Origin of the sequence: Lelliottia wanjuensis (genome assembly GCF_030238365.1) — a bacterium.
GTDB lineage: Bacteria > Pseudomonadota > Gammaproteobacteria > Enterobacterales > Enterobacteriaceae > Enterobacter > Enterobacter wanjuensis.
Genome location: NZ_JASSOT010000069.1, coordinates 1 through 55,553, shown reverse-complemented (window position 1 = coordinate 55,553; position 55,553 = coordinate 1). Strand labels below are relative to the sequence as shown.

General features: G+C 54.6%; 62 protein-coding genes and 1 pseudogene (1 of these 63 running past the window's edge). 45 read left to right on the top strand and 18 right to left on the bottom strand.

The annotated features are described in order from the left end of the window. On the bottom strand, positions 1 to 997 hold the 5' portion of the coding sequence (rstB, locus tag QQF33_RS21550) for a two-component system sensor histidine kinase RstB (protein ID WP_285150247.1). The gene continues 302 nt to the left of window position 1, outside the view; the window shows 997 of its 1,299 coding nt (coding positions 1-997); it begins with the start codon at positions 995 to 997; its stop codon lies beyond the left edge, outside the window. Between the two features lie 481 nt (positions 998 to 1,478). After that, complete coding sequence (gene rstA / locus QQF33_RS21545) at positions 1,479 to 2,195, bottom strand: two-component system response regulator RstA (protein ID WP_282493243.1); 717 nt, start codon at positions 2,193 to 2,195, stop codon at positions 1,479 to 1,481. A gap of 127 nt (positions 2,196 to 2,322) precedes the next feature. On the opposite strand from rstA, the gene QQF33_RS21540 reads away from it, so the two are divergent. Beyond that, on the top strand, positions 2,323 to 2,658 hold the full coding sequence (locus QQF33_RS21540; RefSeq protein WP_095281854.1) for a GlpM family protein: 336 nt from the start codon (positions 2,323 to 2,325) through the stop codon (positions 2,656 to 2,658). Here QQF33_RS21540 and folM read toward each other — a convergent pair. From folM to ydgH, 3 genes are all read right to left on the bottom strand, one after another. Then, positions 2,655 to 3,377, bottom strand: coding sequence for a dihydromonapterin reductase (gene folM, locus QQF33_RS21535; RefSeq protein WP_285158577.1), 723 nt, complete (start codon positions 3,375 to 3,377; stop codon positions 2,655 to 2,657). The genes QQF33_RS21540 and folM overlap by 4 nt on opposite strands. Positions 3,378 to 3,416: 39 nt before the next feature. Continuing rightward, positions 3,417 to 4,799: an amino acid permease gene (locus QQF33_RS21530; RefSeq protein ID WP_285144633.1), complete on the bottom strand. Its 1,383-nt coding sequence runs from the start codon at positions 4,797 to 4,799 to the stop codon at positions 3,417 to 3,419. Positions 4,800 to 4,983: 184 nt separating this feature from the next. Beyond that, complete coding sequence (gene ydgH / locus QQF33_RS21525) at positions 4,984 to 5,928, bottom strand: DUF1471 family protein YdgH (protein ID WP_282493240.1); 945 nt, start codon at positions 5,926 to 5,928, stop codon at positions 4,984 to 4,986. A gap of 531 nt (positions 5,929 to 6,459) precedes the next feature. On the opposite strand from ydgH, the gene pntA reads away from it, so the two are divergent. Both pntA and pntB read left to right on the top strand, forming a co-directional pair. Then, a complete protein-coding gene (gene pntA / locus QQF33_RS21520; protein ID WP_282493239.1) occupies positions 6,460 to 7,989 on the top strand; it encodes a Re/Si-specific NAD(P)(+) transhydrogenase subunit alpha in 1,530 nt (509 codons plus the stop codon). Between the two features lie 10 nt (positions 7,990 to 7,999). Further along, positions 8,000 to 9,388 carry a Re/Si-specific NAD(P)(+) transhydrogenase subunit beta gene (pntB, locus tag QQF33_RS21515; RefSeq protein ID WP_285150250.1) on the top strand — a complete coding sequence of 463 codons (1,389 nt, stop codon included), beginning with the start codon at positions 8,000 to 8,002 and terminating at the stop codon, positions 9,386 to 9,388. A gap of 123 nt (positions 9,389 to 9,511) precedes the next feature. On the opposite strand, the gene uspE is transcribed toward pntB, so the two are convergent. The 6 genes from uspE to QQF33_RS21485 all read right to left on the bottom strand — a co-directional run bounded on the left by uspE (position 9,512) and on the right by QQF33_RS21485 (position 16,393). After that, on the bottom strand, positions 9,512 to 10,462 hold the full coding sequence (gene uspE, locus QQF33_RS21510) for a universal stress protein UspE (RefSeq protein ID WP_282493238.1): 951 nt from the start codon (positions 10,460 to 10,462) through the stop codon (positions 9,512 to 9,514). Positions 10,463 to 10,598: 136 nt separating this feature from the next. Beyond that, positions 10,599 to 11,351 (bottom strand): fumarate/nitrate reduction transcriptional regulator Fnr, encoded by a 753-nt coding sequence (gene fnr / locus QQF33_RS21505; RefSeq protein WP_014070017.1) that lies wholly within the window; start codon positions 11,349 to 11,351, stop codon positions 10,599 to 10,601. 184 nt (positions 11,352 to 11,535) lie between these two features. Next, positions 11,536 to 12,048 (bottom strand): methylated-DNA--[protein]-cysteine S-methyltransferase, encoded by a 513-nt coding sequence (gene ogt, locus QQF33_RS21500; protein ID WP_285144628.1) that lies wholly within the window; start codon positions 12,046 to 12,048, stop codon positions 11,536 to 11,538. A 10-nt stretch (positions 12,049 to 12,058) separates the two neighbouring features. Continuing rightward, positions 12,059 to 13,585 carry a p-aminobenzoyl-glutamate transporter gene (abgT, locus tag QQF33_RS21495; RefSeq protein ID WP_282493236.1) on the bottom strand — a complete coding sequence of 509 codons (1,527 nt, stop codon included), beginning with the start codon at positions 13,583 to 13,585 and terminating at the stop codon, positions 12,059 to 12,061. Positions 13,586 to 13,637: 52 nt separating this feature from the next. Continuing rightward, on the bottom strand, positions 13,638 to 15,083 hold the full coding sequence (locus QQF33_RS21490; protein WP_285158576.1) for a M20 family metallopeptidase: 1,446 nt from the start codon (positions 15,081 to 15,083) through the stop codon (positions 13,638 to 13,640). Then, positions 15,083 to 16,393: a M20 family metallo-hydrolase gene (locus QQF33_RS21485; protein WP_285158575.1), complete on the bottom strand. Its 1,311-nt coding sequence runs from the start codon at positions 16,391 to 16,393 to the stop codon at positions 15,083 to 15,085. The genes QQF33_RS21490 and QQF33_RS21485 overlap by 1 nt, the downstream gene beginning before the upstream one ends. Before the next feature lie 175 nt (positions 16,394 to 16,568). Here QQF33_RS21485 and QQF33_RS21480 point away from each other — a divergent pair, with 175 nt between their 5' ends. Both QQF33_RS21480 and smrA read left to right on the top strand, forming a co-directional pair. Next, positions 16,569 to 17,489, top strand: coding sequence for a LysR family transcriptional regulator (locus tag QQF33_RS21480; protein WP_285144623.1), 921 nt, complete (start codon positions 16,569 to 16,571; stop codon positions 17,487 to 17,489). A 337-nt stretch (positions 17,490 to 17,826) separates the two neighbouring features. Next, on the top strand, positions 17,827 to 18,390 hold the full coding sequence (gene smrA / locus QQF33_RS21475; RefSeq protein WP_282493232.1) for a DNA endonuclease SmrA: 564 nt from the start codon (positions 17,827 to 17,829) through the stop codon (positions 18,388 to 18,390). Between the two features lie 3 nt (positions 18,391 to 18,393). Here smrA and tcp read toward each other — a convergent pair whose 3' ends face one another. Then, entirely contained in the window at positions 18,394 to 20,052 is a 1,659-nt protein-coding gene (gene tcp, locus QQF33_RS21470; RefSeq protein WP_285158574.1) for a methyl-accepting chemotaxis citrate transducer, read from the bottom strand. Between the two features lie 99 nt (positions 20,053 to 20,151). Here tcp and QQF33_RS21465 point away from each other — a divergent pair, with 99 nt between their 5' ends. Next, the gene (locus tag QQF33_RS21465; protein ID WP_285158573.1) at positions 20,152 to 21,018 is read left to right on the top strand and encodes an aldo/keto reductase family oxidoreductase; all 867 of its coding nucleotides are present in this window, start codon (positions 20,152 to 20,154) and stop codon (positions 21,016 to 21,018) included. Between the two features lie 24 nt (positions 21,019 to 21,042). Here the strand turns inward: QQF33_RS21465 and QQF33_RS21460 are convergent, their stop codons facing one another. Beyond that, the gene (locus tag QQF33_RS21460) at positions 21,043 to 21,252 is read right to left on the bottom strand and encodes a hypothetical protein (protein WP_285150257.1); all 210 of its coding nucleotides are present in this window, start codon (positions 21,250 to 21,252) and stop codon (positions 21,043 to 21,045) included. 681 nt (positions 21,253 to 21,933) lie between these two features. Between QQF33_RS21460 and QQF33_RS21455 the strand changes: the two genes are divergently transcribed. Beyond that, entirely contained in the window at positions 21,934 to 22,776 is an 843-nt protein-coding gene (locus QQF33_RS21455) for a hypothetical protein (RefSeq protein ID WP_285158572.1), read from the top strand. Here the strand turns inward: QQF33_RS21455 and QQF33_RS21450 are convergent. After that, a complete protein-coding gene (locus tag QQF33_RS21450) occupies positions 22,766 to 23,062 on the bottom strand; it encodes a putative quinol monooxygenase (RefSeq protein ID WP_285155331.1) in 297 nt (98 codons plus the stop codon). The genes QQF33_RS21455 and QQF33_RS21450 overlap by 11 nt on opposite strands. 124 nt (positions 23,063 to 23,186) lie before the next feature. On the opposite strand from QQF33_RS21450, the gene umuD reads away from it, so the two are divergent. The 4 genes from umuD to QQF33_RS21430 all read left to right on the top strand — a co-directional run bounded on the left by umuD (position 23,187) and on the right by QQF33_RS21430 (position 27,596). Continuing rightward, positions 23,187 to 23,621 carry a translesion error-prone DNA polymerase V autoproteolytic subunit gene (umuD, locus tag QQF33_RS21445; protein WP_285158571.1) on the top strand — a complete coding sequence of 145 codons (435 nt, stop codon included), beginning with the start codon at positions 23,187 to 23,189 and terminating at the stop codon, positions 23,619 to 23,621. Positions 23,622 to 23,728: 107 nt separating this feature from the next. Then, the gene (locus QQF33_RS21440; protein ID WP_285158570.1) at positions 23,729 to 25,342 is read left to right on the top strand and encodes a mechanosensitive ion channel family protein; all 1,614 of its coding nucleotides are present in this window, start codon (positions 23,729 to 23,731) and stop codon (positions 25,340 to 25,342) included. Continuing rightward, positions 25,342 to 26,604: a translesion error-prone DNA polymerase V subunit UmuC gene (gene umuC, locus QQF33_RS21435; RefSeq protein WP_285158568.1), complete on the top strand. Its 1,263-nt coding sequence runs from the start codon at positions 25,342 to 25,344 to the stop codon at positions 26,602 to 26,604. The genes QQF33_RS21440 and umuC overlap by 1 nt, the downstream gene beginning before the upstream one ends. Positions 26,605 to 26,663: 59 nt before the next feature. Beyond that, the gene (locus QQF33_RS21430) at positions 26,664 to 27,596 is read left to right on the top strand and encodes a zinc-dependent alcohol dehydrogenase family protein (RefSeq protein WP_285158567.1); all 933 of its coding nucleotides are present in this window, start codon (positions 26,664 to 26,666) and stop codon (positions 27,594 to 27,596) included. On the opposite strand, the gene QQF33_RS21425 is transcribed toward QQF33_RS21430, so the two are convergent. After that, positions 27,583 to 28,617, bottom strand: coding sequence for an AI-2E family transporter (locus tag QQF33_RS21425; protein ID WP_282493223.1), 1,035 nt, complete (start codon positions 28,615 to 28,617; stop codon positions 27,583 to 27,585). The two genes, QQF33_RS21430 and QQF33_RS21425, sit on opposite strands and share 14 nt — an antisense overlap. Before the next feature lie 135 nt (positions 28,618 to 28,752). Between QQF33_RS21425 and QQF33_RS25960 the strand changes: the two genes are divergently transcribed. The 4 genes from QQF33_RS25960 (at position 28,753) to QQF33_RS21410 (ending at position 31,966) form a co-directional block, all read left to right on the top strand. Beyond that, positions 28,753 to 28,923 carry a protein YdgV gene (locus QQF33_RS25960; RefSeq protein WP_095281878.1) on the top strand — a complete coding sequence of 57 codons (171 nt, stop codon included), beginning with the start codon at positions 28,753 to 28,755 and terminating at the stop codon, positions 28,921 to 28,923. 118 nt (positions 28,924 to 29,041) lie between these two features. Beyond that, on the top strand, positions 29,042 to 29,404 hold the full coding sequence (gene mdtJ, locus QQF33_RS21420) for a multidrug/spermidine efflux SMR transporter subunit MdtJ (RefSeq protein WP_285150263.1): 363 nt from the start codon (positions 29,042 to 29,044) through the stop codon (positions 29,402 to 29,404). After that, on the top strand, positions 29,391 to 29,720 hold the full coding sequence (gene mdtI / locus QQF33_RS21415; RefSeq protein ID WP_282493221.1) for a multidrug/spermidine efflux SMR transporter subunit MdtI: 330 nt from the start codon (positions 29,391 to 29,393) through the stop codon (positions 29,718 to 29,720). The genes mdtJ and mdtI overlap by 14 nt, the downstream gene beginning before the upstream one ends. A gap of 83 nt (positions 29,721 to 29,803) precedes the next feature. After that, complete coding sequence (locus QQF33_RS21410; RefSeq protein ID WP_285150264.1) at positions 29,804 to 31,966, top strand: bifunctional diguanylate cyclase/phosphodiesterase; 2,163 nt, start codon at positions 29,804 to 29,806, stop codon at positions 31,964 to 31,966. A gap of 1 nt (position 31,967) precedes the next feature. Here QQF33_RS21410 and QQF33_RS21405 read toward each other — a convergent pair whose 3' ends face one another. From QQF33_RS21405 to asr, 3 genes are all read right to left on the bottom strand, one after another. Further along, a complete protein-coding gene (locus QQF33_RS21405) occupies positions 31,968 to 32,789 on the bottom strand; it encodes a trypsin-like serine peptidase (RefSeq protein WP_285150265.1) in 822 nt (273 codons plus the stop codon). Positions 32,790 to 32,891: 102 nt separating this feature from the next. Beyond that, positions 32,892 to 32,975: a small membrane protein YdgU gene (ydgU, locus tag QQF33_RS25955; protein WP_095281883.1), complete on the bottom strand. Its 84-nt coding sequence runs from the start codon at positions 32,973 to 32,975 to the stop codon at positions 32,892 to 32,894. A gap of 91 nt (positions 32,976 to 33,066) precedes the next feature. After that, entirely contained in the window at positions 33,067 to 33,465 is a 399-nt protein-coding gene (gene asr / locus QQF33_RS21400) for an acid resistance repetitive basic protein Asr (RefSeq protein ID WP_282493218.1), read from the bottom strand. A 272-nt stretch (positions 33,466 to 33,737) separates the two neighbouring features. Here asr and QQF33_RS21395 point away from each other — a divergent pair, with 272 nt between their 5' ends. From QQF33_RS21395 to QQF33_RS21250, 30 genes and pseudogenes are all read left to right on the top strand, one after another. Further along, the gene (locus QQF33_RS21395) at positions 33,738 to 34,820 is read left to right on the top strand and encodes a tyrosine-type recombinase/integrase (RefSeq protein ID WP_285158566.1); all 1,083 of its coding nucleotides are present in this window, start codon (positions 33,738 to 33,740) and stop codon (positions 34,818 to 34,820) included. 526 nt (positions 34,821 to 35,346) lie between these two features. Next, on the top strand, positions 35,347 to 35,853 hold the full coding sequence (locus tag QQF33_RS21390) for a hypothetical protein (protein ID WP_285158565.1): 507 nt from the start codon (positions 35,347 to 35,349) through the stop codon (positions 35,851 to 35,853). Beyond that, positions 35,850 to 37,499 (top strand): terminase large subunit domain-containing protein, encoded by a 1,650-nt coding sequence (locus QQF33_RS21385; protein ID WP_285158564.1) that lies wholly within the window; start codon positions 35,850 to 35,852, stop codon positions 37,497 to 37,499. The genes QQF33_RS21390 and QQF33_RS21385 overlap by 4 nt, the downstream gene beginning before the upstream one ends. Beyond that, entirely contained in the window at positions 37,496 to 39,496 is a 2,001-nt protein-coding gene (locus QQF33_RS21380; RefSeq protein ID WP_285158563.1) for a portal protein, read from the top strand. Before QQF33_RS21385 ends, QQF33_RS21380 begins: the two co-directional genes overlap by 4 nt. Positions 39,497 to 39,505: 9 nt before the next feature. Further along, complete coding sequence (locus tag QQF33_RS21375) at positions 39,506 to 40,414, top strand: hypothetical protein (protein WP_285158561.1); 909 nt, start codon at positions 39,506 to 39,508, stop codon at positions 40,412 to 40,414. Between the two features lie 83 nt (positions 40,415 to 40,497). Next, entirely contained in the window at positions 40,498 to 41,319 is an 822-nt protein-coding gene (locus QQF33_RS21370) for a hypothetical protein (protein WP_285158560.1), read from the top strand. 10 nt (positions 41,320 to 41,329) lie between these two features. Further along, positions 41,330 to 41,791: a hypothetical protein gene (locus tag QQF33_RS21365; RefSeq protein WP_285158559.1), complete on the top strand. Its 462-nt coding sequence runs from the start codon at positions 41,330 to 41,332 to the stop codon at positions 41,789 to 41,791. 7 nt (positions 41,792 to 41,798) lie between these two features. Then, positions 41,799 to 42,302: a hypothetical protein gene (locus tag QQF33_RS21360; protein WP_285158558.1), complete on the top strand. Its 504-nt coding sequence runs from the start codon at positions 41,799 to 41,801 to the stop codon at positions 42,300 to 42,302. Further along, positions 42,299 to 43,609, top strand: a complete 1,311-nt coding sequence (locus QQF33_RS21355; protein ID WP_285158557.1) for a hypothetical protein — start codon at positions 42,299 to 42,301, stop codon at positions 43,607 to 43,609. Before QQF33_RS21360 ends, QQF33_RS21355 begins: the two co-directional genes overlap by 4 nt. Then, positions 43,609 to 45,501, top strand: a complete 1,893-nt coding sequence (locus tag QQF33_RS21350; RefSeq protein WP_285158556.1) for a hypothetical protein — start codon at positions 43,609 to 43,611, stop codon at positions 45,499 to 45,501. The genes QQF33_RS21355 and QQF33_RS21350 overlap by 1 nt, the downstream gene beginning before the upstream one ends. Positions 45,502 to 45,605: 104 nt before the next feature. Continuing rightward, entirely contained in the window at positions 45,606 to 46,559 is a 954-nt protein-coding gene (locus tag QQF33_RS21345; protein WP_285158555.1) for an SU10 major capsid protein, read from the top strand. Continuing rightward, positions 46,559 to 46,936: a putative Ig domain-containing protein gene (locus QQF33_RS21340; RefSeq protein WP_285158554.1), complete on the top strand. Its 378-nt coding sequence runs from the start codon at positions 46,559 to 46,561 to the stop codon at positions 46,934 to 46,936. The genes QQF33_RS21345 and QQF33_RS21340 overlap by 1 nt, the downstream gene beginning before the upstream one ends. A 20-nt stretch (positions 46,937 to 46,956) precedes the next feature. Further along, positions 46,957 to 47,232: pseudogene (locus tag QQF33_RS21335) on the top strand (DUF2829 domain-containing protein); the annotation flags it as partial. Further along, positions 47,229 to 47,480, top strand: a complete 252-nt coding sequence (locus tag QQF33_RS21330) for a hypothetical protein (RefSeq protein WP_285158552.1) — start codon at positions 47,229 to 47,231, stop codon at positions 47,478 to 47,480. The pseudogene QQF33_RS21335 and the gene QQF33_RS21330, both read left to right, overlap by 4 nt. Positions 47,481 to 47,521: 41 nt before the next feature. Beyond that, positions 47,522 to 48,130: a phage adaptor protein gene (locus QQF33_RS21325; protein WP_285158551.1), complete on the top strand. Its 609-nt coding sequence runs from the start codon at positions 47,522 to 47,524 to the stop codon at positions 48,128 to 48,130. After that, on the top strand, positions 48,117 to 48,434 hold the full coding sequence (locus tag QQF33_RS21320) for a hypothetical protein (protein ID WP_285158550.1): 318 nt from the start codon (positions 48,117 to 48,119) through the stop codon (positions 48,432 to 48,434). Before QQF33_RS21325 ends, QQF33_RS21320 begins: the two co-directional genes overlap by 14 nt. Next, a complete protein-coding gene (locus QQF33_RS21315; RefSeq protein WP_285158548.1) occupies positions 48,418 to 49,263 on the top strand; it encodes a phage baseplate protein in 846 nt (281 codons plus the stop codon). Before QQF33_RS21320 ends, QQF33_RS21315 begins: the two co-directional genes overlap by 17 nt. Next, positions 49,260 to 50,999 carry a hypothetical protein gene (locus tag QQF33_RS21310; protein ID WP_285158547.1) on the top strand — a complete coding sequence of 580 codons (1,740 nt, stop codon included), beginning with the start codon at positions 49,260 to 49,262 and terminating at the stop codon, positions 50,997 to 50,999. Before QQF33_RS21315 ends, QQF33_RS21310 begins: the two co-directional genes overlap by 4 nt. Continuing rightward, positions 50,996 to 51,349 (top strand): hypothetical protein, encoded by a 354-nt coding sequence (locus QQF33_RS21305; protein WP_285158546.1) that lies wholly within the window; start codon positions 50,996 to 50,998, stop codon positions 51,347 to 51,349. The genes QQF33_RS21310 and QQF33_RS21305 overlap by 4 nt, the downstream gene beginning before the upstream one ends. Positions 51,350 to 51,433: 84 nt before the next feature. Continuing rightward, positions 51,434 to 51,772, top strand: coding sequence for a hypothetical protein (locus QQF33_RS21300; RefSeq protein ID WP_285158544.1), 339 nt, complete (start codon positions 51,434 to 51,436; stop codon positions 51,770 to 51,772). Continuing rightward, positions 51,762 to 52,079 (top strand): hypothetical protein, encoded by a 318-nt coding sequence (locus tag QQF33_RS21295; RefSeq protein WP_285158543.1) that lies wholly within the window; start codon positions 51,762 to 51,764, stop codon positions 52,077 to 52,079. The genes QQF33_RS21300 and QQF33_RS21295 overlap by 11 nt, the downstream gene beginning before the upstream one ends. 170 nt (positions 52,080 to 52,249) lie before the next feature. After that, positions 52,250 to 52,837 (top strand): recombinase family protein, encoded by a 588-nt coding sequence (locus QQF33_RS21290; RefSeq protein WP_285158541.1) that lies wholly within the window; start codon positions 52,250 to 52,252, stop codon positions 52,835 to 52,837. 145 nt (positions 52,838 to 52,982) lie between these two features. Next, entirely contained in the window at positions 52,983 to 53,204 is a 222-nt protein-coding gene (locus QQF33_RS21285) for a hypothetical protein (protein WP_285158540.1), read from the top strand. Positions 53,205 to 53,208: 4 nt separating this feature from the next. Then, entirely contained in the window at positions 53,209 to 53,505 is a 297-nt protein-coding gene (locus QQF33_RS21280; RefSeq protein ID WP_285158539.1) for a Ref family recombination enhancement nuclease, read from the top strand. Between the two features lie 85 nt (positions 53,506 to 53,590). Next, the gene (locus QQF33_RS21275) at positions 53,591 to 53,746 is read left to right on the top strand and encodes a hypothetical protein (RefSeq protein WP_285158538.1); all 156 of its coding nucleotides are present in this window, start codon (positions 53,591 to 53,593) and stop codon (positions 53,744 to 53,746) included. Further along, positions 53,730 to 54,152: a hypothetical protein gene (locus QQF33_RS21270; protein ID WP_285158537.1), complete on the top strand. Its 423-nt coding sequence runs from the start codon at positions 53,730 to 53,732 to the stop codon at positions 54,150 to 54,152. Before QQF33_RS21275 ends, QQF33_RS21270 begins: the two co-directional genes overlap by 17 nt. After that, positions 54,121 to 54,552: a hypothetical protein gene (locus QQF33_RS21265; RefSeq protein WP_285158536.1), complete on the top strand. Its 432-nt coding sequence runs from the start codon at positions 54,121 to 54,123 to the stop codon at positions 54,550 to 54,552. The genes QQF33_RS21270 and QQF33_RS21265 overlap by 32 nt, the downstream gene beginning before the upstream one ends. Next, positions 54,528 to 54,734 (top strand): hypothetical protein, encoded by a 207-nt coding sequence (locus QQF33_RS21260; RefSeq protein WP_285158535.1) that lies wholly within the window; start codon positions 54,528 to 54,530, stop codon positions 54,732 to 54,734. The genes QQF33_RS21265 and QQF33_RS21260 overlap by 25 nt, the downstream gene beginning before the upstream one ends. Then, entirely contained in the window at positions 54,731 to 55,105 is a 375-nt protein-coding gene (locus QQF33_RS21255) for a hypothetical protein (RefSeq protein ID WP_285158534.1), read from the top strand. Before QQF33_RS21260 ends, QQF33_RS21255 begins: the two co-directional genes overlap by 4 nt. Next, a complete protein-coding gene (locus QQF33_RS21250; RefSeq protein ID WP_285158533.1) occupies positions 55,093 to 55,428 on the top strand; it encodes a hypothetical protein in 336 nt (111 codons plus the stop codon). Before QQF33_RS21255 ends, QQF33_RS21250 begins: the two co-directional genes overlap by 13 nt. Positions 55,429 to 55,553: the final 125 nt, after the last annotated feature.

Genomic DNA, 55,553 nt, shown 5'->3' with positions numbered 1-55,553 from the left:
AGCGCAGGGCGTTATTGACCAGGTTATCCAGCACGCGCTCCATCAGGCGCATATCCAGCGCACCGTAATCGCCAGGGCTGTTCTCCAGCAGCAGCGTGCGCTGCGGATTCACGCTCTGCACATCCTCAATATGGCTGTGGATCCACGCCGACAGATCGGGCGTGCTGAGTTTGAGTTCATTCTGCGGACGATCGAGACGGGCGTAGGTCAGGAGTTCCTCGATCAGCGCTTCCAGCTGGCCGATATCGCGATTGAGCGCCAGGGATTCGGCCTCCGTCAGGTTTTCGCTCATCTCCAGGCGATAGCGCAGGCGCACCAGCGGCGTGCGGAGCTCGTGAGCGATGCCGTCGATCAGCGCTTTTTTACTGGCGATCAGGGCATTGATGTTATCGGCCATCTGGTTAAAGGCGACGCCCAGGCGCTCAAAACTGGAGGCGCTGTCAAAGTGGATGCGCTCGGTAAAATGTCCTTCGCCAAAACGCTGCGCGGCGGATTCCAGACGCAACATATCCTGCCAGTGGGGCCGCATCCAGATAAACACCGGGAAGGCCAGCGAGATGGCGATAAACGCCAGCAGGGCCATATCAAGCAGCCGCATCTGATGCATAAAATAGAGATAAGGAACCGGGCCGACCGCCAGCACGTAGTGGCTGCGCGGAATGCGCTGGATAAAGGTGTACTGATCGTCAAGCGCCACAATGTCGCCATCGCGCAGGCGTTGGGTGGTCGGGGCATCGAGATCGTAATTTTTGAGTGGCTCGATGCGCATATTAAACGACAGATTCAGATCCAGCTCTTTCAGCGTCTTCGCCCAGTCGTGCGGCGGAATTTCTCGCAGTTCGCTGCGCATCAGATAGAGTGAGCTTTTCATCAGGTCATCCAGCGACTGCCTGCCCGCGCGCTCGGCGGTGAATTTGTAGACCAGCCCGACCAACATGGTCATGACCAGAAAACAGACAAACAGTAAAAGATAAAACTGCACAAACAGCTTTTTCATGAATGGTCACCCGTAATACTACGACTTAGCTCGGTTTTGTTGGGGCGCTCCGTCTCACGTGCCCTCAGGGGTGCTATAAAAGCAGGGTTTGCGCTGGCTGACAACACCTATGATGTGCTGGATATGGAGGACGACGGTTAAGAGCGCTTTAGAGATTTTGCAGCGATGAAGTTGGTCACGCAAAGAAAGGGAATAGCGATGAACATGGGTATGTCTGAGCCATCAAACCATGACTCACTCAACTGATTTGCAAGCGTAATGCAACCGTATACGTTAATGAAAATAAACCAGGGTAGCACGAAGGTTTTCATGGTTATCATCCTTAATGTGATTTGTTCGAATAATATCGCTGAAGAGTAACTCTCATTTCAATGCGCTGATTCAAAGTATGAGCATCCTCTCCGGAAGAGAGACTGGTGGAGCTGCAGCCTCTCTTATCTTCTGGCGATGTTTCAGCGCTAGAGCTCTGCGTGTCTGGCTATCAGGTTTCCCAGGCGTGCGGTGCGAACAGATAGCCTTTGTTACGCACGGTTTTGATGCGATACGGCTCGGTGGCGTTATCCAGCAGCTTTTTACGCAGGCGCGAAATGGCGACGTCAACGCTGCGATCCATCCCGTCGTAGCTCACGCCGCGCAGGTTTTTCAGCAGGGCGTCGCGATCCATAATCTGTCCGGCGTGGGTCGCCAGCTCCCACAGCAGATCAAAATCGGCGGTCGACAGGGCGATATCCACGCCGGAAAGCAGTACCTGACGGTTAACGGGGTCGATCGACAAGGTGCCAAAACGCATGGCTTTGTGCGGGGTCAGTGCCGCAGACGACGTCTGGCTTTCGGTGACGACGCGCTGGCGCAGGTGTAACCGCAGGCGCGCCAGCAGCACCGCAGGCGGCGTGGTTTTGAGAATATAATCGTTCGCGCCCATTTCCAGCGACAGAATGTGGTTCATGTCGCTGTCGAGGGAGGTGAGCAGCACTATCGGGCCGTCCCATTGCGCGCGTAAATCGCGGCACACGGTCATCCCGTCTTTGCCGGGGAGCATGATATCGAGCAGCACCAGGTCGGGCTTTTCGCGCAGCACCACTTCTTCCGCACGGTCGCCTCGCGGCTCAACGATAACGTCCATATCGTGTTTTCCCAGATAGGCGGCGATCAGCTGGCCGACTTCCGGTTCGTCCTCAACAAAAACGATCTTATTCATACAACGTCTGTTTTCGTGAAAAAAGCCAACATACACCGCGCAACCTTAACCTTCCATTAATCTTTCAAAATTAACCCCAGTTCCGTTATGCTGGCCGTTATTGTTATTTGATTGTTAAGGGAAAAGGATGGCGCTTTTGATCAAAGCCGCGCTGGGTGCGCTGGTGGTCGTGTTGATTGGCATTCTGGCGAAGACCAAAAATTACTATATCGCCGGGCTGATTCCGCTGTTCCCGACCTTTGCGCTGATCGCTCACTATATTGTGGCGTCTGAGCGGGGAATTGAGGCGCTGCGGACCACCATCGTGTTTGGTATGTGGTCGATCATTCCCTATTTTATCTATCTGCTTTCTCTGTGGTATTTCACCGCCATGATGCGGTTACCGCTGGCGCTGGGCGGGGCAGTGGTCTGCTGGAGCCTCAGCGCCTGGGTGTTGATCTTCTTCTGGAGCCGTTTCCACTAGTTCAGCGGGCGACCGCCGTCCACGCCGAATGAGCGGCCTGTCACGTAGCAACTGGTCAGCAGGTAGTCGATAAGATCGATCACCTCTTTCTCGCCCGGCGCGATTTTCATCAGCGATTTATTGAGCGCTTTCTGGCGATATTCCGCGTCATCGTGGTCGTTAAACAGAATCAGCGACGGGGCGATGGCGTTGACTTTGACCTCTGGCGCGAGCTTGCGGGCAAATGAGCGGGTCATGTTATCCAGCGCCGCTTTGCTTGCCGCATAGGCGATGTGTTTGTCGCTTCCGCGCTCCACCACGTAATCGGTGAAATGAATGATATCGCTTGCGGCATGGCCGTGCCCGCACAGCAGATCCTGCAGGGCGTGGTTGAGCAAATAGGGGGCGTGAACGTGGATCTGCATCATCGCGGCGAGGGTGTCACTCAGCGGTGTGCCCGGTTTTTCTGCCTGCCAGGCGCTGGCGTTATGCACGATAGCGCGCAGGCCGTCAGAGGTGGATTTCACGGTGTCAGCAAATGCCAGAATCCCGGCGTCCGTGGAGAAATCCGCCTGAATGCAGACCGCGCCTGCGTTTCTCAATCCTTCAATGGAGCCGTATTCCGTCCGGTAACTGACGATCACCGGCTGGTGCTGATTGAGGAAGTGGTGGGCAAGGGCGAGGCCGATGCGTCGGCCTGCGCCAGTAATCAGAATCGGGCGTTGCGGTACTTTTCCCATCGTGTTCTCCATATTCCTTCGACAATGGGAAAAACGCGCTTATCCCATTAACATCCAGGTCGCCGGTACGGCAGCAACCAGTAACATACCAATCAACGCCATTTCACGGCGCTTCAGCGCGTGTCCGAGCTGATGCGTGCGGCGGGCGTAGATAAACACCAGCAGACCCGGCGCATACAGCACCACCGACAGCAGCAGGTGCATTGGCCCTGAAGCATACAATAACCATAGCCCGTAGAGACAGGCCCCGACACCGACCACGTAATGCGCCGGGCGGGCAGCTATTTTTAACAGATAGGCACCGACTAAGAAATAGGGTACCAGAATCATCTCGGAGGCAATGGTCAGCAGGGTGTTATAGTCCGAACCTGTGAGCCAGATCAGCACCAGACAGACCTGCACGCTGATGTTGGTCAGCCACAGGGACGCAGACGGCGCGCTGTTTTTGTTCTGACGGGCAAACATACGCGGGAAGGCTTTATGCGTCGCGGCCAGGAAAGGTACTTCTGCGGCCATAATGGTCCAGCTCAGGTACGCGCCGCAGACCGAGACGATCAGCCCCGCCGCAATCACCACATCGCCCCAGGAACCCATCATTTTAACCATCAGGCCCGCCATCGACGGGTTACGCATTTGCGCCAGTTCGGGACGCGCAACGACGCCGATGGAGAGCAACGTCACCATCAGGTAGACGCTAAGCGCTGCCAGGACTGCCAGCAGCGTGGCACGGCCTACGTCGCGCTTGTTGCGGGCTCGCGCCGACACCACCACCGCGCCTTCCACACCGATAAACACCCACAGGGTGATGAGCATGGTATTTTTCACCTGCTCCCAGACCGGCACGCCGAGGGCGACACCGCTGAAATCAAGGCTAAAGACGTCGAGACGAAACGCGATAAACGCGAGCACGATGAACAGGCCCAGCGGAACCAGTTTTGCCAGCGTCGCCACCAGGTTAATGCTCGCCGCGGTCTGCACGCCGCGCAGCACCAGCCAGTGAACCAGCCACAGCAGGACCGATGCGCCAACGATGGATTGCCAGGTGTTACCGTCGCCAAAGAAACGAAGTTCAGGCGTATCGGTAAAGAAGCTGAGGGCCGAGAAGACAATGACCAGATAGGAGACGTTGGCGATCACCGCGCAGAGCCAGTAGCCCCAGGCCGAGCAGAAGCCAATCAGCTCGCCAAACCCTTCGCGGGCGTAAGTGAATATTCCGCCGTCCAGGTCCGGGCGGATGCGCGTGAGCAAAAGCATGGCAAAGGCCAGCAGCAGGATCCCAACGCCGGTGATCCCCCAGCCGATGAGCAGCGCCGCGGGGCTCGCGACTTCCGCCATATTCTGCGGCAAACTGAATACGCCCGCGCCGAGCATGGAGCTTAAAACGAGCGCAGTTAAAGCGCTTAGGCCAAGTTTCTTTTCCATTGGCTTCCTGTTATGAAAGGTCCAAATCCAGAATAATTATTTCGCACAAGCGCATAAAAATGGTGGATCACACTAAGGCGCGGGATTTTACGGAGTGTATTGCGGGCATGCAATGATGTGAGGCAGAAATAAGAAAAAAGTTACAAAAAAGGCGGCATTGCGCCGCCTTTTCAAACCTGTTTTGTTACTTGTACAGGTCAGCGCTGACGGTCAGGTTGTTACCACGTTCCTGCCACTGGCGGGTGATGTGGTAATACTTGGCCCCTTTCTTCGCGGCACGTTTCGCCACCTGGTAAGAGACTTCGGTCATGTTGCCGTAGTTGCCGGTGAACTTGATGCTGTCGAAAGGCACCATCTGCGCGGCAGTGGTTTTGTTCAGCTCTTCAATCTTGGTGCCGTCCGGCAGGGTGACAGTGTAACGACCGCCTTTGGTGGTCTGCGTTTCAAAGAAACGACCGACGTCAGAGCTTGGTGTGGCAGTGGTCGCAACGCCCGGGATTTCCACTTTCTTCGCTTCTTCGCCGCCTTTAGCGATGGCAGCGCGGCCTGCTTCTGAATCAGCCGGGATGGCGTCAGGGCTCTGCAGAACACGTTTTTTGGCATCCGCTTTGTAGATGAACGCGGTGATACGCTGGTTGCCGCCCTGGTTGGCGTCAATCTGGCGCACGATGTAGAAAGAGGCTGCGCCTTTCTCTTTCGCCGCTTTGGTGATGGCATCGTTCACTTCTGGCTGGCTGCGGTAGAAGCCCTGAACGGTCACGGTGTCAAAGGGTTCCAGCGCAACGGCCTGATCCTTCGGCAGCTCAACGACACCATTGATCACGCGGTTTTTCGGTGCGTCAGCTTTCGGGGCATCTTGTTTGTACAGATCGGCCACGACGCGCAGGTTGCCGCCGCTACCGTAATCGGAAGTATCCACAACGTAAAAAGAGGCAGCGCCTTCTTTGTCTGCGCGAGCGGAGGCTGCGCGTACGGCATCGCTAATAGCGTTAAAACGACCGGTAATCGTCACGCGATCGTAAGGTTTCAACGCTGCCGCTTGCTCTGGCGTCAACTCTGTCGCGGCATTTGCGGACAGGGCGGTCGCAGTAAGAAGTGCGGACGCCAGGAGAGTGTTCTTAAGCTTCATAAAAATAATCCTTCGCCTTGCGCAAACCATATACTGGTGTTGTTGTTAATTTGAAATCGTCGCCGATTATGGCATTTAAAACCCGTCGCTGTCTGCGGCATTTTTCACTCCCTGTGCTCCCGACAGGATCAAATTCGATAACATTTACTGATATGTCGAGTAAACAGGGGTTTGAGCAGTAAAACTGATTAAGCATATGACTTTTACAAGTTAATTTAATGTTAATAAGTTGTTTTAATACGGCGCTATATCATGTTTTTACCGCTTCGCTTGAGCTATTTATCGGGCCTGGCGAGGAAATTAAGGTAAATATCGCTGTCAGAGACGGCGATCACTTATTTTTCACAGATAAAGTCAGAAATAGTGTTTTCTTGCTGTAGATCACAGGCGGTATTTTCAGTAGGTTATAGAAAGTTTGTTACTGTTTTATTTTCCGTGATTATTCATCAGCCAGGTCTCACTGGCGACGCTTATGCGAATCGCGGTCATTTATCGACAAACCATCATCAAGAACCGATGGAAGGGAAAACTATGCGTATTGGGGTACCAAAAGAACGGTTAGCCAATGAAACCCGCGTTGCTGCCACGCCGAAAACGGTCGAGCAGCTGCTTAAACTGGGTTTTACCGTCGCGGTTGAAAGCGGCGCGGGCAAACTGGCGAGTTTCGATGACGAGGCATTTATTCAGGCTGGCGCTGAGGTCGTGAGCGAGGCTGAGATCTGGCAGTCGCCGGTGATTCTGAAAGTGAATGCGCCAACCGAGAGCGAAATTGCTTTACTGAATCCGGGCACGACGCTGGTGAGCTTCGTCTGGCCTGCGCAGAATCCGGAGCTGATGGAGAAACTCGCCGCACGCGGTGTCACCGTCATGGCGATGGACTCCGTGCCGCGTATCTCCCGCGCCCAGTCGCTGGATGCGCTGAGTTCAATGGCGAACATCGCCGGTTATCGTGCGATCGTCGAAGCTGCCCATGAGTTTGGTCGCTTCTTTACCGGTCAAATCACCGCGGCGGGCAAAGTTCCTCCGGCGAAAGTGATGGTGATCGGTGCCGGTGTGGCTGGTCTTGCTGCCATCGGCGCGGCCAACAGCCTCGGCGCGATCGTTCGTGCCTTTGATACCCGCCCGGAAGTGAAAGAGCAGGTCCAGAGTATGGGCGCTGAGTTCCTCGAGCTGGACTTCAAAGAAGAAGCGGGCAGCGGTGATGGTTACGCCAAAGTGATGTCCGAAGCCTTCATCAAAGCGGAAATGGAACTCTTTGCGGCCCAGGCGAAAGATGTCGATATCATCGTCACCACCGCGCTAATCCCGGGTAAACCGGCTCCGAAGCTGATTACCCGCGAAATGGTTGATTCCATGAAAGCCGGGAGCGTGATTGTCGATCTGGCCTCGCAGAACGGCGGCAACTGTGAATACACGGTGCCGAACGAAGTGATGACCACGGCGAACGGCGTGAAGATCATCGGTTACACCGACCTGCCTGGCCGTCTGCCAACGCAGTCTTCTCAGCTGTACGGCACTAACCTCGTTAACCTGCTGAAACTGCTCTGCAAAGAGAAAGACGGCAACGTGGTTGTTGATTTTGATGATGTGGTGGTGCGCGGCGTGACGGTGATCCGTGACGGCGAAATCACCTGGCCGGCTCCGCCAATTCAGGTTTCCGCCCAGCCACAGGCCGCACCAAAAGCGGCTCCTGCACCGAAAGAACCGGCTCAACCTGTCTCACCGTGGCGTAAATATGCCCTGATGGCGCTGGTGATTATTCTCTTCGGCTGGCTGGCTGACGTGGCACCGAAAGAGTTCCTCGGCCACTTCACCGTCTTCGCGCTGTCGTGTGTTGTCGGTTACTACGTGGTGTGGAACGTGTCTCACGCGCTGCACACGCCTTTAATGTCGGTCACGAACGCCATTTCAGGGATTATCGTGGTGGGGGCGTTACTGCAGATTGGTCACGGCGGCTGGATTAGCTTCCTGAGCTTTATCGCGGTGCTGATCGCCAGTATCAATATTTTCGGTGGTTTCACCGTGACTCAGCGCATGCTGAAAATGTTTCGTAAAGGCTAAGGGGTAGCATATGTCTGGAGGATTAGTCACAGCGGCATACATTGTTGCTGCAATCCTGTTTATCTGCAGTCTGGCGGGGCTTTCGAAACACGAAACGTCGCAGCGCGGGAACCACTTTGGTATCGCCGGTATGGCGATCGCGCTGATTGCGACCATCTTCGGGCCGGACACCGGCAACGTCGCATGGATTCTGGTGGCGATGCTCATCGGTGGTGCCATCGGTATTCGCCTGGCGAAGCGCGTGGAAATGACCGAGATGCCAGAGCTGGTGGCGATTCTGCACAGCTTTGTCGGTCTGGCGGCGGTGCTGGTGGGCTTTAACAGCTACCTGTATCACGAACCGGGCATGGAGCCGATTCTGGTCAATATCCATCTGACCGAAGTGTTCCTCGGGATCTTCATCGGTGCGGTGACCTTCACCGGTTCTATCGTGGCGTTCGGCAAACTGCGCGGCAAGATTTCGTCTAAACCGCTGATGCTGCCAAACCGCCACAAAATGAACCTCGCGGCGCTGGTGGTTTCCTTCCTGCTGCTGGTGGTGTTTGTGCGTACCGAAAGTACCGGTATGCAGGTTCTGGCGCTGCTGGTGATGACCGTTATTGCGCTGGCGTTTGGCTGGCATCTGGTGGCGTCGATCGGCGGGGCGGATATGCCGGTCGTGGTGTCGATGCTGAACTCCTATTCCGGTTGGGCGGCAGCGGCGGCGGGCTTTATGCTCAGCAACGACCTGCTGATTGTCACCGGTGCGCTGGTGGGCTCGTCGGGTGCGATCCTGTCGTACATCATGTGTAAGGCGATGAACCGTTCGTTCTTCAGCGTGATTGCCGGTGGTTTTGGTACCGACGGTGCGTCGTCCAGCGGTGACGAAGAAGTCGGCGAGCACCGTGAAATTACGGCGGAAGACACGGCTGATATGCTGAAAAACTCCCACTCCGTGATCATCACCCCAGGCTACGGCATGGCGGTGGCGCAGGCGCAGTATCCGGTGGCGGAAATCACCGAGAAGCTGCGTGCCCGCGGGATCAAAGTGCGTTTCGGTATTCACCCGGTGGCAGGGCGCTTGCCTGGTCACATGAACGTGCTGCTGGCGGAGGCGAAAGTGCCTTACGACGTGGTGCTGGAGATGGACGAGATCAACGATGATTTCGCCGACACCGACACGGTGCTGGTTATCGGCGCGAACGATACGGTGAACCCAGCGGCGCAGGACGATCCTGGCAGCCCGATTGCCGGTATGCCGGTTCTGGAAGTGTGGAAGGCGCAGAACGTTATCGTCTTCAAACGCTCGATGAACACCGGCTACGCAGGCGTGCAGAACCCGCTGTTCTTCAAAGAGAACACCCACATGCTGTTTGGCGATGCCAAAGCCAGCGTGGATGCGATTCTGAAAGCGCTGTAAGTGTGTTTTGCCCGGCGGCGCAAGCTTGCCGGGCCTACGCGATACATGTAGGCCGGGTAAGCGTCAGCGCCACCCGGCAATAAAAAAGCCGCCATAATTGGCGGCTTTTTTCATATTAAAACATCAATCGTCTTCTTCGTCATCCAGCTCAACCGGGGTCTGATACTGATCCGGTTTAATGACCAACAGGTCACAGCGCAGATGGTCGATCACCTGTTCCGCCGTATTGCCAAGGAACGCCGCGGAAATCCCGGTGCGCCCGACGGTGCCGAGCACCACAATCCCCGCCTGCAAATGCTCCGACAGATCCGGGATCACCTCTTCAGGCAGGCCTTTCTCTACGTGCGTCATCTTCTCGTCGATACTGAATTTCTGGCGCAGGGCTTTCATCGCCAACAGGTGCTGACCGCGGATCGCGTCGTTATACACGCTCGGGTCAAACTCCGGCAGTTCGATAGCGATATTGATAGGAGTCACCGGATATGCCCCGACCAGATGGACCTCGGTGTGATTGACCTGTTCGGCAAGCTGGATCGTCTCTTTGACCAGTTTTTCGTTCAGGGCGTTGTGATAATTCTCTTCGCTGGCGAGGTTCACCGCCACCAGCGCCTTACCGCCTTCCGGCCACGGCTGGTCTTTCACCATCCATACCGGGCAAGGACACTTACGCAGCAGATGCCAGTCGGTTGGGGTAAAAATCACGGCTTCAAGTTTGTCGTGTTGGTGCGCCATCTTCAGCAGCAGGTCATGTTGTTCGCTCATGACTTCCTGAATGATGGCTTCAAAAGGACGGTTATGCCACACCACTTTGATGTCGATGGGGATACCGGCATCGATGTAATATTTTGCCTGCTCGCGGATCCACGCGGTCCGCTGGCTGATCACTCCCTGACGCATAGCAGTGCGCTCGTCAGGCGACAGAAGGGTGGTCATCTCATATGAGAAATCATAGATCGGCAAAAACGCTTTGATTTTGCCGCCAATCCGTTGATGTAAATAGACAGCTCGCCGTAACGCCGGTTGATCGTCCTGATTAGGATCGATGGCCACCAGCATGTTTTGATACTTTGCCATACAGGTCTCCTTACTACTGTCACCACAGTCTGTAATTAAAAGAGTAACCTATATATGTTGAATGAAACAGGGGAGAAGGTTTTGCCAGATCAATAAATGACGAAAATTTATCGATCCGGCAGAAGAGAGATGAGGCTTAAGCGACGTTGCGGGAGTGACCGGCGAGAACCGCCAGCGCTTCACCGTTTTCAATAGTGATGTACTTACCTTTCACCGCCAGCATGCCGCTTTTCTGGAAACGACCCAGCAGACGGCTGATGGTTTCAACGGTCAGGCCCAGGTAGTTACCGATATCACCACGAGTCATGGTCAGGCGGAATTCACGTGGAGAAAAACCACGTTCAGCAAAGCGGCGCGACAGGTTGTAGATAAAGGCTGCCAGACGCTCTTCCGCATTCTTCTTGGAAAGCAGCAGGATCATGTCCTGATCGCCTTTGATCTCCCCGCTCATCAGACGCATCATCTGCTGACGCAGGTTCGGCATTTTGCCTGACAGATCGTCCAGGGTTTCGAACGGGATTTCGCAAACCATGGAGGTTTCCAGCGCCTGAGCGAAGCTCGGGTGATGGCCGGTACCGATAGCGTCAAAGCCGACTAAATCGCCCGCCAGATGGAAGCCGGTGATCTGCTCATCGCCTTGCTCGGTGATGGTGTAGCTCTTAATGGTGCCAGAACGGATAGCATAGAGCGATTTCAGTTCGTCTCCCGCCTTAAACAGCGTCTGCCCTTTCTGAATAGGCTTTTTGCGCTCGATGATATTATCAAGCTGATCGAGTTCATGCTCATTCAGGGTAAACGGGATACAGAGCTGGCTAATGCTGCAATCCTGGCAATGGATAGCACAACCGCCAGACTGAATGCGTCGTATAATTCGCTTTTCCGGGATCATAGGTCTGCTCAAGCCTTAATTGATATTGGTCAATTTTAACATCTTTTTGGAGTGCGCGTAAGCCTGGGAAACCATCAATAGAGACAAGTGGCGACAATGCGTCGCCATCTTCTTGATATTCCACAGTTTGATTGTGGAATAATGACCTAAATCATAGAAAATTAAGCACTAAAAGCCTGGATTTCTAAAGCAGCAAATACCCTTCGTGGCGCAATAACCACTCTTTACGCTGCACGCCACCGGCGTAGCCCGTCATGGTGCCGTTGCGTCCGATCACGCGATGGCAGGGCACCACGATACTGACCGGATTTGAGCCATTGGCCGCACCCACGGCGCGCGCAGCTCCCGCGCGACCGAGCTGCTCGGCGAGCTGACCGTAGTGCATAACTTGCCCGCAGGGGATGGCGCGCAGAGCCTGCCACACTTCGCGCTGGAAAGGCGTTCCCGCCGTGGCGGTCGGTAAGGTATCGATAATGCTGAGATCGCCCTCGAAGTAATCCGCCATCTTCGCACTCAACCCGCCAGGGTTGCTCGCGCTGATGCGTTCATAGCCGTCGCGATAGTGGATATTCAACAACTCAACCATTCGATCGCTGTGCTCTTCCCACTCCACCGCGCGCAGATTGAACTGCTCATCGGCAATGATCCACAGCGGGCCAAGCGGCGTGGCAATCTTATCTTCGAGTAATCTCAGCATCCTTTGTCCCTTAATTCAGCCGTGGGTAAATCCCCGGTCCAATTGGCAGACCGACAAGATACCACGCGACCAACATCACCAGCCATACCCCTAAAAAGATAAGCGGATACGGCAGCACCAGCGAATAGTAGGTACCCAGTTTCGCCTCGGGCTTGTAGCGTTGCAGGAAGCCTAAGAACAGCGGAACAAAGGGCGATACGGGCGCCAGCGGGATCACCGAGGAATCCGCCACGCGGAACAGGATCTGCGCGAACGCCGGATGAAAACCGAGCAGCATAAACATCGGCACAAAGATCGGCGCCAGAATCGACCAGATGGCCGACCCGCTGGCGATAAACATGCAAAGCAGAGACGAGAGCAGCGCCAGGCCGACAAACGCCGGCACGCCGCTCAGCCCGGCAGATTCCAGGGCATCGGTCAGGCCGACGGCCATGAACTTGCCCATGTTGCTCCAGTTAAACATCGCCACGAACTGCGCCAGCGGGAACACCATCACGATAAATCCGGCCATCTCTTTCATTGGCTCGATCATCAGTTGCGGCAGATCGCCCTGACGGCGGATTTTGCCGGTGGCGATGCCGTAGGCGAGGGAGACAATAAAGAAGAACAGGATAATCAGCGGGACGATGCCCTGAATGAACGGCGACGGCAGGACCGTGTGTTTCACCGGATCGCGCAGCACGCCGTTTTCCGGAACCACCATCAGGGCAATGGCCGCGATAAACAGCAGAGAGACCACGCCCGCTACGCGCAGGCCGTGGCGCTGCGCCTGGCTGAGCGACTCCAGTTTTTCATCGCGACTGCCTTCCCAGGTGCCCAGCCGCGGCTCGACGATTTTATCGGTGATCAGGCCGCCGACGATGGTCAGCACAATCACCGAGCTTGCCATAAAGTACCAGTTGTCGATCACGCTGACGTGCATGGCCGTATCGATGGTTTTCGCCGCTTCGGTGCTGATGCCGGAGAGCAGCACGTCGGTGGTGACGATCAGCAGGTTAGCTGTAAATCCACACCCGACCCCGGCGATAGCGGCCAGCAGGCCCGCGATCGGGTGCCGCCCGACGGCGAGGAAAATCAGCGCCCCCATCGGCGGCATGATCACCAGCGCCGCATCAGAGGAGATGTGGCTGAAAAAGGCGATAAACAGCACCATGTAGCTGGCGTAACGGGCGTTCACCACCGACGCCATTTTGACCATCAGGGCAGGCAACAGCCCGACGCGTTCCGCCAGACCCGCGCCCAGCACCAGCGCCAGAATTGCCCCGAGCGGCGCAAAGCCGCTGAAGTTTTTAATCACATTCGGCAAAAACCAGTGCAGACCTTCCACGCTGAGCAGGTTTTTCACCGCCACCATGCTGCCGTCCGCCGGGCTGCGCACGGAGACGTCAAAAGCGGACAGCACGGCGGTGGCGATCATCAGGATCACAATCAAATAGATAAAAAGCAGGAAAGGGTGCGGCACTTTGTTGCCGATCCTCTCAACCCAGCCATAGACCTTACCGGATGGGGAATGCGAAGGTATGGAAGACATACTCATGGGCGTTCCTCGGGACTGTTGTGTTGTTATGTTATTGTGTTTGCGTGTTTTATTATTTTAATGGTGACGGTGTCACGTTATGCGGTATCGGACACTCGTACGGTCGTTCTGCGATCTGTTGTTCAAACTCATCCCGGCAGGCCTGCAGAAGTGACGCATCCTGCAGCAGGTTCAGCGCCGTCGCGCCCATCACTTTTCCGGCCAGCAGCATCCCTTTATGGGCGATAGACGTGCGGCCCTGAGCCACCAGTTGCCAGGTATGCAGCGGCGTGCCGACGGTAAAGCAGGGGGTGAAGCATTGCGCGACCGGCATTTTCCAGCTCACATCACCCACGTCGGTGGAACCGGCCAGCACGTTATCGGTGATGGCGTACGGGGCCACTTCCTCCACCAGAAGCGTCTCGCGATTTCTGCGGGCAAAAGCTTTGCCTTCCTCTCCGCCCGTGGCGGCGATATTTTTCAGGCTGTTTTGCAGATCGTTAGCCGTCAGGGTTTTGCGGATCTCCCCGGCAAACGTGCGCTCTTCGTCCGTCCACTCTGGCGTGCCGTAATGCTGTAAGGCGCTGTACATCGCGGCTTCGAGCGTGCGGTTCGGCAGATAGCTCGAGCAGGCTTTATCGAAACGGCACTCGACGGTGGTTTCGGTCATCAGCGCCGCGCCTTGTGCGATTTTCTCAATGCGCTCGTAGATCTGCTGCGCATCGGCCATCTCCGGGGCGCGGATCAGATACAGCACCTCGGCCTGCGCCTGCACCACGTTCGGCGAAATCCCGCCGGCGTTGGTGATGGCGTAATGGACGCGGGCTTTTTCGATGATGTGCTCATTGAGGAAATTGGTGCCGGTAGTCATCAGGGTGACGGCATCCAGCGCGCTTCGCCCGAGATGAGGGGAATTCGCGGCATGGGCGGCGATCCCCTGAAAGTGCCATGAGGCCTGGATATTCGCCAGGGTGCTGACGTTAAACATTCCGGCGAAAGCCTCCGGGTGCCAGGTTACGGCGGCATCGACGTCGTCGAACAGCCCTTCGCGCACCATAAAGGTTTTCCCGGAGCCGCCTTCTTCGCCGGGGCAGCCGTAGAAACGTACCGTTCCGCTGCCACCGTGCTGTTCCAGCCAGCTTTTGACCGCCACCGCGCCCGCCAGCGCGGCGGTGCCGAGCAGGTTATGTCCGCAGCCGTGGCCGTTCGCGCCCGGCGTGTCCGACTGTGGGGTGGCGCAGTGCGCCGACTGGCTCAGGCCCGCCAGCGCGTCAAATTCGCCTAACAGGGCGACGACAGGTTTCCCGCTGCCGAAGCTGGCGATAAAGGCATTGGGAATGCCGCCAGCCTCACGGGTCAGGGTAAAACCTTCCGCCTCCAGCGCGTTGGCCAGACGGTCGGAGGACCAGAACTCCTCAAAGCGTGTTTCCGGATGATCCCAAATGTCATCGGCAATATCGGTAAAGGTCTGACATCGGGTTTCGATGGCATCGTCAATAAAAGGGTAGATCTCCTGCATTACACACCTCGCGTCCAGGGAAAATTGATCGCAGTACGGGCCAGCGTTTCAATCGCCACGCCCATGATCTGCTCGTCAAAATCAAACTTCTCATTGTGATGCCCGGCGCTTAAATCAGTCCCAAACACCATGTACGAAGCCAGACCGCCGTTTTGCTGTACGCGGGCCATCATCAGGGTGGCATCTTCTGAACCTGCCGGAGCTTTCACCTTGTCGATGGCCTGATGGACCGCCGCCACCTGGCTTGCCTGCTCGCGAAGGTAATTCACCCAGGCCGGAGAAGGGGTACCTGAGGTTGCAGCCCCCATCAGACGCACTTCGGCTTTCACTCCGTACAGCGCCGCCGCGCCGTCAATCACGCCCTGTGCGCGCTCAAACACATACTGATTAATGGCTTCGCTTTCGCCGCGCGTTTCAACTTTTAACAGCGCACTGGCCGGAACCACGTTGCGCCCGCTGCCCGCCTGCATCACGCCGACGTTAACGCGTGACGCGCCTTCGCTGTGGGGGGCAATGCTGTGCAGGGCCAGGGCGGCTTGCGCGGCGGCGAGCAGGGCGTTGCGTCCGTCTTCCGGTTTACCTCCAGCGTGGGCGGCGACGCCGGTAAAGCGCACGTCAAATTTGGTGGTCGCCATAAAGTTATCGCTGCCGCAGATGACGGTCCCGGCCGGAACGCCGGTGCCGATGTGGATCGCGGTGAAGTAATCGACGCCGTCCAGCGCACCGGCGGCGACCATCGCCCGTGCGCCGCGGGTGCCTTCTTCCGCCGGCTGGAAGATGAGTTTGATGGTGCCGTTCAGGCGGGATTCGTTCTGCTTCAGCAGATGCGCCAGCCCGAGGCCGATGGTTGTGTGTCCGTCGTGACCGCAGGCGTGCATCATCCCGGGATTACAGGAGGCAAAACCGTCGCGGAACGGGCGGTGACTCTCGTCGAGGGCTTCGCTGAGATCCAGTGCGTCCATGTCCACCCGAAAGGCGAGCGTCGGGCCGGGGCGGCCGGTGTTCAGCGTGGCGACAAGGCCGGTAAATCCGCCTTCAAAGGCACTGAGCCATTTTTCCGGCGCACCCTGCTGGCGCGCGCGGGCATATTCTGCAGCCAGAGTGTCGGCGTCGGGCAGGCCCATACGGCTGTCGGCGTCGACCACGTCGCGGCCCATCGCCAGCTCGTAGCCTAAGTTATCGAGGATCTCCGCGACCTTTGCCGCGGTGCGAAACTCCACCCAGCCAGATTCGGCATACTGGTGAAAATCACGCCGCCAGGCGATCAGCTGAGACATTAATTTTTCAAGGGATTGTGTCAGTGAATCCATCTCTGTTCCTGTCATCATTAAAATATGTGAACTGCTTCACGCTGTGATAGTTTTTACTTATCACTAACCAATTTTTCACAGTTTTAACCGTTCAGGAATTACCCTCGCACATCCATTTCCATTAAAGTAGATGACAATTTCTTTACTCTGATAAACAACGGTTATCGGTCGAACTATGTCATTTCAGGTTAAATTTCATCAGATCCGCGCGTTCGTTGAAGTGGCGCGTCAGGGCAGTATTCGCGGTGCCAGCCGGGCGATGAATCTGTCGCAACCGGCATTGACCAAATCCATTAAAGAACTCGAAGAGGGCATGGCCGCGCAGCTGTTTGTGCGACGCAGTAAAGGCGTGGCGCTGACGGAGTGCGGAGAGAGTTTCTATCAGCACGCCAACCTGATCCTCGAAGAGCTGCGTGCCGCGCAGGACGACATTCGCCAGCGGCAGGGGCTGCAGGGCGGGCAGATCAATATCGGGATGGGGGCCAGCGTCGCGCGCACCTTAATGCCCGCGGTGATCACCCGTTTTCACGAGCAGCACCCGCAGGTGAAAGTGCGAATTATGGAAGGGCAGCTGGTATCGATGATCAATGAATTACGCCAGGGAGAGCTGGATTTCACCATCAATACCTATTATCAGGGACCCTACGATCACGAATTTACCTTTGAAAAACTGTTCGAAAAACCCTTCGCAATATTTTGTCGGCAAGGTCATCCGGCCATCGGTGCAAAATCAATTAGTGAGCTTATGAATTATAACTGGACGATGCCTACGCCGCGCGGGAGTTATTATAAACAGCTGGAGGATATATTTCGTTATCGCTCACAATTACCGCAAATTGGCGTTGTTTGCGAAACATTCTCATCCTGTATTAGCCTGGTGGCGCAGAGTGATTTTCTGAGCATTTTACCGCAGGAACTGGGCTGCGATCCGCTCCTGGCGCACCGTCTGGTGATGTTGCCGGTCGAAGAGATCTTACCCAAAGCCGCTTATTATTTAATCCAGAGACGTGATTCCCGACAAACTCCATTAACCGCGTCATTAATAACTCAGTTCAGAAGACAGGCCCGCGGAATATTGCTTAACGAAGGGAAATAAAAAAATAGAGCCTGCCGACATCGGACAGACCCTACAGTACACACAGCAGTGCGTCCTTTTGCCAACTCCCGCTTTATTTGTCCGTTCTGCAGGTTTATTTAGTTATAACAGCTTTCGCCTAAAAATAAAGTGATCGGAGTGCCTGATTTCACTTATTTTTAACTTAAATTATACAGTTAATGATTGATTAAATTTATTTTAAGGCAGCTTCATTGTTATCTATTAGCCAAATTAATATCTTTCACTGCGTGATTATTTTTTCTCCGTCGCCCATGGATATTGAAACACCCCTCTGGCGCGGGTAGAGTACGCCTTCAGATGCCGCTGGAGGAGCACCATGAAACCTGACGACAAATCCCTTTTTCTTGACGCCATGGAAGATGTCCAGCCCCTGAAACGCTGCACCGATATCACCTGGCAGCCGAGTCGCAATCAGCGTACCCGCCAGAGTATCGACACCACGCAGCTCGATAACTTTCTCACGCTCGGCTTCCTTGATGTTCTGCCGCTTGCCGAACCGCTCACTTTTCAGCGCGAAGGCGTTCAGCAGGGCGTGATGGATAAATTACGCACCGGTAAATATCCGCGTCAGGCCAGCCTGAACTTACTGCGCCAGCCGGTCGAGCAGTGCCGCCAGATGCTGTTTGCCTTTATTCAGCAGGCTCAGCAGGACAGCCTGCGCAACCTGATCATCATCCACGGCAAAGGCCGGGAAGATAACTCGCACGCCAACATTGTGCGCAGCTACCTGGCGCGCTGGCTGACCGAGTTCGACGCCGTGCAGGCCGTCTGCGTGGCGCTGCCCCATCATGGCGGCAGCGGGGCGTGCTATGTTGCGCTACAAAAATCGGGTGAAGCTAAGCTGGAAAACCGGGAGCGGCACGCCAAGCGCAGCCGCTAACGGTCAGAACGTTTCCCAGTTTCCGTCTCCGGCGGACGCTGTGGCCGGGCGCAACACCTGCGGTGTTTTCAGGTTTGGCGCGCGGGGTGCGGCGGTTTGCGTCTGTACATTCAGACGGAAGGCGGCGACGGCCTGGCGCAGCTGCTCCGCCTGATCCTCCAGCGCAGCGGCCGCCGTGGCGGATTCCTGCACCAGCGCGGCGTTCTGCTGCGTTACGCTATCCATCTGCGAAACCGCCAGGCTCACCTGCTCAATACCGCGGCTCTGCTCATCCGACGCCGAGGCGATCTCCCCCATAATATCGGTCACGCGGGTGACGGCGGCGACGATCTCTTTCATGGTTTCCCCGGCTTCGCTGACCTGTCCGGAGCCGGTATTGACCCGGCTGACGGAGTTTTCGATCAGTGCTTTGATCTCTTTTGCCGCCTGCGCACTGCGGCTGGCCAGGGTACGCACTTCCCCGGCGACCACGGCAAATCCACGACCTTGTTCACCCGCTCGCGCGGCTTCGACGGCGGCGTTCAGCGCCAGAATGTTGGTCTGGAAGGCGATGCTGTCGATCACGCTGGTGATGTGGGCAATTTGCTGAGAGCTGTCGGCAATTTCGGTCATGGTGCGGATGACGTTATTCACCACGCGTCCGCCGCGATCGGCGGTTTCCGAGGCATTTTTCGCCAGCAGCGTCGCCTGACGGGCATTATCGGAGTTCTGTTTCACCGTCGCGGTCAGCTCTTCCATGCTGGCCGCCGTCTCTTCCAGGGAAGAGGCCTGCTGCTCGGTACGGGCGGAGAGATCGTTGCTGCCCGCCGCAATTTCGCCCGCGCCGGTGTAGATCGAATCGGTACTCCCGCGCACCGCGCTGACGGTGGTCACCAGCGAGGTTTGCATCTCATGCAGACCCGCCGCCAGCTGACCCATCTCATTGCGACTGTCGATGGAAATCGTCTGCGTCAGATCGCCGCTGGCGATGGTGCGGATATGATTCATCACGCTGCGCAGGGGCTTCAGCAGCAGGTGCTGCAACCCTTGCCAGAACACGATCAGCACGGCAATCACCACCAGGAAAATGGTGCCGAGCGTCCACTGCATATGGGTAAAGCTGCTCTGGTTCTCTTTGGCGGCGGCTTTCAGCAGGGTGTTATTTTCAGCGCGCCAGCGGGTGTAGACGGCCTCCATATCATCCTGCGCCTGCTGCGCGTCGAGATCGCCATACGCCTGATAGTTATCGGCACGCAGATACTCAATCGACAGGCGCATTACCTCGTGCATCTGGCTGTACGCTTTTTGCATTTCGGTGGTCAATGCCTGACTCTGGCCCTGCACGGGCGGCATCGCCTGCCAGGCACTATAGTAGTTTTCAGCTTTGGTCAGAGAGTCACCCGCGTTACCGAGCAGCTTGTTGATTGCCGCCAGAGAGGCCGGATCGCGCTGATTTTTAAGGTAACGAATGGCGACGCGCGTGACCGTGACGCGGGTTTTGACCAGCGTATTGACGCTGTCGCTCAGGCTCTCCTGCTGCGCATTGAGGCTGCCTGAGTTCTGGAAATTATGACGGTCGTTGCTGACGGCGGAATAGAACAATCCCCCCGTGACGACTTGCAACAGGCAGAATATAGTGAGAGCAAAGACAATCCCGGTAATGACGTGCAGATTTTTCAGCATGACGGAAGCCCATTTGATGTGCAGAAGTTGCATCATTGTTATCGACGTAGTGGGGCTAAACTTTAATTTTACTAATGCTTAATCAACAGGCTGATGAATATGACCCGAATTGATAAAAGTGGCAGTTATATGTTAGGTACGCATTCCGTTAACCGACTCGGCTATGGGGCGATGCAGCTGGCGGGGCCAGGCGTGTTTGGTCCGCCGAAGGATAAAGAGGCGGCGCTGGCGGTGCTGCGCGAAGCGGTGGCCGCTGGGGTAAATCACATCGATACCAGTGATTTTTACGGCCCGCATGTGACTAACCAGTTGATTCGGGAAGCGCTCCATCCGTACCGGGACGACCTGACGATCGTCACCAAAATCGGCGCCCGTCGTGGGGAAGATGCCTCCTGGCTGCCGGCATTTTCGGCTCAGGAGCTCACCCAGGCGGTGCACGATAACCTGCGAAATTTACAGCTGGACGTGCTGGATGTGGTGAACCTGCGCATTATGTTCAGCGCGCACGGACCTGCCGAGGGATCGATCGAAGAACCATTAGCCACGCTGGTGGAACTGCAGCGTCAGGGGCTGGTGCGACATATCGGTCTGAGCAATGTGACCGCCGCGCAAATTGCGCAGGCGCAGAGCATCACGCCGATCGTCTGTGTGCAAAACCTCTATAACATCGTCAATCGTAGCGACGATGCGCTGATTGACGACCTGGCGGAGCAGGGGATTGCCTATGTGCCGTTCTTCCCGTTGGGGGGATTCACGCCGCTGCAATCATCCGGTCTGCAGGCAGTCGCCGATTCACTGGGCGCCACGCCGATGCAGGTTGCGCTGGCGTGGCTGCTGAAACGCTCGCCGAATATTCTGCTGATCCCGGGCACCTCGTCGGTGGCGCATCTGCATGAAAACCTGGCGGCTGGCGACCTGGTGTTGCCGGATGAGGCTCTCGCCTCGCTGAACGCGCTGGCGGAATAACGCGCCCGTCTTACGGCCACGCGTTTACTCGGTGGCCGCTTGCGTCATTCGACTTCTTCTGTGCAGTTCCAGCGCTTCGGCGACAATCTCCTGCTTGCTGAGCCGCGTTTCATACGCCGTGGCCCGGACGTATTCGACCAGCGCAGACTGAATTCTGGCGCTTAACATTTTTAAGTCCGCATCCTTTGCGGTGCCGCGTGCTACACGCTTGTCCGGGTAATCTCGGCTTGGCATTGCTCAAGTCCTCCAAACGTTGTCTTGTTAATTCGTGCTGTGAAATATGCGTGGAGAGTGAAAACAAGTCAACTTTCTAAAACTGCGGTTTAATTTGTATTAAATCCGTTAAAAATCTGCCCACCTTTTGCGCTGCTTTTCATTTGAAAGGGGAAAGGCTTGAGTATGGAAAGTGGGCAAAATAGCGGAAACTACGCATCCGCTTTTGCATACTGTGTAAACGCTTCCATTTTCTGAATATCACATTTATGGATGTATTCCGAAGTAATCATAAATCCGCTCAATGAATTACAGAAGTGTGAGCCATTAAACACACTGGCAGCGCTAAATGTTTACATATGCAATTTACTGCTTTTCTATGCATGACAAAATTACGGCGTCGTTTTTTTCGCCGACAGTGCGCTGAAAGACGGGGGCGAAGGATGTAACATCTCCGCAAAGAACGGGCGAAATGGCAGGTAAAAAAACAGCATAAAATTCTGAGAAAGTTTTATTTTAGTGATTTTGTAGTGTCTGTTTTTTATATAAAGTGACCTCGTTTATGTTTGTTAGTGTGCTATGTTTTTAATTGTAGTGTGTGTGAAGTGTGTGGCGTTTTGATAAGGGCAGGCTGGCAACTCACATCCCTGATAGTAATCTGTGTTATTCTTTGCGGATTGGCGCTATCAGGAAGTCATGGGTATGTATCACCTTTTCTTAGAATTCGATAATCTTGAACCCGGCGTGAAGTCTGTAGAAGATCTGAAGTATGTCATCCGCGATGACAAACACACCGCCTTTGTGATGAGTGCGGTGGTGGCGAGATTTATCAAAGATGCGCTGATAATGAACCAGACCATCACCAGCCTGAAGAACTGCCGTTTCGCGTTTGCGAACGGGGCCGAGTTCGTCGAATTTGACAGCAAAGGTCAGTCAACGCGATTCACCGACACGCCGGACTGGTTCATCACACCAGGCGCGTTTGCGCGCTCTCAGTGGCTGGTGAACCACGAACTTCACGATCTGATGACCCCGCAGTTTATCTCTACCTTCCTCGAAATGTTCTCTGATGTGAAGAAACGCCGCGAGCACTGCAATCTGCTGTTTGATCTGCAGCTCGAAGAGAGCCCGAAACGCGGGAAACCCGGCGTGAAAGCGGCCCGTCAAACCCGCGGCTCCACGAAACAGAAGATTTCTGATTTGGGATCTTTCGAATTATTCAGCCAGTTCTTTACCCGTTTGAAAAAAGCCGTCGAGGCCAATCAGTTTCCGACGGTGCAAGTGCTGACGGACATCGACGAAGTCGCCAAAGTACCCGCCCCCCTGAAAAGCGCCGTGCGCACCTGGTTTAAAGCGATTTCGTCCGAGCTGCCGCCCAACAGCAAACGGGTTGGGGCCGGAAACGCCGCGCTGTTCTGTGCACCGGTTCGCGCGCAAATTCAGCACATCGAAGCCTACGGCGTCGAGCGGTATTACAAGAAGCTGTCGAAAGCGATTGCCGACGGCGGCGATCGCTACATCGCCGATTTCACCTTTAAACTGTAGGGCTGAAACTGTTCATCAGGATAAACGTCGGCTCTTTTCGCTGGTGCTGATTGATCAGCGGCACCAGACGCCGGAAGTGTTCGCTCGCACAGTGCACATCCAGCGCCGCGCGATCCGGCCACTCTTCGATAAAGACAAAATGCCCTGCATCTTTCTCATCCACGTATAAATCGTAAGCCATGCACAGCGGCTCCCGCTTTGTGGCTTCCACCAGCGCGCGGTAGAGCGGGAGGACGGTCTCTATGGCTTCCGGTTTAATAAAATCTTCGGCGATAACTTTCAGCATGATCTCTCCTTTTTAAATTCCGTGTGACTTCAACGGCTTCATTTTCGCGAGCCAGAATCGACTTGATCTGACCGGTTAATGCATAATACTGTATTTATATACAGTTATTATCAGGTTGACCATCATGAATCTCGTTTTTTCATGTGAATTGAAAGAAATCATCGAATTACCCCTTTTTCTGGAGCGCGTCCCGTGCGGCTTTCCCAGCCCGGCGCAGGATTATGTCGAGGATCGTCTCGATCTCAACAAGCTTCTCATCCAGCACCCCAGCGCCACCTATTTCGTGAAGGTGAGCGGCGATTCGATGATCGGCGCAGGGATTGGCGACGGGGATCTGCTGGTGATCGACCGCTCGTTAACGGCTGAGCATGGCGATATTGTGGTGGCGGCGATTGCGGGGGAGTTCACGGTGAAAGAGCTGCGAACCCGTCCGTATCTCCACCTGCTGCCGCACAACAAAAACTTTTCTCCCATCGTTTTCCAGTCAGAGGATGAGCTGCAGCTCTTTGGCGTGGTGACGCACACCGTGAAATCGCACCGACATGTTCGCGCTCGTTGACGCCGTCCGTTACAGAAATGCCTGGCTGGTCTATGCTCAAAACAGCAGGCCAGCCTTGATTCGATAAGTTGATAAATAACAATAATCTCGCGCTTTGGGTGGTGGGAATGAATAAGATTCTGCTCGCTTTTCTCACGTGTTTTCTCTCCGTTCTGGCTTTTACTGTCAACGCCGCTGAACCCCGTCAGGAGCCGACGGATCAAGAGCGTGCGCGCACGGTGTACATCTTTCATCATCCGGTGGTCATGCTTCAGGCGAAATTCGGTTTAACCACGCCAGAAGAGCGGGTATTGCGTATTCGCAATACGCTGCGCAATTTCACTCAGGAAGATGTCCGTGAACCGCTGAAAATCGTGTCGGTCACCCGTTACAATCAGCAAGGGAGGCTGATTGTCATGAACGGCAAACCGATCATGTTGCTCACACAGGCAGACCTGGACGAGGGGGACGATCTCACTCTCGATCAGGCAGCACAGCGTGTGTTAACGCGGATGGACGCCCAGAGAGCAGCGCTTCACGATCAATATGACACCGGCTGGCTGGCACTCTCAGTGGTGAAAACCGCAGCAGGCCTGCTGGTACTCTTTCTTTTCGGCTATGGGGCATGGCGCTCCTGGCGCTGGGTGCGGCGTTTTTATCGACGACGGATTGTCGAAAACCGCAGCTGGGTGCCCCAAAGCTGGCGGCGCTATATCGGCGCTATTGAAATTCGTCTGTACGCGCTGCTGATGATCTTGCTCGGTCTGGCGGGGTTTTACGCTTGGCTAAGCTGGTCCTTTAGCCTCTTTCCCTGGACGCGGATCTGGGGGACGTCGCTCGGCGACTGGTCCATTCGCGTACTGCAGCAAATCGCGCTATCCATTGTCTCGGCTCTGCCGGGGCTGATGATTGTGCTGATCATTTTCCTTATCACGGCGTTTATTCTGAAGCTTCTCAAAATGGTGCTCAATCAGGTGGAGGCCGGGCGTTTACAGCTGCCGGGCATTCATCCTGAAACCGTCGGTGCCACCCGCAAATTGATCTCTGTGGTGGTGTGGCTGTTTGCCTTATCGGCGGCCTACCCCTTTTTACCCGGTGCGAACTCGCTGGCGTTTAAAGGTATCAGTGTGTTTTTCGGTCTGATGCTCACGCTGGGGTCGGCAGGGGTGATGAATCACGCCATGAGCGGGCTGGTCCTTATCTATTCCCGCGCATTGCGAAAAGGGGATGTCATTCGTGTGGCGGATAACGAAGGACTGGTCAGTGAAATCGGTATGCTGGCCACCAAAATTATCACCCGCGAGAATTATGTTGTGACGGTGCCGAATGCGGTGGTGGTCAGCGGCAAAATCACCAACCTGAGCGCTCAGGAGTCGGATAGAGGCATCAACTTAACCATTGGCGCGACCATCGGCTACGACACCCCCTGGCGCCAGGTTCACGCGATGCTGGAAATGGCGGCGAGGCGTGCAAAATGCACCGACCCATCCTGTCCGCCACTGGTGCGCCAGCTGGAACTGATGGACTGGTATATCGCCTATGAACTGCAAGTCCGGTTAGTGCCGGGGCAGTCGCTGGCGGCTGCCCGCGACGAACTGCATAGCCATATCCAGGATGTCTTTAACGAGTTCAATGTGCAAATTATGTCGCCAAACTTTGTTATGCAACCGGAAGGGAGCGTGATGGTGGCCAAAGAGAACTGGTATGCCGCGCCCGCCGCGCCGCCCGCAGGAGAGAAATGATGTTCGCACTCGTTGACGTCAACAGTTTCTACACCTCCTGCGAAACCGTGTTTCGTCCCGATCTGCTGGGTAAACCGGTGGTGGTGGTGTCGAATAATGACGGGTGCATTATCTCCCGCTCGGCAGAGGCCAAAAAACTCGGCATCAAAATGGGCGCGCCCTATTTTAAGATCAAAGACGAGCTGCGGCGGCAGAACGTGGCGGTGTTTAGCTCGAACTATGCGTTGTACGCGGATCTGAGCCATCGCGTGATGTCGATTCTCACGGAGATGGCGCCCGCGGTGGAAGTCTATTCCATCGATGAGGCGTTTATTAATGTCTCCGGCGTGGCGAACTGCATTGCGCTGGAGACGTTTGGCCGCCAGATCCGCGAGCAGATCCTGAAAAATACCGGGCTGACCGTCGGCGTCGGCATCGCGCCGACCAAAACTCTCGCCAAGCTGGCCAATTTTGCGGCGAAAACATGGAGTAAAACCAAAGGCGTGGTGGATCTGTCGGATCCTGAGCGTCAGCGAAAATTGCTTGCGCTGGTGCCTGTGGACGAGGTGTGGGGTGTGGGGCGGCGAATCGGCAAGAAACTCAATCAGATGGGGATCGAAAACGCGCTGCAGCTGGCGGAGTGCTCAACCTGGGTGATCCGCAAACACTTTAACGTGGTGCTGGAGCGCACGGTGCGCGAGCTGCGCGGCGAACCCTGTCTGGAGATGGATGAGTTTGCCCCCGCCAAACAGCAGATAATCTGTAGCCGCTCCTTTGGGCACCGCATCACCGAGTATCGCGATATGCAGCAGGCGGTGTGCGCCTACGCGGAGCGGGCGGCGGAGAAACTGCGGGCGGAAAGGCAGTATTGCTGCGTGATCAGCGTCTTTATGCGCACCAGCCCGCACGCCGAAAACGAAGTGTTTTATGGCCCACAGGCCAGTGGTCGGCTGGCAATCCCGTCGAACGATACGCGCGACATTATCCGCGTCGCCAGCCAGGCGCTGGAGCGGATCTGGCAGGACGGTTTTCGCTACATGAAAGCGGGCGTGATGCTGAGTGATTTTTTCAGCCAGGGCGTCGCGCAGTTGAATCTGTTTGATGACTATCAGCCCCGACACAACAGTCAGGCGCTGATGCAAACTATCGACAGGTTAAATCTCTCCGGGCGCGGCACGGTGTGGTTTGCCGGTCAGGGAAGTCAGAAAAACTGGGCCATGAAGCGCGAAATGCTCTCGCCTGGATATACGACGCGCTACGCGGATCTACCTGTGGCGAAATAAACGTTTTCCCTGAACGTCTGAGCCAGTAAGCTCTTGCCGTGACTTTTTCTGGGCCGTTTATGAACAATCTCGCGTTAATCTATCGCCGTTTTGGTGAGCCTGAGTCGGTGCTGCAAGCGGAAGCTTTCCGCTGCGATCGGCTGAACCCCGGTCAACTACGGGTGAAGATGCTTTACTCCCCGGTCAACGCCTCGGATCTGATCCCCATCACCGGCGCTTATCGCCACCGTACGCCGCTGCCTGCGGTGGCGGGCTATGAGGGGGTCGGCGTGGTGATCGACGGGCCAACCGAACTGATGGGAAAACGCGTACTGCCGCTGCGCGGGCAGGGAACCTGGCAGCAGGTGGTGGATTGCCCGGTGGATTTGGCGATTGTGGTGCCCGATTATATCGACTCCATGCTGGCTGCCCGCGCGTACATTAATCCGCTCGCCGCGCAGCTGATGCTCAAACTCTATCCCCCGCAGGGAAAACGCGTGCTGCTGACGGCGGCCGGGTCAGACTGTGCGGTGCTGCTGGGGCAGTGGGCGCTCAGCGCAGGGGCTGAAGCCGTGTATGGCATTCACCGTTCCGCCGTCCACGCCGGGCGGCTCAAGGCGCTGGGGATCACGCCGATTTCACAGCATGACACGGCAGCGATTCGCGCCATCGCCAACGATGCGGAGATAGTCTACGACGCCACGGGGGGCGAGGTAGCAGAACAGATTCTGGAAAGGCTGCCCGAGGCGGGGGTTTTTGTCTGCTACGGCCTGTTGTCCGGGCAGATGTTCAGGCAGCAAAAGCAGGTGCGCTGGTTCCATATCCGCAATTATCTGGATGGTATGAGCGCAGACGCGTGGCAGGGGCAGTTTCGTGAAATCTGGCCAAAACTACAGGCCAGTTCCGTTGGGGATGCCACGCTGTTTTCCCTCACCGCGTGGCGTTCGGCGCTGGCCTGTTACCGCGAGGCGGGCAGGATCGCAAAGCCGATGTTTAGATTCAGCGATGACTGACGTCGCTCAGCAGCACGGCGATGCTCTGGCCGCCCGCCGTCTGCTCCAGCGCAATCTTCACAATAATGGTCAGCGGCACGGAGAGCAGCATCCCGACCGGGCCGAGCAGCCAGCCCCAGAAGATCAACGATAAAAAGACCACCAGCGTCGACAGCCCCAGCCCGCGGCCCATCATGCGCGGTTCAAGAATGTTCCCGAACACCAGGTTAATGATCAGATAACCCGTCAGCACAATCAGCGCGTCGTACAATCCACTAAACACCAGCACCTGGGCGATAGGGGGAATGGCGGCCAGCACCGAGCCGATGTTGGGAATATAGTTGAGCGCAAAGGCCAGCAGCCCCCAGACAAAGGCGAAGCGCACGTCCAGCGCGGCGAGCATGGCCCAGGCGACCAGACCCGTCACAATACTGATGGCCGTTTTCAGCACCAGATAGCGCGACACGCTGTCCAGCGCCCGCTGGATCGCCTCCATCCCTTCCACCGGGCGGGACATGATCTGCTGCAGTTTCATCGGCAGTTGCGGGACTTCGATCAGCATAAACACCACCGTCAGCAGCAGCAGGAATATCGAGGTCATGGCGCTCGAAAGCTGCGACAGCAGGGCCGTGACCAGGGTCATGGCGGCGTTCGGGTCGATATACTTCAGCAACTCCTCCACGGAGACTTCAATCCCGGCGCGCTGCAGCCAGGGTTCGAGGTGCTGGAGGGGTACGACCAGCGAGGAGCGGTATTGCGGCAGGGTGCGCGCCAGCTCGTTCAGGGAGGTTCCCAGATACGCCACCAGCAGCACCATCGCCAGAATGATCACCGTGATAAGCAAGGAAATCGCCAGCACGCGCGGGACGCGCAGGCGCACCATCCGCTGCACCAGCGGATTAAGGATCACCGCGATAAACAGCGCCAGAATAAAAGGCACGATGATGTCGGCAGCAAAACGGATCCCCGCAAGAATGATCACCAGCATTCCGAGCATGATGACAATTTTTAATCCGTTCAGGGTAATGATGGGCTTTGCCATGTGTGTTCCTGAGTTAATTCTTATATCTATATCATAACGGGAATATTCATTTACTCTACTAACCCAGGTCAAACGGGCAGGGTAAAGAAGTGAAAAGGTTTTGAGTTAATTCCTGGCTTATGGTACAAATCAGGCGTGTTTAACTACCGAGGACAATTTTCATCCGCAATGACGAGAAGCAATACCGCGGATAATTGTAATATTATGGACAATCTGTTCAGGACGTACTTTTCAAATAACACCGCTGTCTTTTCAACCTCCCTCTGCCTGCTGTCCGGTGAGCAACACTGGCGCAACGCGCTATAGTCCCGTCTTCTGCTTAAGCTAACGCTACGCGTTCAGCTATCTGATTAATATCATTTTTTCTGGGTTTGTCGTTTTCGACAAGCTGCAGTGATTTATATTCTCTTGCAGGAGATGCACCATGTTTTACTGGATATTGTTAGCCCTGGCCATTGTCGCGGAAATTACCGGAACCTTGTCGATGAAATGGGCAAGTGTCAGCGACGGCAACACCGGATTTATTTTAATGCTGGTGATGATTTCCCTTTCGTATATTTTCCTGTCGTTCGCGGTAAAAAAAATCGCGCTCGGCGTGGCGTATGCGCTATGGGAGGGGATCGGTATTCTGTTAATCACGCTGTTCAGTGTGATGTTATTTGATGAAACCCTGTCAACAATGAAAATTGCCGGTCTGGCAACGCTGGTTGCGGGTATTGTGCTGATTAAATCGGGCACCCGCAAAGCGAAGAAACAGCCGCAGGAGCCAGTTCATGCAACAGTTTGAGTGGATTCATGCGGCCTGGTTGGGTCTGGCGATCGTGCTGGAAATCGTTGCCAACGTGTTCCTGAAATTTTCTGACGGCTTCCGACGCAAGGCCTACGGCCTGCTGTCCATCGCCGCCGTGCTGGGCGCGTTCAGCGCCCTTTCGCAGGCGGTGAAAGGGATCGATCTCTCCGTGGCCTACGCCCTGTGGGGCGGTTTCGGTATCGCCGCGACGCTGGCGGCGGGCTGGATTTTGTTCGGTCAACGTCTGAACCGTAAAGGCTGGATTGGCCTGGTTCTGCTGCTCGCCGGCATGATCATGATAAAACTGGCCTGATGTGATCGCTGCCTGTTTTTACGGGCAGCGAAATTCGCTACCTGTATTACTCTTAGAAAGAAGTGCTTTTGAGAGGGCGGCGAATGTATAACCCATTAAGCTGGCGCAATATTCCCACCGCGAAAACCCTTTTCGTCATGATCTTTATGGCCGGGATTGGCCTGATCGTCTCCGTCGTGGCGCTGCTTTACCTCTCCCTGCACCTGATCAGCAGTAAAACCAATGAAATAGATGAACACCGCTCGGCGCTCTCCGTGCAGGGCGCGATCCAGACCTCGGCCAACCGCGTCTGGTCGCTGGTGATTGATAACGCCGTCTGGGATGACGCCGTCCGCGAAGTTTATCCTCCGGTTCTGAACACCGAATGGCTGTACAACACCTGGGGCGCGGGCTTTAAAATCAACAACCTGTATGACGGCACCTTCGTGCTGGACGAACATTTCAACGTCCTGTGGGGCTCGTTTAAGAGCAAAGCCTTTCACGAGCAAAATCTCGATTTTTTTGGCAATGGCCTGAAAGCGCTGATCCGTGATAACGCCGATGCGCTGAAATCTGAGAAAAATATCTACGCCGGGATCACCCGCACGCGCCAGGGGGTGGCGTTTGTCGGCATTGGCCTGATTCGCCCGATGATTGGCCGCCTGCAGGTGCACAACGACGTGCGCCGCTATCTGGTGATTACCCGCCATCTCAACCCGCAAATCCTGAGCGATCTCGGGAATACCTTTCAGATTGAAGACCTTAATTTCACCGAACAGCACACCAGCGAGGCCAGCGTTCCGCTGAAAAGTTCGGCTGGGGAACTGCTGGGCTATCTTAACTGGCAGCCGCGCCTGCCCGGTGCGCAGGCGGCCAGCGCGGCGTCAAACGACATCACGCAAATCGTGCTCCTGGCGGCGGGGCTGATCCTGCTGTTTATTCTGCTGAGCAGCGTCGGGCTGTACAAACTGGCGCGCGGCGAAAACCAGGCCCGGCGGGTAGCGCGCACGGACTGGCTCAGCCATCTGCCCAACCGACGGGCGTTGATCGAGGAGCTGGAGCGGGTCAGTTTGCGTGGGGATATCGATGTCAAAAGCGTGGTTTTTATCGATCTCGACGGCTTTAAAGATGTGAATGATATTTACGGCCACGACGTGGGCGACGACCTGATCATCATGATGGCCCGCGCCCTGCGCGATCGGGTGCCGGAAGGGGGCATGCTGGCCCGCATGGGCGGGGATGAGTTTGCGATGATGATTGGCGGCGACCACTCCCAGGCGCGGGCGTCGGCCTTTGCGGGCAATGTGCTGGATTTCCTCGGCGCACCGCTACGCCTCGGCGAACGTACGATCCACATTAGCGCCAGCATCGGGATCGCCAGCGGGACGCTGATCGAATGCACCAGCTCGGAGCTGTTCCGCCGGGCGGATATCGCCATGTATCACTCGAAAATTACTGGTAAAGGGCGCGTCACCCAGTACGATGCGGAGTTGAACAGCGTGCGTGAGCAGCAGCTGGCGATCGAAAATGAGATCCGCAGCGGGATGGAGCGGGACGAGTTTGAGGTCTGGTATCAGCCGATTATCGACGCACGCAGCCAGAAAATGACCAGCGTTGAGGCGCTCTTGCGCTGGCCGCGCCGCCCGGCGGGCGAGCTGGGGCCGGATGCCTTTATCAGCATCGCCGAAACCAGCGGCCTGATTTACGGTCTGGGGCAGTTTGTTCTGCGCCGCGCCTGTCAGGATCTGGAACCTTTTGGCGACCTGAAGCTGTCGGTGAACATCTCTCCGGCGCAGTTTCGCGATCCTGAATTTGAAGAGAAAGTCGCGCGCGTCATTGAGATGACCCGTTTCCCGGCCAATCGCCTCCAGCTGGAGGTGACGGAAACCTACGTGCTGGAAAATCCGGAGCGCGCCAGGGCGGCTATCTCCAATCTCAAAGCGCTGGGCACCGCCGTGGCGCTGGATGATTTCGGCACCGGCTACTCCAGCATTGGCTATTTGCGGCGCTTTAATTTCGACACCATCAAAATCGACAAATCTCTCGCCGGGCTGGTGGATAACGACGAACAGGCCGCGGCGCTGGTGAGCGGCACCGTGCGGATTGCCAGTGCGCTGGGGATGGCGGTGGTGGCGGAAGGGGTGGAAAACGAAAAGCAGATGAAACTGCTGCGCCTCGCGGGCTGCGACCAGTTACAGGGATTCTGGTTCAGTCAGCCGATGCCCATCGAGGCGATTATTGAATTACGTAAAGTCAGGTATGTGTAGGCTATTCCTGTGCCAGCGCTTCCAGTTTTTCCCGAAAACCTGTCACAGATAACGCCCGGTTATCGGCGCGCCAGCGGTCTTTGGCCGCAGGTGCCGAACTTTGCACGCCAATCAGCTGCCAGCCGTTGTCGGTTTTGAGCATCAATGGCGAGCCGCTATCGCCCGGCAACGTATCGCACTGGTGGGACAAGACGCTGTTTTGCGCCCAACCGGTGACGATGCAGTCCGTGTGCGTGTAAAGCGAATCCAGGTGATCGACCGGATAACCCGATTGCGTCACCTTACGGTCGGCCGTTTTTAAGGCTGCCGTCAGCGCCGCTTTGTCGCCGTCAAACAACGGCAGCGGGGTGATCCCCGATGGGGGATAGCGCAGAACAATCAGACCAAAATCCCACTCGGCTGCCGCAGGCGGCACAATCCAGCCATCTCCGTCCGGCTTCAAGCGTTTCCCCAGTGACGGATCGACACGGCCTTCGACGCCGTGGATCTCATAGCGCCAGACGCCTTTTTTGGAGATAAAGCGCAAGGCAACGGCCTTGTCAGGCTTGCCTTTCGGTGGGATCAGTAAACAGTGCCCGGCAGTCAGCGCCAGGTGAGGAGAAATCAGGGTCGCAGTGCACAAGTTGCCGCTGGCGGTTTCCAGCTGCCCGATAGCATCCCAGGGAGCCTGGGTTGGATCGGCGACACGCGTGCGGTCATCATGACCAAAAAACAGCGTTTTGATCTCTTTCGCATCAATGGCGCTATCGTCGCCATCGTCCGCATGTGTCAGGCCAGAAAAGAGACAGAACGTTCCCAGTAACAACACAACAGTTTTCCGCATATCACACTCTGGTGGGGTAATTATGATTATAAAAAGTTGAACCCTGTGAAAATACTATAGACGGGACGGCGTTAAAGTGGGAGTAAAATCAGCGTGCTACATTCAGGAAAGGTAAAACATGCTGGCGATAATCGCGCATAAAATAAGCGTGATAAGAATGAACTCAAACCGATAGCGCCGCAGCATACGCCCTCCGGATAAAAAAACGGCGCCGGGGAAAACCACTCAGCGCCGGTTTAGCAACGTGCCCGCGAGGGGCACGGTTTAACGAGTTGGCTTATGCAGCTGGCTGTGCAGCTGGTTTAGCGGCTTCGTGTTTGGTTGCTTTTTTGTGGTGCTTTTTAGCAGCCTGAGCTTTCTGCTCTACAGCAGGTTTAGCAGCCGCTTTCTTGTGGTGTTTCTTCGCAGCCTGGGCTTTCTGCTCAGTTGGCGCAGCAGTGGTGGTGGTTGCTGCTGGTTTGGTTGCTGCTTTTTTGTGGTGCTTTTTAGCGGCTTGAGCTTTCTGCTCTACAGCGGCTTTCTTGTGTTTTTTGTGGTGCACAGTTTTTGCTGGCGCCGCTTTAGTGGTCGCAGCAGCAGCCGGAGCTGGGGTAGCAGACGTTGCAGCATCAGCAGCAAACGCAGCAGAAGACAGACCCATAGCAGCGGCAACAACCAGAGCTAATACTTTTTTCATTCTCATACCCTCGAATTTGGTTTCTCATTTAACCCCACTGCGGGGCCGTTGAAATAACTATATCCTTATGGATTCGAGGCTTCCGTGAGTCATTGGTATCGGCGTGTAACCGTATGTACGAAACTTATCGCCTTAATTTTATCCTTAAAAATCAATGCGATTAGAAAGCACTCCTTGCCTTGTCAGTGTGTTTACCCACGATTATTGTATATTTATTGATAAATCACGCGGGGCGGCACCCCGCGGAGTACCCCCACAGGGCGGGAATTGCGATGGCTTTTTACACGATTGAAAAGAGGATCACGGCGAAGGGTGTAACCCGCTATCGCGTGACGGTGGGTGTTAAGAAAGGTGGTGAATATGTCCACCGGGAAAACAAAACATTCCCGCGTTTACCCCTGGCTCGCTCCTGGGGCGCTCTACGTGTAGCAGATATAGAGGCGGGAGGATTGGAGAAGAAGGAGCCTGGAATCACTCTGCGCGAACTTCTCACGCGATATATCAATGATGACAGCATGTACAAAAGCGATAGCAAAAAATCTTCCTTAAGGTCGATTATGCGCTCTTCCCTGGCAGATATGTTGCTTACTGATATCACTATGAATCTCTATGTTGACTACGCGCGCATGCGGCGCGAGGCGATCAAGCCCTCAACGCTTGCCACTGAGCTTTCGTACCTCAAAAACGTTCTAGATCTCGCCCACCCTTTCTATGATGTGCGTTCGCTGCCGGGTGAGCTTGAGGCTGCAAAATTGTATCTATACACAAGAAATATAATCACCCCATCTGATAAAAGAAACCGCCGCCCAACAAGGGAAGAATTTAATTTACTGCATGAGAATCTAACGCTAGCGTTTAAAAATTCCCCGCTTGGAATTAGATATCATGACGTTTTTGAATTCGCCGTCTATTCATGTATGCGCCGTGGTGAGATATGCCAAATAAAATGGGCTGACGTTGATTTTGATAATAGGTCTGTAATTGTAAGGGACAGGAAAGATCCAAGAAAAAAGATTGGTAATCATATGGTTGTGCCCTTGCTTGGTCGTGCGTGGGATTTGCTTATTGAGCAGCCAAGAATAAGCGACAGGATATTTCCATATAAACCCAATACCATTACAGAGATATTCCGTAGAACACGGGATAGATTAAATATTCCTGATATTAGATTTCACGACATGCGCAGGGAGGCTGCTAGCCGTCTATTTGAATTGGGGTTCTCTGTTGAGGAAACCGCGCAAGTTACAGGGCATAAGAATTTAAAAACACTCTGGACCGTTTATCGCGAAATGTACCCGCAAACCCTTCACGATCGCTTTGCGCAGCTCCAGCGCGAACGCGCAAAAGGCGACTAGGTGCATTAGTCGTGTCGAATTGACAAAGTAAATCTGTTTATCCCATCCTAAAAAAGAGATCACATTGCGATCTTGCTGCCCCGGTAAGTAGTCCGGGGTAGAGCTGCACTTAGCGTTGAGGCGTCCAATAGAGCCAGGTTGCATGGGTGCAGTAAGGGAACGGGGGTACATGAATGAACGCCACGCCCCCGGCGCTGTTCGTTATGCGTATTCGCTCGCGTGTTGAGTCACGGGAAAAGCGGAGAGCTAGCACCACGGCGCGGTAGCCCACTGCCACGGGTGAAGAATGGTGTTTAGTCCGGTATGGCATCGCCGGGGCTAATGTTGGGTGATCGAAGGGAAACTTCTGAGACGCATTCAACACGACGGGGACGAGGTTGCGCGATAAAGCGTTAACCTTCGTCTCTGTTAAGCTCCCTCGGTTGCTTTGAGGCGCGGATTGAAAACCCGCCCGGCGGCTGGTGGCTCAAATATATTTTTTTTTCGCAGCGCTCGGCAGGATGCCGATTAGTTAAGAGCGTTTGCAATGGCAACAAAAGCCAACAAAATCCGGGAACAAGCACGCAAGCGCCGCAATGCCGCTTGTGCGATCCCCGATAAACAGCAACTCAAAGAGTCAAACACCCTCAAGGGCCGTGATATTCTGCTGAGTGCCGAAGCCAAAGCGCTACTCGAAGAGATGCGCGAGCATGGCTTTGCACCTCCGCGCGGGTTGCCAACTGTTAAGCAGTTTTCCCGCTACGCCGCCTACCGCAATAGCCGCGCCGCGTCCAATCGTGCTGCTGCTCTCGACGAAGAGACGGCGGTATACATGGCAAACGGCGGACTCATGCAAGCAATCTTCGATCGCCTCGGCAAGCCGACGCTCAAAGACACAGCATTCGCCAACCTCTCAACCGCGGCGCTACGCGTGCTGAATATGGCCCCGTCTCTGGTGGATGCAGACCAGCGCATCAGTATCGCCAGTGATTCCAACATCGTTGAAGATGACGAGTTGGCGCGAGTGGCGAAAGAGTTCGGGGTTGACCTGTGAGTCAGACAGCGCACGACGCCACAACCCGCGAATACCGCGATAAGGTTCGCAAGCTGGCAACGGTGATCTGCCGTGCTGGTGTTGAGGCTATGCGCAATAACTTCCACGTTGTCCAGGCGGCGCGGTACTTCAACAAGTTCTACGCGGTTGATTTCTTCGAGCCGTATGACTACCAGCGTAAGTGGTTCGAATCCGGTTGCCGGTTCCGTCTCCGCTTGCTCTCTGCTGCCAACCGTATTGGCAAGACCTACGGCGGCGCGGTGGAGTTTGCCTATCATGCGACAGGTTGTTATCCAGCCTGGTGGCCTGGCTACGTGAGTGCGCCTGGCATCCTCTGGGCGATCGGCGTATCAGCGGAATCAACGCGTAAAGTTCTGCAAAAGGAGCTACTCGGGACAAGCGACGCCCGACAAAAACACCTCTTCGGCTCTGGATCAATCCCCCGCGAGCGCATCAACTTCGAGTCGTTCGTGTGTGACGGCGAGTCGGTGAAGTCTTTCCGCGTCTTCCATGTATCAGGCGAAGAAAGCGAGGTTCACTTCTACTCGGCAACGCAAGACGAATCCGTACTGATGGGGCAAGCGATCGTCTATGCGTGGGTTGACGAGCAATCCGAGAAGGAAGACGCGCTTATCGCTCAATGCACCACGCGAACCACGACAACGCGCGGAATTGTAGCGGTGACGGCCACGCCAGAAGTTGGGGTTACTGACTTCTACGCACGCTGCCGCGATGACGACACGGGCAAGATATTCTTCTTGAATGCAACGTGGGACGACGCACCGCACCTGAGCGAAGAAGACAAAGCCGAAATGCTGGCGCTGATCCCATATTTCCAACGCAAGATGCGCTCGAAGGGAATTCCGGTTGTCGGAGTGGGTGCTATCTACCCCTATGGCGACGAGCAAATCACCTGCGCGCCGTTCGTCATTCCGTCGCACTGGCGCGTGCTGGCGGCGCTGGACTTCGGTTATACCGGAATCTCTGACCCGTCAATCGTGGTGATGGTGGCCTTTGACCCAGACACGGGCAAAAAGTACCTCTTTGCTGAGTGGTCTAGCGAGATGGATCGCGAGCAATATGCGAATTCCCATATGCCTGATTACATGGCTTGCAAGCTGATTGGACGCGCGCCGAAGGACTGGCAGGAAAACAGCGGCACTGATGATAGTGAGTTCGCGGCGCTGGGTTATCCGTCTATCTCGACCATGGCCCCATCGGACGGCGACGGCGTGCAATCCGGTACGCAGCAAACCCGCTCAACCATCATGCGCGACCAGGGGGCCAACATGCGCCCGACAACCTGGACGCTGCACGAAACCCAAATCCCTCACGAAACGAACCGCAAGAGCAAGACCGGCTCTATTGCGCTGGTGGCTCAGTGGTTTCAAGACGGCGATTTTAAAATCTTCTCAACCTGCACAGAGACGCTCCGCGAACTGCGCCTCTATCAGTGGGTGAAAGAGGGTAAACGTACGATCCCATCACCAAAGAACGACCACTTCATGGACGCAATGCGTTATGCAGTCACGCGCGTTGAGTTCGACGGCAACTACCTCTATGAGGCTGTACGCGGCGTTGACTATGAAGAGGTTTACGAAGACAACAGCCCATATAAACGCGCATTGGGAGCCTTTAGCCTGTGAACAAAAACGAATTATTAGCTGAGCTGCAACAGCAGTTTCAATCCGCTAAAACTTTCAAAGAGGCAGTGTCGGAGCGCTACACGCTGTCATACAAAGCATATCGGGGGGAGATCCCAGAGAAGAAAATTGAAGGGGATATCGCTGCCTCCCGCGTGATGTGGGAGTCATTCGAAAGCATCTACCCAACCGTGCTGGCGCTGTTCACCGATAACGATCGCAGCCCGGTCGCATTCGATAGCGACACCATGACAACTGGCAAGCTGGCGGCGGCTGTGACTAAGGCGGTACACACAGCCGCAATGAAGGTCAACAACTCCAAGTTGTTGTATATGGCGGCTATCAAGGAGATTTTGATAACCGGAAACCAGGTCGCACGCGTCGGCTACGAAGAGAAGAAATTCGAAACGAGCAGATACGATTTTGATAATTCTCCTGCGTCTGACCTGGTGGTTAAAACCACGGTAATCATGAAAGCCGGGTACAACATCGACCAGGATATTACGGTCAATGATGATCACACCGTCAGCGGCTGGATTCGTGGCGTTCGCACGGTCAAATTCCCTGTCCTCAATCTCGTTGATTTCAAAGATTTCTACCTACACCCCAAAGCAACGAATATCGACGACTCACCATACGCCGCATACCGCGAAGATTTGTCCGTAGCCGAAGCTCTGGCGCGCGGCTATCCAGAGTCCAGGGTTATGAGCGGTCAACGCGCATACGCTGACGACGCGGCGGGAACCAGCAAGCAACTTATTGTCGTTGATTCGATGAATGAAACCGTTGATGCGCCTGATATGTCGTTTAGCGAGTACAACCGCGAAATCACGATCACTCACCACTACTGGCGCGGTTGTCTCAAGGGTAAAACGCCGAAGCTCTGGCACGTTGTCACCACTGAAACCGAAATCCTGCTTCAAGAAGAGGTCGAGGTTAACCCAATGGTGTTGGGTGGCATGTCGATCGTCTCCGGTTCCGCCTGGTCCGAGTCGCTCTATGACATGTGCATCACTGCGCAGACCAACAAAACCCGCGCCTTACGCGCCATTCAGCGCACGGCTGACGGTGTGGCATACGGTGAATACGAGTACGTCAAACAGGAGTTGACCAAAGAGGGGTTACAAGTTTTCTCAGAGAGTCGCGGCGCGGGTGCAGCGTATGAGGTTCGCAAGATTGGCGCGATTAATAAACTCCCGGTTTCCGATGTTCCGCGCGCTATGCAGCTCCTTAACCAGGAAATTGACCAACAGGCACAGGCAGCAATTCAGGGGAGTGCAGGACAGGCGCAAGCGCTGGAAGAAAACCCGCAAGCCAGTGGCGCGGCGATCGCACTCACCCAAGATAAGCAGGAGCTTAACGAAAACCAGATAGCCGAGACGGTCGCGGAAACCTTTGTTATTCCGCTCTATCGCAAAATGTTGCTCGTACTGCAGGAAATGGGTAACACCATCGAGCACGAGGGCCAGCAAATCCCGCTCAAGCTGATTCGCTCCGATCTTGGCTTGAGTGCTGATATCAAATCAGCCTACGACGCCGCCAAAGCTGCTACCAACGTGAAAGCCGCCTACGAGCAAGCCGCGCAGCTCGGCACGCTGCCGAAGAATTTCCAGCCCGAGAACGTCTACAACATCTACGCCGACTATCTGCGCGTAGCGACCGGACAAGAGGATGTGTCGCACTACATCACCGCGCCTGACGACATGCCGAAGCCCGGCAAGCTTGAGCAAATGCTCACGGCGCTAATCACGATCGCTAAAACCCGCGGCCTCATTTCCGCAACCGAACTGGCAGAAGCCAAGGTTCAGGACATGCGCGCGGACGGGCAAAAGAAATACAACGACGCCCTCTACGACCTCGCCAGGATCGCCGAGACCATGGCAGGGATTGAACTCAACAAGGTTGATTTGTTGCTCAAGGCTAAAGAGCTTGAGCAGAAATCAGCAGACGCAGTAACCCAAAACGCGCAGCAGCAAGAGCGCATCGACAACAACCAGTGAGGAGCCGTAATGGATAACCCAAATGAACAACAAACTAACACCCAAACCCAAGCGCCTACCTTGGGAAGAAACGGACGGACAGGTCTTGCGGCGCTACTTCTTAAGCCAAAAACAGACCCAGCAGCAACGCCGGGAAACCAAGGCGACGAAGAGGGCGCAAGCGCATCACTTGAAGATGCAGCGGGAATCACTCTCGGTATCACCGAACCTGGCACCGGGCTTGAGACAGGCGCTGGAGAAGGCGAAGGAGAAAGCGACGAAGTAGAAGACGTCTACGAGTTCGGCGGCGTGAAATACACCCCGGCGCAGGTTGAAGAAGCGCTTCGCGAAAAGGACAACAACCAGCGCTACAACCAGTCGGTTACACCGCTGATTGACTCTATCAACAGCTACGGGGAAAAGGCCGAGCACGCTACGTTGCTGGCTATGACTGAGTGCGACAAAGTGATCGCGGAACTTGGCAAGGCGCTCGCGTCAGGCAAGCTCACATCACAACAATATCAGTCTGCGCACATGCAGTTACGTGACGCCAATCACCGCAAGACCATGCTTGAGTCTGAGGCAAAGGCCGAGCGCGAACTACGCACCAAAGCCCTTAACCAGGCGCGCGCGCAGAACGCTAAACAAACAGTCGTAGCGCTCACAAAGGCTGGCTGGAAGCGTGAGGACATTCTAGCGGTTGATGGGTTCGCACAAAAAATCATGCCGCGAGAAGCATACGCCGAAGCCCTCAACCCGATTTTCATGGAGATCCTGCGCGATGCGCTCACGTTCCGCCAGGGCCGTGACGCTGCCGCGCGCAAGCTCCAGAGCAAAACAAACAACGCACTTAAGACCACGCGCACCGCGCCAAAAGCGCAGCCAGCGGCGCAGGGTAAGAAGTCGCTCGGTCAACTCGTTTTTGGAGATAGAAAATAATGGGACTTTTTGGCGGTGGCGGGGGGAGCTCTACAACAACCTCGCATACAGAGTCTTGGATTGCAGACCAGCTAGAGCCAATGGTGACGAGCTTTATTAGCAACTGGTCTGGAATCAACTACGAAAACAGCGTTGTTGAGGGCTTAACCCCAGCAGAGCAAGAGGCGCTCCAGCGATACGGCAGCGGCGCTTCTATCAACGCTGGCATGAATATCGCTCAGCAAGGCGGCTCGCTGGTGGAGGAGGCGATCGGCAGCATTGAAGGGCTACTTCATGGCGGCGGCAAGACTCAATTCATGAGCGGAGTCAAAGGACTTTATAACGGCGCTGACGACTTTATCAACCAGCAAGATAGCGCAATTCAGGACAGCGTATACAGCGAGATGGGGCAGACGTTCGGGAAGACTGCTCAAGCCAACATGGCTAGCACGTCCGTAGCCGGTTCCAGCGCAGCACAAAGCGCTACTAACAGCGTGCTCGCGTCTGGGGCCAACGAAATGACACAGCGTATGGCAGACGTAAGCGATAGCGTGCTCAAGGGGGCCGTGGGCCTCACAACTAACGCGATGCACAGCGAAGTGAGTTTGATTGATCAGCTCATGAGTGAGGGCGGCGACATCTTCAATACGGGCATGAAAATCACTGGCAAGGGCGCTAGCAACCAGTTCAAGGCGGGTATTTTCGAGCAGTGGTATAACCAGGAAGTCACCAACAACAACCGCAAAAACGACATGATTAACAACAACATGGACTTATTGGACATGGGCGCGTTGCTTGAATTGGTGTTGCCAACTGCGGGTATTGATACCACGACCACAAATACAGTTAAGCAAGCGTCAAGTGGTGGCATGGGTGGTCTTGCAGGGATCGCGGCTGGCGCTGGCGCTGCAATGTTGATGATGTAAGGGGGCTTAAATGGTCATGGCAAGTATTGGCGAGATGATCGCATCTGCAGCCACGTCGGTTGAGGGGGGCGCAAGCGCGCTTACTGAGTTGTTCGCAGCGGGTGATAGCGCAGCTGAGGCCGGTAAGGTGGTGGCAGGTGCGGCGACGGCGGCAAGCCCGGAAGTAAACGCGGCATTGTCAGAAGTGGGGATGGTTGATATGCCGTCCGGGAGCGGTGGCATGGTTAGTGCGGCATCGAACGTCGCCAGTGATTCGCCGTTTCTGCCTACATGGGCGACTAAAGCTATCGGCCCGGTTCTAATGTCTCTCACTCAAGCAGCATTAAGACCGCAACACAACCCGATCGCGCCAGCGGGAGGGCATGGGGTAAGCGCCAGCGCCGCGGGGGCTATGAAGCCATTCCAGGAAGTTGAAAAAATGGCAGGTGACAACCCGCTAGACGGCTTAAACCAGTGGTCGCACCTGTTCTGAGGTAAAAATGAATATTCACCAGCAATTTGCAGAAATGGTAGGTAATTACGACAAGCTCGCGGCGCAACTTATGCCAGCCGCGCAGCCAGTGACGCCCGAGACAGACCCCGCGAAGTATCAGTGGGCCAAGCAGGAAGGATATGAGCCGCACCTTAACCCGAACTCAAACCAGGTGACGTGGATTCAAAAGCCGAAGCCCTCGTATGACGTTCCTGAACTGCTGAAATTTCGCGGTTCTATGTCACCTGAAACCATGGCGGAAAACTACCCCATGTTTGGGCTTAAGACCGATCGCCTGGACCCGCTTTTGACTGAGATTTACAAGAAGGTTTTAGACGGTGAAATCAGCCAGCAGCGCGGAGAGGAGCTTTGTTATCAGCTCATGAAAAGCACATTCAAGGAAGCTAAAAAGCTCGGTAAGCCGCAGGGAGCGGGGGTTAAATCATCCAGCTTTGAGCAGACTGCGAGCAAGGCTATGAAGGGACAAACTATCGTAGGGGCCAACAAATGACCATGCCACAAACCCAGCTCCAGCAGAGCCGCCGAAATGACCAGGCGCAGACCAACTTATCTGCCGCGCAGCAGTATGACGTTAACCCCAACCAGGGGAGCGTTGTGCCAAACGTCATGCAGACGCAAAGCATTCTCGAAGCGATGATGGCGGAAAAAAACAAAATGCCGAACGTCAATCCGCCGAGCGAAGATGAAATCCAAGAAACCATGTGGATTTCATCGGGGTTGATTGGCCTTCTCGGCGCGATCGTCTCGGGTAATCCTGCTGGCGGCATCGCTGCTGGCATGACTGCCGCACTTGCGATTCACGATCGCGGCTACGACCTCCGCCAGCGCTCCGAATATGTCATGGAGCTACACAACAAGGGCTATAGCGGCAGAGCTATTCTGAATTGGTACGAAACGGGCGATAACAAGGAGTTGGACAAAGAAACCGACGATATGCAGCGCATGGCCTCGGATGAGGCTCGCAACGCCCAGCAAAAAGAGTTCCATGCTGACGATATTGAGCAGCGTGAAGCAGACCGCGCCCAGCGATCGCAGGATCACCGCGAAACGATGAGCCAGCAGTACGCCCTAGCGCAACTCCACGAAGAGGGCGCAAACCGCCGCGCAGCCATGACCGCAGCGGCAGCGGCAGGCAACGCAGACCGCGCAGACGCAAGGTTACAAAAGCAAGAGCAGACTCAATTTGATAGCGAAATGAAAAAGTCACTGGAGGGGCCAAAGCAGAAATTGCAGTACGTTACGGTTGCTGAGGAGGCCTATAAGCAATTGAGGCAATATATTGACCAGGGGCGCGACGACCTTATACCCGGCGCATTTAACAACCTAAATCATGCACTGGCGCGCGTCCAGGTTGGTGGCGGGGCCACCTTGACAGATGAACAGGTGCAGCATGCTACGGGGTTGCTCAGTTTCGCAGATAAAAAAGCGAACGACCTTGGGATTATCGTAAACGGCAGGCCCACCGAAGCGTGGATGTCGTCAGTGGGTCAGCAGATTACCGACGACAAAAAAAATGAATCAAAAGCGATTATGGATATAGGCCACGCCGCATATCAGGACCTTGTTGAGAGCGGCAAAGACCCCGTTAATGCGCATAAAATGGTTACTCGTGGAATGGTTGGTACTGCTATGGGACTGCATGATTGGGGTGAATCAGAGACAGACCAGCAGCCAGCGCAGCAGGACCAGAAAACACCACCCGCAGCCCCTCCACAGGCAGTGGCTTACCTCAAGGCGCACCCGGAATCAGCGAGTGATTTTAAAGCTAAATATGGCTACCTTCCGGAGGGTTACTAATGCCTAATCCCTATGATCAGTTCGACAACACAAACCCCTATGACCAATTTGACGATGCGCACGCGAGCTCAGCAAGCGAGCCAGAAAGCTTGTGGAGTGATTTCAAGCGCGGCGCGGAGCAGTTGGCAGAAAACTACGTCACCGCCGCGTCTGGATTCGCCCAGAGGCTGAATAACCCAGGTGAAGCAATATTGCACCCCGAATTAGTGGCAGCGGGGCATCTCGACGGCATTCACCCATATTCAGACCAGATCGCGGCCCCGCAAACAATTACCGGCTCGCTGGTGGAGGCGCTACCCACGTTCGCCGCCAGCATCCCGGGAACGAATGCTGCATTAGCTGACGTGGAGACCATGACGCTACCAACCCTTTTGAAGTGGGCTAAAAAGGGATTGGCTATGTCGATTGGTGGTGATTTATCTTCGGGCGCGCAGATGACACCGGAGAATCTCGCGGCAGGAACTGGCGCAAATATGCTGATGGAAGGGGTGTTTCATATTCCAGCAGGGCTGAGAGGTGTTGTCGATCGCATCGAGGGGAATAACGCCGATGTGCTCGCCGCCGCTGATCGCTTGGGGGTTCCGCTGACCGTTGGTAACGTCACCCGCCGACCATGGCTGCAAACAATGGAAGCTGCTGTATCAAAAATGCCAGGCGCGCGCGCGATTAGTGATACATACAAAAAACAGCTTGAGATTCTCGGTCAGATTATCGATCGCGCTCGGGACTCAATGGGCTACGAGGGTGATGTAAATCAGTTAGGCGCAGGTATCAAGCAGTCTGTAGAGCAGTACCTAGCGGATTTCAAAAAGGATAGCGGCGACCTTTACGAGGCGATTTATAACAAGATTAACCCGATCCAGAAAATCAACACGACGCAATTTTCTGCCCTCATTCAGCAGCTGGCGGAGCAGTACAAGGGCTCAGGACTGGAGGAGTTTTTAGACTCCCCAATTATTAAAAAACTGAGCAAAGCAACTAAGCAAATGGAGGGGGGTAAAACCGCTGGCGGGTTTAAACAAAACGTCATGCAGCTGCGCCACGCGCGCGCACTTTTGAACCGCATCAGTGAAGCTATCGACAAGCCTGATTCAGCATTCAAGGGAATCAGTGATTCCGAACTTCTGCGCCTACGGGGTGCGTTATCCGAAGATATCAGCCACGCATTCACAGCGCGTAACCTGGGTAAGCAGTGGCAATCCGTACAAGATCATTATGCGGCGGGCCGGGCGCTTTACGAGCAAGCGCTTAAATCGGTTGATTTATCCGCCAACGCCGACAACGTATACACTCAGCTTTTTGGCAACGCATCGGGCGCAATGAAGCCAATGAACCTGACCACGGCGCGCGCGCTGAAAGAGGTTGTTAGCCCGGCGCAATGGGGGAAAATCTCCGGTGAGGTGCTGGAGCGAATGGGGCAAGAGGGCGCAGGAGCGGCGGGAGCGGGAGGGCGGCAATTCAGCCCGGCCACGTTCCTCACGAACTGGAACAAACTCACGCCAGAAGTTAGGGCGGAGCTATTTGGGGTGGAGCACGCTCAAACACTTGATGACGTGGTGAAGGTGGTCGACGCGCTTAAGGCCTCGGGCGCGCAGAAAAACTTTTCAAATACTGCGCACGTCGCCGCCGTCATGGGTTGGCTTAACGGGACTGTTACCGCATTGCTCATGGGGCATCCAGTCACCGCCGTTGCCACGGGCGTTGGCGTGCCTCTCACTGGCGCGGGGCTAGGTAGGCTGTTAACCAACCCGCAAGCGGCGCGTGCGCTGGTGGATATCTCGACGGCAGCAGACCAACCAGCCATTCAAAAAGCCGTTAACCGCCTCGCGGTGATCCTGATCGCGCACCCTGAGTTAGCCCAGGCATTTGACGATTCAAAGGAGGGGGAATAGTCACAGTAAATTGACAATCAATTATTGCTAATGGTCTGATACACGCGTTTTACAACTCCTTTTTTAATCGCTCGACAGGAAGTCGGCAAGGGAGGCCTCATGCGATGGCATTCTTATATTCATACGAACATATCGGCGTTAAAGACGAAGTAGCAAATACTATCGCCAATCTTGCGACACGCGATTTCATCTTCACCGCCATGATCGGCAAGAAGCAGATTCAAAACCGTTTGCATAAGTGGCAAGTGGATTTTGATGAGCCGGCTTCCGAAAATGCCTACAAAGAAGGCATGAAGTGGTCAGAGGTTGACGGCGCTGAAACCCCAACAATCATGCTTGAAAACCACACCCAAAAAATGGCCGTAGCGATTGAGATTTCTACGGAATCTCAAAAGCAGGGTTATTGGGCTGCTGGTGATGTTATGGACCGTGAAACAGAGAAAAAACTACGCAAGCTGAAACGCGATCGCGAAGTAGCATTTCTGACCAACGGTAAATTCGTCCAGGCTGATGACAAAAACAACATCCCTGGCAAGTTGGGGGGCTTTAAGTCTCTCGTCTCCTCTAAAGATGGTGGCACGACCATCACCGCTGACCCGCTATCAGGTCAGGTAACTTATTTCACCTCAACTTCAACAGTTCCTACCGAAGCCGACATTATCGCCGCTCTTGCTGCGCTGTGGGTTACTGGTGCGCACCCCGAAGCGATCATGGTGAATAACACTATGGCCGCTGTCATTTCCGCAATGCAGGAAGACGGCAACGCGCGCTTAAAGGTTTTCGACGGTGAAACAGATAAGGGTATTAACTTCGAAGTTAACACGATCACTGACCCGATGGGGCAGACGGTGAAAGTAATTTACAACCGTTATATGCCGTCCAATAACGTCTACATCTTCAACTCCGAAGACTGGCAAGAAGCGGTATTCCGCGCCCCGGACGACAAGGAAGTGCCGCCAGATGGTGACTACGACAAGGTGGTTATTATTTCTGACACCGGGTTAGAGCACCGCAACCCATGGTGCTCCGCAGTCATTGAGGGAAAGCCAGAGTCGTAATGACTGGTGCGACCGTGGCGATCGACAACGTTACAGGGGAAGTGGGAACCGCCTACACCGGGCAAGCCACTGTAACTGTAACGCCAGTCGACGCTACGGGCATTACGACTACCTACGCATTAAGCGGTACGGGCGCAGCGGGGCTATCAGTTAGCGCCACTGGCGCAATTACGGGGACGCCAACAGCAGTGGGAACGGCAACCCTCACGGGAACAGTAAAAGACGACAGCGGCACAACAAAAACCGCAACCGCCACGATCACTGTTAGCGCAGCAGCAGTCAGTGAAACGCCGGGCGTAATGGCTAGCCATTATCAGGCCGTGGCAGCGCCGAGCGACACCAAATCAACGAAAACTAAAAAGGGCAATAAAAAATGAAAACTGGAAATAAAAATTTCACTTTTGGCGATGCGGTTGAAGCTCTGAAAAATGGTAAACGCGTTCAGCGTGCTGGCTGGAATGGCAAGGGAATGTATCTGCACTTGGTTAAGTCACCACAATCAGCCACGCCAAACGATTGGCGCTATGACGCTACATGCGGTGACAAGTATACATTTGTGCCTGGTGTAAAACTTCTACCGTGGATTGGCATGAAAACAGCTGATGACTGTTTTGTTCCGTGGTTGGCAAGTCAGACGGATATGTTGGCGGAAGATTGGGAGGTTATTTTGTGAAAGCAGCGATCGCAGTGGCTGAGGTGGCAATGATTTGTCATGCAGCGATAAGTGGTTATCGCACCGCCGCAACGGGCGAGGTTCAACCTGAGTGGCACGACCTGGAAGAGGTCGACAAGCTCAAAATTATTGATTGGGTGGTTGAGCTGCTAACTGGGCGACCAATTGGCGATAGCGCCGAGTGTCAGATCGTGAAGGGCATTATCAGTGTCGTTCGGGACGACAAGAAAACGCTCAAATACGCGTAACGCAGGGAGGCGGCGAAAGCCGCCTTTTTTACAGGTGAAATATGAGCACTACTTACAGTAATTTAGTAACGGCTATCAAAGCCTATTCGGGCCGCACCGATAGCCAGACCATAAACGCGATCCCGCAATTTATCGCCGCCGCGCAAACTAAACTCGACAGTGAATTACGTATCGGCACCATGAGCAGCACTACTGAGTACCCAGCAGACTCAACCCGGCTTGATGCCTCCTCATTCATCACGATTGAAACCGTGTTAATAGGTGGCCTGGTGGGTACGCTAACGACCATGGCAGATATAACAGCCCTTCGCAAAGTGACAGCGGATCGCCCGGAGATTGCAGGGTACGACTTCCACTACTCAATGAACGGCAACTCTATCGAACTGGTTAAACCCAACGAGGTAGAGATAACCGGTTATCAAAAGCCCTTGCGTATCTCCGACGCCAACCAAACCAACGCCTACACGGACGGCGCAGAAAATGCCCTTCTCTGGTATAGCCTCGGCTATCTGGGTGTTTTCGCTCGCGACAATGATGCGGCGGGTTCGTGGTCTGCAATGGCTGAAAGCGAGGTTGAAACCCTCAACGCAACCCGCGAACAATTCCAGCTCACTGGTGCAGCAAAGGTGAAAAAAAATGGCGGATTCTGATGAAAAAAATAAGTCACTACATGAGCGCGATCGCTCTCTTATTCGTTTTCTTGGCTTTGGCGGCATGGCTTGTTTGTTCGGATTTGCCGTTGTTGTTGGAAACTATCAAGAAGATATCGACGCCGACACACGAAATGTAGATCACATCCTAGCCCGGCTTGAGAAGGGGCAAGAGAAGTTGTCTCAGGCGATCGAGGGGCTACACGTCCAGCAACAGCAATTAGCCGACCTGAACGAGCGCGTAAGCGATATTGATCACCGCGTTGAAAAACTGGAGATTGCCGACAATGCCCGTAGAAACTAGCGCAACCTACATCTCTGATTTGGTACCGGATTGGCCCATCGGCGCTTCGGATTTCGTCAAGGAGGGCGACGACCATTTCAGGCTAATCAAGAAGGTATTACAGAATACTTTTCCAGGTATCAAGGGGGCTTACACGGGCGGAGAGGCCAGTTTGAATGACATGGCTAATACGTACATGTACGTAACCACAGATGACACGCTAAATATCGACTATATCCGAATTCGAGACCACGTGAAGGATGATGGCAGTAACTTGCCGTTATCTACCACGAGCGCGCCGGGCAGTGGTCTTTCACGTGAAAATCAGGGGGGATTTGCGGTCATATGGGATGACCTAAAGAGCTTTGTTTTTCCAGTGGGACACATCCTACTAACCCGCAAGCAGGGCAACCCCTCGACCTGGCTTGGATTCGGTACATGGGTGCAGCGCGGCGGATATATTGCCGGTGGTGGCATTGCAACGAAGGATGCGGCGGCATTCTCGCAAACACTTAGCGCCACGGCTAACAGTAGTAACGGTAACTGGCGCGTTCAAAATAGCCAGATCGTTTCCCAGAAAATCAACCTTGCAGACGGTGTAACGGCCCAGCACGCCGCAGTAAGCTTAGGGTACACAGGTAAAGACGGCACGGGCCACCCTGACGGCTCAACCGATGATATCGCAGCAGGTAACGCCGAATCATACCCGCGCCAAACTCAAAACATGAGCCTTCCCGCCTTTACGCTGACTGTTTCCGGTGATGTGACGATTGGTTCGGGTAGCACAACCTCTGGAACCGCCTTTATGCCGCCGTATTACGGTTGCTACGTATGGGAGCGTACAGCATGACAAAGCCAGTAATTAACCAGCTTGGCAGTAAAGGTCTAATGCTGGATGGGGATCCGACCATGTTGCCTGACCAGGCCTTTACAGACTGCCTCAACGTCAGATTTAACGGGCGAGAAATCGCCCCATACCTCGGCAACCAGCTCACGCAGTATTACACAACGGACAATACGCAAACTTATCAGCCTCAAGCGCTGTGGCTCATTGATACAGTGATGTTTGACGCGTTTAGCGCTGGATCAATGCTTCTGTTTGGCCTGGGTGTGAGTGGTACTGACGTGTGCATCTGGCAACAGTCATTAGCCGCGCCTGACTTTAAAAAACTCCCGATCACCTCCGATGAAAATTACGCTACCGGGTTCACCCTGGATAGCCTCTGGACAAGTTACAAAAGCCAGATTAACAACTGCATCATGTTTGGCACGCTCAACGCCGCGCCGCTCGGCAAGCAGTACGATTGGGACGGGTTCGACACCCTGACCGCTTGGGGGCAACAAACTATTATCCAGGCGGGTGCGCCAGTTATTGAAAACCGTCGCTGGACGTGTCGCAAGATCGTCTCTTTCGATAATCGGCTATTAATGCTGGCCACAACAGAAGAATCACAGGGCGGCGCGGATATTCCATACCCGACGCGCGTGCGCTGGTCCGGGTTCGCGCAGGAAAATGCCTTTCCTATAAATTGGGACGACACAGCAGCAAACCGGACCCCGGAAGACTTCGCCGCCGCTGTTATCGACGGTTACGCCGGGTGGCAAGATCTCAGCAGCAATTACCAGGTTATCGACGCTGCAGCGAACGGCGGCACGCTCTTTATCTACACCGAGCGCGAAACTTACACAATGACGCCGAGCGGAAACGACATGGCCCCGTTCGTGACTAAGCTGCTTTATAGCGATCTGGGTTGCCTGGATATCGGATGTTGTCTCAACGCCCACGGCTACAACTACGTGTTCACCGGTTCAGACGTGGTGAAACACGATAGCGTAAGCTGGAAGAGTATCGCAGACGGCGCGGTTAGAGACTGGCTTTCTGATTACGTGGAAAACCATAACCCCGGCATGGTCCGGTTAATGAACTTCCCGGAACTGTCAGAAATATGGCTGATGCTTTACGGCACCGACCAGGACTATACGGGCGGCGACTACAGCAAGACGATCGCGCTAACGTACAACTACGTGAAGGGTACGTGGTCCCGGAAGACGCTCCCGTACATCAATGACGTTTGCTTTTGCCAGCTCCCGCCGACCGCATACCCTACGACCTGGGACGCCGCGAGCGTCATTTGGGATGATGATGCCATTGTATGGGATGCCGGTTCCGACAAAACCGCTCAAGGCACCATGATTGGCGCTTGCGCTGCTGGTGGCGTTTACTACCTCAACTACGGTGCAACCGAAGTGCGCCGCGTCTACAGCGGCAGCACCTACACCATGAAGCAACAGCCGCTACAGTGTTACGTTGAGCGCCGGGGGCTGACATTCAACACGGGCTATCGCGAGATGATTACCGAGACGTACCTCAACGGCTCGGGCGCGAACGATATCAACCTAACTGTAGGCCGAGCAGATAACCCGGATTCGGGTTACACGTGGGAAGGCCAAACACTCAACCTGGCAGCGCAACGCCGCTCAACCTGGCGCGCAGAAGGTGGGGCGCATGGATACCGCCTGGAGTTATCCGGTCAAGGCGCTATCCCGATCGGCATTAACTTTACTGTAGTGAGCACCGGACGATGAAAAGCCAACACTCAAAACTCAAGGCGATCGCCAACGCTCAGGAGCGCTCAAGACTTGCTACCCGGCACACCAGTTTAGCTAGTGTCGACAACGAGCAAAGCGAAGTTACACGCAAGCCGCCAACAATTTACCAGGTTCCAAAAATCAACGTACCGCACAACCTGGAAGAGTTCGCCAAGCTGCTTCACCAGGAGCTAACCAGCATCGCGCAAAGTCAGTCAATCATCCTGACACTGTGGGAACAGCACCAGGCCAGCCAACTGACGATCGCAAAGCTTCAAGCCAGGGTGAACGAGTTGAGCGAGTCGCAAAGTTGGGCGGGTATTAACTGCGATAACAAAGAACCTTAAGCCACGCTACAAAGCACGCACAGCACAAAAAGCAAAACCAAACCCGCGCAAGATGTGCGGGTTTTTTATTGGCGAGGGCTATTTGTGAAAATTAAAAAATTGCTTGTTGGTTTGGGTTTGGTCGCTGTTGCTGGTTCGCTGTCGGGTTGTGTGGTCAGCCCATCAAGTTATAGCAACGTTGAGTTAATACAGTGCGCGCAGCGCGGTAAGGTCTTCATGCGCCATGACTCCTTCGGGTTGTGTGGCGAGGAGTTGGCAAGTCGTCTCAATGCCGGGAAGGTCACTCAAAATGATTTAGTTGCCGGGGGTATGGGAACCGAAGCCGCGATCGCCAGAATTGGTGCGGCGGGGAATGTTGCCGCGGCGGGTGTCGTGGCTGATGGGCTGCAAAATCAATCTGTCGGGGTGCATCGTGGCTACTAAGGGAATTACCCTGGCTATGTTGCTTGCTGCTCTCCCTGGTTATGCTCATGCATATGGCATAAATGGTAAGGCGGATTTTATGTGCGATGCAAAGGGCGGTACGGAATACGTTCTTGACGCAGTGCAGTTTCCGCAGACCATCCAAGTAAACAGTACTTTTGTCAGTCTTTATAAAGTTGCTAAGGATGATAAAGGGGTAAGGCATTATCTCTACCAGGGTTACAACGATGAACCAGTGGCTGAGGTGGCGTTGAGTGGTCGGGCGGTCTACCTGGCAGTTGATAATGAAATGATGCCATGCAAGTAATTTTTACTAATCCCCTTCGGGGGATTTTTTGTTTTTGTGTGAGCGGGATTTGGGTATACCCAAACCAGGATGCAATGTAATACGCGTAAAACGCGGAAATTAGAGCGGCCTCATGTATTATAATCCGAATCATAGTTGGGGTTAGATTTAAAATCCGATAGAGGCAAAAAATGAAGATAGGTTACGTCCGCGTATCGTCAGCTGATCAGAATCTCGATCGTCAACTCGAAGTTATGTCCGCAGAGGGTGTCGAGAGTGAGAATATTTATCAAGAAAAAAAGAGCGCAAAAGATAACGAGCGCCCCGAACTGAAAAGAATGCTTTCCAGCCTCAGAAAGGGTGACATAGTGATCGTCAAGTCAATTGACAGGGTTGCCAGAAGCTACAAGGGTTTTGCTGAGGTGTGGGAGGAGGTTCAATCGCGCGGCGCAATACTCAAAGTGTGTGATATGGGTTTGGAACTGGATGCCAATAACCCAATGACAAAATTTATCGTGGGTATCATGGCCCAGGTAGCTGAGCTTGAGCGCGGTATGATTCGCGAGCGGCAGCGCGAGGGCATAAAGATCGCCGTCAAGCAAGGTAAGTATAAGGGGCGGGGGGCTAATGTTGAGATGCATAAAAAGGTTGTGCAGCTTTTAAGGGCGGGTATGACTGGCAAGGCTATCTCGGAGACGCTAGGCGTTCATCGAGATACGGTGACGGACGTTAAACGCCGTTACACTGACGAGAGAGGCGAACTGCAAGACCCCTCTTGATCTAGCAATAACCACGGAGGCTGACGCCTCCTTTTTTGCGGAGTTTGTGCGGAATTTGGGTTAACTTAAAATCCGCACAATTAGTCAAAATCGGAAAATGAATCGGTTTTATTATTTCCGCATCGAAACACGGTGGGAAATAAAAATGAAAACCTTAATCCAGCAGTCGCAGCAAGCTTGTAACCGTATCCACACAGGGTTAGCGCATGAATACGTGCGCCGTTTCTCTTCCGTATCTGATGCGCAGCTCCAGCGCTTCGAGCGCGCTATGTCAAAGCTCATGAAACAGCATGAGGGCGCTGTATACGCTGCCTTATGGCTTGATGCCGAAGGTGAGCTGGTGGCCCGTAGCTTTGAGGCGATGTGATCCCATGGCTAAACATCAACGCAAGGCGGAAAAAGAGCACGCAGGGAAGGTGGCTGATTTGGGTTGTGTGGCCTGTTATGTCCAAGCGGGTGTATGGGGTACGCCTGGCGAACTGCATCACTTGCGCGCAGATTGCGGCGCAGCTCAACGGGCCGGGTGGGGTGAGGTGATTTGCCTTTGTCCTGAGCATCACCGGAATAGCAGCCGCGAAAAATTCGCCATTCATGCCGGGCAGAAGACGTTTGAAGCGCATTACGGCACAGAAAAAGAGCTTTTAGCCTTAACGCTCGAAAACCTGTGAAATAGCACTAAATGTCAAAATATCAAAAGTGATTCCTGTTTATACGCCAGCACCGCCAATCAACGGCATTGCTAAGGCGGTACATATGAACACGGATACTTTTAAGCAGTTAGTTAAAGAAATGACAATCGCACAAATTGACGAGTTGATTAATTTCAATAAGCCTTTTGCGCGAAAAAACGAAGAAGTAATGGGAATTCTTTTAAAGGAAAAGGAGTGCCGTAATGAAAAATCTTATTAATAAGATCACACTTTTGTTTAAAGCACCCGCCGAACTTAGCGCGGCAAATCGTTATATTGACTATATGAAAGAGGAACTCGAAATTTTGCGGGTATCTCTCGATAATAGCGTCGCTCAACTCGGGGAGATGAGTAAAGAGGTCGATCGCTCCGCACTTCGCGAGGATTCGCTACGCAATGTAGCGAAGAACCTGCGCACGCGTCTTTATTCCCACGGTTGCACCGATTTGGAAATTAAATTTCTTCGCGTTTGCGATGATATCAATCGCAAGGGAAAGATGATTTCCGAACTCCGTTTTAAATCCATGGTTGCAGAAATGGCAGACCAGCGCCAGCAAGCCTGTATCAATCGATTCAACCCTAAGGCGGCTCACGATGAAGAGTCCGAAACCTGGTGGTTGTCGTAAGGGGCTGACGGAAAAAATCCTAAGGGAATTAAAAAAGAAACCGTCGCGACACTCTGAGTTGGTTGCGCTGGCCGAAATCACCTCAAGGTTATTAAGCGTACATATTAACAGCATGTTGCGCGTGACAACTTTATATAAAATTTCGGCTAGTGATTGGTTCGTAAATGAAAAAGGAGAAAAAGACCGCGTATATGAATTGACGAAATACGGCGGAAAGGTAAAAAAGAAAACCTCTATTAAAATGAGTCCCTTCCTGTCCGGGACTGACGAAAAATATAGGACGGAAAGCCGACGCAAGAAATATTTATTAGCAGCTAAAGCGAGAGCCAAGCTCATTGCGGCGGGAACCTATACACCTGAAATGGAAGAGAAGTTATGCGAAATATTTGGATTGGTTTAATTGCACTGGCGTTGAGTGGTTGCGCCGTAATTAAAAGTGAGTCGGGCGTTAACGAGACTGTAGCTCTTGGCGGGGCATGTGCAGTGAACGCGAACGCCGACTCATATCAGGTAGCTTGCGCCAGTTCTGACGCGGCGAAGGTAATCGAAGCAATCAAAAATATCAAGGCGGGTAAAAAATGAGCCGCACTGTTTTCGGTCGTACCAAACAGCAATTTATGGTTGGAATTCTGGCAGCGTACCAGGGTGTAAGCGGCGTAGACGCTATTGATAGCGTCAATCGCTGGGAAGCCTGGTTTGATAAACATGCCGCCGATGGTGAGGAGGGTAGCGCCTCTGCTCTAGTGGTGGATCCCCAGTCATCCTCGGCTCACCTGGCTACCGCCGTTATTAACCGAGCTGCCATTGCCTTGGGGGAGATCGCCGCGAAGTTTGGTTGCGTGCCTGGTAACTACTTGCCTGGGTTAATGGATGGGCTTAGGCAAGAAACGAGCGCGCCCGGCTACGTGGAAAGCCTACTAGCCCAGCCAGGGGGTGACAAATGCGCAAATTAGGCAAAGACATTCTACGCGCCCTGGTGGGCCTCCGGTCGGCGACCTGTGAAACCCTCGCGCCAGTGGTGGAGGTTGAAAAGCGCCAGGTATCCGGGGCGATCGCCGGGCTGGTTAAAAGTGGCTACGTTCAGCGCATCGACGGCAAGCGCGGGAATTATGTATACGCGCTAATCAAGTCACCCGCGCTGGATGCGGTTTTAGCGAAACCCGATGAACCGGAGCAGCCGCAAGGCCCGTCAATCTTCGACCAGTGCCGCACGAACTGGAAGGGCTACGAGTTCCATCAAATCATCGGCAGCACGTCACGCCGCCTGACAGCTTAACGGAGAGGCCCCGCAAGGGGCTTAAACAAAATGATTATTTCACCAATTTCATTGCGAATAGCTCAGGAGTTTGTGCGGCTTCACCATCGACACAATAAGCCTCCGCGTGGACATAAGTTCAGCAT

Bases quoted from the DNA above. Each gene is read 5' to 3' on its own strand.
- rstA (WP_282493243.1), bottom strand. From the start codon at position 2,195: ATGAATAAGATCGTTTTTGTTGAGGACGAACCGGAAGTCGGCCAGCTG.
- QQF33_RS21540 (WP_095281854.1), top strand. From the start codon at position 2,323: ATGGCGCTTTTGATCAAAGCCGCGCTGGGTGCGCTGGTGGTCGTGTTG.
- folM (WP_285158577.1), bottom strand. From the start codon at position 3,377: ATGGGAAAAGTACCGCAACGCCCGATTCTGATTACTGGCGCAGGCCGA.
- QQF33_RS21530 (WP_285144633.1), bottom strand. From the start codon at position 4,799: ATGGAAAAGAAACTTGGCCTAAGCGCTTTAACTGCGCTCGTTTTAAGC.
- ydgH (WP_282493240.1), bottom strand. From the start codon at position 5,928: ATGAAGCTTAAGAACACTCTCCTGGCGTCCGCACTTCTTACTGCGACC.
- pntA (WP_282493239.1), top strand. From the start codon at position 6,460: ATGCGTATTGGGGTACCAAAAGAACGGTTAGCCAATGAAACCCGCGTT.
- pntB (WP_285150250.1), top strand. From the start codon at position 8,000: ATGTCTGGAGGATTAGTCACAGCGGCATACATTGTTGCTGCAATCCTG.
- uspE (WP_282493238.1), bottom strand. From the start codon at position 10,462: ATGGCAAAGTATCAAAACATGCTGGTGGCCATCGATCCTAATCAGGAC.
- fnr (WP_014070017.1), bottom strand. From the start codon at position 11,351: ATGATCCCGGAAAAGCGAATTATACGACGCATTCAGTCTGGCGGTTGT.
- ogt (WP_285144628.1), bottom strand. From the start codon at position 12,048: ATGCTGAGATTACTCGAAGATAAGATTGCCACGCCGCTTGGCCCGCTG.
- abgT (WP_282493236.1), bottom strand. From the start codon at position 13,585: ATGAGTATGTCTTCCATACCTTCGCATTCCCCATCCGGTAAGGTCTAT.
- QQF33_RS21490 (WP_285158576.1), bottom strand. From the start codon at position 15,083: ATGCAGGAGATCTACCCTTTTATTGACGATGCCATCGAAACCCGATGT.
- QQF33_RS21485 (WP_285158575.1), bottom strand. From the start codon at position 16,393: ATGGATTCACTGACACAATCCCTTGAAAAATTAATGTCTCAGCTGATC.
- QQF33_RS21480 (WP_285144623.1), top strand. From the start codon at position 16,569: ATGTCATTTCAGGTTAAATTTCATCAGATCCGCGCGTTCGTTGAAGTG.
- smrA (WP_282493232.1), top strand. From the start codon at position 17,827: ATGAAACCTGACGACAAATCCCTTTTTCTTGACGCCATGGAAGATGTC.
- tcp (WP_285158574.1), bottom strand. From the start codon at position 20,052: ATGCTGAAAAATCTGCACGTCATTACCGGGATTGTCTTTGCTCTCACT.
- QQF33_RS21465 (WP_285158573.1), top strand. From the start codon at position 20,152: ATGACCCGAATTGATAAAAGTGGCAGTTATATGTTAGGTACGCATTCC.
- QQF33_RS21460 (WP_285150257.1), bottom strand. From the start codon at position 21,252: ATGCCAAGCCGAGATTACCCGGACAAGCGTGTAGCACGCGGCACCGCA.
- QQF33_RS21455 (WP_285158572.1), top strand. From the start codon at position 21,934: ATGTATCACCTTTTCTTAGAATTCGATAATCTTGAACCCGGCGTGAAG.
- QQF33_RS21450 (WP_285155331.1), bottom strand. From the start codon at position 23,062: ATGCTGAAAGTTATCGCCGAAGATTTTATTAAACCGGAAGCCATAGAG.
- umuD (WP_285158571.1), top strand. From the start codon at position 23,187: ATGAATCTCGTTTTTTCATGTGAATTGAAAGAAATCATCGAATTACCC.
- QQF33_RS21440 (WP_285158570.1), top strand. From the start codon at position 23,729: ATGAATAAGATTCTGCTCGCTTTTCTCACGTGTTTTCTCTCCGTTCTG.
- umuC (WP_285158568.1), top strand. From the start codon at position 25,342: ATGTTCGCACTCGTTGACGTCAACAGTTTCTACACCTCCTGCGAAACC.
- QQF33_RS21430 (WP_285158567.1), top strand. From the start codon at position 26,664: ATGAACAATCTCGCGTTAATCTATCGCCGTTTTGGTGAGCCTGAGTCG.
- QQF33_RS21425 (WP_282493223.1), bottom strand. From the start codon at position 28,617: ATGGCAAAGCCCATCATTACCCTGAACGGATTAAAAATTGTCATCATG.
- mdtJ (WP_285150263.1), top strand. From the start codon at position 29,042: ATGTTTTACTGGATATTGTTAGCCCTGGCCATTGTCGCGGAAATTACC.
- mdtI (WP_282493221.1), top strand. From the start codon at position 29,391: ATGCAACAGTTTGAGTGGATTCATGCGGCCTGGTTGGGTCTGGCGATC.
- QQF33_RS21410 (WP_285150264.1), top strand. From the start codon at position 29,804: ATGTATAACCCATTAAGCTGGCGCAATATTCCCACCGCGAAAACCCTT.
- QQF33_RS21405 (WP_285150265.1), bottom strand. From the start codon at position 32,789: ATGCGGAAAACTGTTGTGTTGTTACTGGGAACGTTCTGTCTCTTTTCT.
- ydgU (WP_095281883.1), bottom strand. From the start codon at position 32,975: ATGCTGCGGCGCTATCGGTTTGAGTTCATTCTTATCACGCTTATTTTA.
- asr (WP_282493218.1), bottom strand. From the start codon at position 33,465: ATGAAAAAAGTATTAGCTCTGGTTGTTGCCGCTGCTATGGGTCTGTCT.
- QQF33_RS21395 (WP_285158566.1), top strand. From the start codon at position 33,738: ATGGCTTTTTACACGATTGAAAAGAGGATCACGGCGAAGGGTGTAACC.
- QQF33_RS21390 (WP_285158565.1), top strand. From the start codon at position 35,347: ATGGCAACAAAAGCCAACAAAATCCGGGAACAAGCACGCAAGCGCCGC.
- QQF33_RS21375 (WP_285158561.1), top strand. From the start codon at position 39,506: ATGGATAACCCAAATGAACAACAAACTAACACCCAAACCCAAGCGCCT.
- QQF33_RS21365 (WP_285158559.1), top strand. From the start codon at position 41,330: ATGGTCATGGCAAGTATTGGCGAGATGATCGCATCTGCAGCCACGTCG.
- QQF33_RS21360 (WP_285158558.1), top strand. From the start codon at position 41,799: ATGAATATTCACCAGCAATTTGCAGAAATGGTAGGTAATTACGACAAG.
- QQF33_RS21355 (WP_285158557.1), top strand. From the start codon at position 42,299: ATGACCATGCCACAAACCCAGCTCCAGCAGAGCCGCCGAAATGACCAG.
- QQF33_RS21350 (WP_285158556.1), top strand. From the start codon at position 43,609: ATGCCTAATCCCTATGATCAGTTCGACAACACAAACCCCTATGACCAA.
- QQF33_RS21345 (WP_285158555.1), top strand. From the start codon at position 45,606: ATGGCATTCTTATATTCATACGAACATATCGGCGTTAAAGACGAAGTA.
- QQF33_RS21340 (WP_285158554.1), top strand. From the start codon at position 46,559: ATGACTGGTGCGACCGTGGCGATCGACAACGTTACAGGGGAAGTGGGA.
- QQF33_RS21325 (WP_285158551.1), top strand. From the start codon at position 47,522: ATGAGCACTACTTACAGTAATTTAGTAACGGCTATCAAAGCCTATTCG.
- QQF33_RS21320 (WP_285158550.1), top strand. From the start codon at position 48,117: ATGGCGGATTCTGATGAAAAAAATAAGTCACTACATGAGCGCGATCGC.
- QQF33_RS21315 (WP_285158548.1), top strand. From the start codon at position 48,418: ATGCCCGTAGAAACTAGCGCAACCTACATCTCTGATTTGGTACCGGAT.
- QQF33_RS21310 (WP_285158547.1), top strand. From the start codon at position 49,260: ATGACAAAGCCAGTAATTAACCAGCTTGGCAGTAAAGGTCTAATGCTG.
- QQF33_RS21305 (WP_285158546.1), top strand. From the start codon at position 50,996: ATGAAAAGCCAACACTCAAAACTCAAGGCGATCGCCAACGCTCAGGAG.
- QQF33_RS21290 (WP_285158541.1), top strand. From the start codon at position 52,250: ATGAAGATAGGTTACGTCCGCGTATCGTCAGCTGATCAGAATCTCGAT.
- QQF33_RS21285 (WP_285158540.1), top strand. From the start codon at position 52,983: ATGAAAACCTTAATCCAGCAGTCGCAGCAAGCTTGTAACCGTATCCAC.
- QQF33_RS21280 (WP_285158539.1), top strand. From the start codon at position 53,209: ATGGCTAAACATCAACGCAAGGCGGAAAAAGAGCACGCAGGGAAGGTG.
- QQF33_RS21275 (WP_285158538.1), top strand. From the start codon at position 53,591: ATGAACACGGATACTTTTAAGCAGTTAGTTAAAGAAATGACAATCGCA.
- QQF33_RS21270 (WP_285158537.1), top strand. From the start codon at position 53,730: ATGAAAAATCTTATTAATAAGATCACACTTTTGTTTAAAGCACCCGCC.
- QQF33_RS21265 (WP_285158536.1), top strand. From the start codon at position 54,121: ATGAAGAGTCCGAAACCTGGTGGTTGTCGTAAGGGGCTGACGGAAAAA.
- QQF33_RS21260 (WP_285158535.1), top strand. From the start codon at position 54,528: ATGCGAAATATTTGGATTGGTTTAATTGCACTGGCGTTGAGTGGTTGC.
- QQF33_RS21255 (WP_285158534.1), top strand. From the start codon at position 54,731: ATGAGCCGCACTGTTTTCGGTCGTACCAAACAGCAATTTATGGTTGGA.
- QQF33_RS21250 (WP_285158533.1), top strand. From the start codon at position 55,093: ATGCGCAAATTAGGCAAAGACATTCTACGCGCCCTGGTGGGCCTCCGG.